This is a genomic window from Pseudobutyrivibrio sp. ACV-2 (genome assembly GCF_900107545.1).
In the GTDB taxonomy this organism is placed as follows: Bacteria; Bacillota; Clostridia; order Lachnospirales; family Lachnospiraceae; genus Pseudobutyrivibrio.
In genome coordinates this window covers 1-57,671 of record NZ_FNQZ01000007.1, presented here as the reverse complement: position 1 = coordinate 57,671, position 57,671 = coordinate 1, and the positions used below count along the sequence as shown (strand labels likewise).

Below are 57,671 nucleotides of genomic sequence, written 5' to 3'. Positions count from 1 at the left end.
TGCAAGGTGCTCCTCCTGGATTTGCCTCAAATAAAGTGTTTCCTGTAGCTGAAACTCCATTATTTGTCATGTCAATTAAAAGTTCACCTAATGCAACAACATCAATAGTTTTTTCCACGTCATAAATCTCCTTACTATATATATTATTTATAGGGCAGGGAGAAAAATACCCTGCCCATTGTTATTAAAGATGAAAAAGAAAATTAGCTTGTTAGTAGAATTTTACTACCATATTATTTTAAAAGTTCAAGTCTTGAAGGATCGTCTGCAAATACTTCCTTTGCGTTGTCCTTTGTAACTACTACTGGTGGAAGCTCATAAACGAGTACATCGATAACACCGTTATCAACCTTTACATCTGTAGAAGGCATTCCGTTACCAGCCTGAAGAGAATCGATGATTTCGATTGTCTTTGCAACAAGGTCGCTTGTTGGCTTAGCAACTGTAGAGTACTGACGTCCTGACCATACCCACTCAACTGACTCGTTTTCAGCATCAAGACCAGAAACAACTGGGATATCCTGTCCAGCGTTCTCGCATGATGTGATGATTGCACGAGCGATACCATCGTTTGGTGAAAGTACACCGTCGATTTCCTTATCTGAATAGAAACCTGAAATAAGTGAATCCATTCTTGACTGAGCCTTTGCATTGTCCCAATCAACTGTAGCACACTGTGTGAAATCTGTCTGACCAGAAACAACTACAAGTGTTCCATCATCAATCTTTGGCTGAAGAACTGACATAGCACCCTTGAAGAAGTTTGGAGCGTTAGGATCAGCAGGACCACCACCGAAAAGCTCGATGTTGTATGGAGCATCACCCTTTAAGTCTTCAAGACCCTGAAGAAGTGCCTGAGCCTGAAGCTCACCAGTCTTAACTGAACCGAACTGTACTACGCCGTCAACACCTGATGTGTTCTCAAGAAGACGATCATAACCGATTACATAAACACCAGCTTCCTTAGCCTGCTCAAGTACTGAACCAAGCTGTGAGCCGTCAACTGGACCAACAACGATAACCTTTGCACCGTTTTCAATCATTGACTCAATCTGCTGTTGCTGCTGTGTAACCTTCTGGTCTGCAGCCTGTACGATTGGATTGTAGCCAGCTTCCTCAAGCTGAGCTGTAAACATCTCTTCAGCTTCTTTCCAGTTCTGTGTTCCAAGCCATGGAAGAGATACACCTATTGTAGCACCTTCTTCAAATCCAGGATACTCCCCTGTTGTAGCTGCATCATCAGAAGCAGCATCATCTGTAGTAGCTGTAGTGTCAGCAGCTGGCTCTGTTGAGCTTGCCCCTTCTCTGCTTCCGCCACATCCTGTGAATGTAGCAAGCGCCATTGTTGCTACAAGTGCCATAGATAAAAGTGTTCTTTTTTTCATCATTACTTCCTCCTTCGTAATTGTTAACACTTTTTGACCTAATCTGGTAGGTCGACCCCCATTAATATAAGTTTCAGCTTAGCTAAAACTCTGAGTGCATGTGCTTTTAGCACCTGGCACATCAGTTATGCAGCCTTCTTTGATTCGCTGCTTGGGAACAATTTTCCAATGATTGAGCTCTTACCGCTCTTCTTGTTGTATACATCAAATGCTACTGCTGCAAGAAGTACAAAACCTTTGATAACCTGTGTCTTATCGGCGCCAACGCCCATAAGCATAAGTCCATTGTTAAGTACTGCCATAACCATACCACCGACGATAGTAGCAAGGATTGTACCAACACCACCTGATACTGCTGCACCACCGATGAATACTGATGCGATTGCATCCATCTCCCATGATGTACCATCTGCAGGGCCTGCTGCTGTTGAACGACCTACGAAAAGGATACCAGCAACTGCTGCAAGGAAAGACATGTTCATCATTGTAAGGAAATATGTTCTCTTTACATTTACACCAGATAAAGCTGCTGCTGCCTTGTTACCACCTACTGCATATACATGGCGACCAAATTTTGTACGCTGTGTAATGATGTGATAGATGATTGTTAAAAGTAAGAGAATCAAACCTGGTACAGGGAAAGATGTTCCAACTCTTCCTGAACCGAAAAGATATGTGAAATATCCAATAAGTACTGTCATAAGGGCGATTCTTGTAACCACTGCCCAAAGTGGTGTTGCATCTACTGCATTGTTTTTCTGGCTATTGTATTTGCGAAGCTGTCCTACTGCAAAGCAAACAATTCCGATGATACCAAGTAAAAGAGTTGAGTTGTTCATTCCTGTGAAGGCTGGACCCCATTCTGGTAAGTAGCCTGCACCAAACCACTTTAACTGCTCTGGAGCTGGAACTGAGATTGAATGTGAAATCCAGATAACGCCACCACGGAAAATCATCATGCCACCAAGTGTTGTGATGAATCCTGGAATTCCAAGCTGTGAAAGGAAAAATCCGTGCCATGCACCAGCAAGAATTCCAATTGCAAGAGCAATAAGAACTGCTCCCCACCAAGGTACGTTGTAGTTTTTAGCTACAAGTGCCATTACCATTCCGGCAAAACCTGCCACAGAACCAACTGACAAATCAATCTGACCAATAACAATTACCATCAACATTCCAAGTGCAAGCACTAGGACGTATGCATTACCTGAAAGCAAATTCTGGAAGTTTGATGAGGTAAGCATTCTGCCTCCAGAAATAACATTAAAAATAAGTATCAATAAAGCTAAAGCAAGAACCATTGTGTACTGACGAAGGTCTCCGCCCAATACCTGTTTCAACTGTTTCATTATATATATCCTTCCTTTCCCAATACATTATGACTTTGAAGTGATTGTCATATTTTTCATCAAGCTTTCCTGATTTGCTTCTGAACTAAGAAGCTCACCAGTAATTGTTCCCTCGAAAATAGTGTATATTCTGTCAGCCATTCCAAGTAATTCTGGAAGCTCTGACGATACAAGAATTACTGCTTTTCCCTGATCTGCCATCTGATGAATCAGTTTGTAGATTTCGTATTTAGCACCTACGTCAATACCTCTTGTAGGCTCATCCAAAATCAATACATCAGGTTCAGTAAACATCCATTTTGAAAGAACTACTTTTTGCTGGTTACCACCTGAAAGAGTTGTGACTCCGACATCAACATTTGCTGTTTTTATATGAAGTGACTTTCTGTACTCTTCAGCTGCTGCAAGCTCCATGTCTGGGCTAAGAAGACCGTTTTTTGTAATTCTATCAAGATCAGCTGAAACAACTGTCTTTCTGATTGAATCTAATAGATTTAGTCCTAAATTCTTTCTATCCTCTGGCACATAGGCAATACCATTTTTAATAGCTGCCTCTACTGAGTTGAGTTTAACCTCGCGGCCCTTGATTTTAATAGTACCGCCTTTATAGATGCCGTAATTTTTACCGAAGATTGAACGCATAAGCTCTGTTCTTCCGGCGCCCATAAGTCCTGCAAAGCCAACGATTTCGCCGGCTCTTACATTGAAGCTTGAGTTTTTGCAAAGCATTCTGCCTTCAACCTCAGGATCCTCAACACACCAGTTATTTACTTCAAATATTACATCACCAATTTTTGGTTCATGCTCTGGATATCTGTTTTCTATTGAACGACCAACCATTGACTTAATGATTTGATCCTCGTCCACCTTTCCAGCTTCCACATCGTAGCTCTCAACTGTATGTCCATCTCGGATAACAGTAACAGAATCAGAAACCTCAGCGATTTCATTTAGCTTATGAGAAATCATGATACAGGTGATTCCTTTATCACGAAGTCCCTTCATCAGTTCAAGAAGATTTGCTGAATCAGCTTCATTAAGTGCTGATGTAGGCTCATCTAAAATCAAAAGCTTAACATTCTTTGAAAGCGCCTTTGCAATTTCAACAAGCTGCTGCTGTCCTACGCCCAAATGCTTGATTAAGGTATCTGGGTTAATAGTAAGACCAACCTTTTCAAGAATCTCACTTGTTCTTCTGCGTTCCTCTGGCCAATCAATCAGGCCATGCTTTGCAATCTCATTTCCCATAAAAATGTTTTCTGTGATTGAAAGCTCAGGTATCATAGTCAATTCCTGATGGATAATTGCTATACCTGCATTTTCTGATTCTTTGATGTTTTTGAATTTCATCTCCTTACCCATATAGATGATTTTGCCATCATATGTACCGTAAGGATAAACGCCTGACAGAACCTTCATCAACGTGGATTTACCTGCACCATTCTCACCGCATATAGCGTGGATGGAACCGGTTCGAACTTCAAGAGTAACGTTTTCAAGCGCCTTTACTCCCGGAAATTCTTTTGTTATCCCCTGCATTTGAAGGATGAACGAATTGTGTTCCATAGTAAAATTTCCTCCCTTTTATAGCCAAAAGCGTTTCTAGTTTGATACTAGGTATTCGCTTGGTTTCCTAAGTACTTTGTCGGTAGCAATTGCTGCTGCACCGTAAAGTGTTGGATCAACAGTAAGCTTTGAGATTTTTATCTGTACCCTTTTGCTTATATCAGGTAAGATTCGCTCCTTTACTATTCTGTTGATGGTAGGAAGAAGTAGGTCTCCTCCCTGTGAAATACTATCCCCAATTACTATAATTTCTGGATCGTAAGCATTTATAAGTGTTACGCATCCATATCCTAAATACTCTGCTATTTCTTCTGTAAGCTTAAGGGCTTTTTCATTGCCCTCCTTAGCAGCTTCAAAAACTCTATTGCAAGCCTCCCATCTATTTTCAAAATCTCTTTCAAATAATTCTGGAAGAGACTTTTCAGCTTTTTTTAGCATTGCTGTTGTTGAACAGTAAAGCTCTAAGCAACCTTTGTTGCCACACTCACATGTAGGTCCATTTACATCTATGCTGATGTGCCCTATCTCACTTGCGATTCCAAGATTTCCAAGTAATAGTCTGTCATGATCAACGATTCCTGAACCTACGCCCTCACCAGCTAAAAAATATGCCAGTGAATTGATTGGTCGTCCATGATTTCCGAACCACCACTCTGCCAAAGCTCCGGCATTTGCATCCTGTTCTATGAACAATGGCTTATCGAATTCATTTTTGAATTCATCAATAAAATTAACATTTTGCCAGCTCGACATTCGTGTCACCATGGCGATTCGTCCTTCCTTTCTAAGATAAGGACCAGGCACTGCCAGGCCAATGGCTACCACATTTTCATATTTATCTAAAAGACTATGAATCTGATTTTTCATGTCTGCCACAACATCTGTTGCAAAATCCTCTAAGCTGAATTCTGTTTCCTGTTGTGTGTATACCTTTCCACAAATATCAAACACACCCATGGAAAATACATGTCTGGAAAACTTAACACCGATGACAAGATTTTTCTCAGCGTTCAGTCGAAGTCCGATTGAGCGTCTATTTCCTTCGCCCTTTACAAACCCTACTTCGGTTACAATTCCCATATCTATCAGGACTGCAACTATCTTTGTGATTGATGCCTGTGTGAGGCCTGTCATTTTTGCTATGTCTGCTCTGGAACATACATCCATCTGCTGCAGAATTCTAACAATCGCTGAGCGATTCATTTCTACCAAGTCGCTTGTATTGTTTCCAGCCACCTCTTTTATTTTTTTCATTTTTGAATACCCCTAGACCTTATTTTTTGGACCTAAGTTAATTTCAAAGGTTAATTACTTAACTCTGTTAATACATTAACCTTTTTAATTACCTCCGTCAATAAAGATACTGTAATTAAATCATTTTTGTAAATTGTAGTAAAAACCAACTGTTTTATTTCGTATAAACCGCATAAAATCAGTATATGTGGCATATTTCGTGATTATTGTAGTGAAAACTAATCATTATTTTCTGACTTTTCAGGCAAAAAATTAGGTTGATGTGAGTATTTATATAAAACTCAATCATCAACCTAATCATCTAGCACTATTTTGTTTCCATTTTAATGCTCCTCACAAAAATGTCCTGTTGACATATATGAGGCATTTCACTTATATTAAACGTTTATTTCTGCCTTTACACCAAGAATATCCTTGTTTGCTTCAAGAATTGGTGTAATAACATCACGAAGATATACCTCTACCTGTCGTGGGCTACGTCCCACATAACGGCTAGGCTCCATAGTAGCTTCAAGCTCCTCAAGTCCCATTGGGAACTGATCATCTGCTGCTATAAGCGAAAGCAAGTTGTTCTCTTTACCCTCTACCTTGACATTCTTACCTGCCTCCATTGAAAGAGTACGAATCTTTTCATGAAGCTCCTGACGGTTTCCGCCAAGCTTTACAGCATCCATCATAATATTTTCAGTAGCCATAAATGGAAGCTCAGACATAAGGCGCTTTGTAATAACCTTGTCATATACAACAAGTCCATCTACTACATTAAGGCATAAATCAAGGACGCCGTCTGTTGCAAGGAAGCCCTCTGCAATAGAAAGACGCTTGTTTGCTGAATCATCGAGTGTACGCTCAAACCACTGTGTAGCTGATGTGATAGCAGGATTAAGTGCATCAATCATAACGTAGCGTGAAAGTGATGCAATACGCTCTGAACGCATAGGATTGCGCTTGTAAGCCATTGCTGATGAACCAATCTGACTCTTTTCAAATGGCTCCTCCACTTCCTTTAAGTGCTGAAGCAAGCGGATATCATTTGACATCTTGTGAGCACTTGCTGCAATACCTGCAAGGATATTACATACTCTGGTGTCAACCTTTCTAGAATATGTCTGACCTGAAACTGGATAGCAAGCTGTAAATCCCATCTTTGAAGCAATCATAGGATCAATCTTGTCGATTGTCTCATTATCTCCATTGAAAAGCTCTAAGAAACTAGCCTGTGTACCTGTTGTACCCTTTGAGCCAAGAAGCTTAAGAGTAGAAAGCACAAAGTCTAAATCCTCTAAATCCATAACAAACTCATTGAGCCAAAGTGTAGCACGCTTTCCTACTGTTGTAGGCTGTGCAGGCTGAAAATGAGTGAAGGCAAGTGTAGGCTGTGCCTTGTACTTATCAGCAAATGAAGCAAGCTCTGCGATTACGTTTACAAGCTTCTTTCTGATAAGAAGAAGTGCATCACGCATTATAATAATATCTGTGTTATCACCAACATAGCAGCTTGTTGCTCCAAGGTGAATGATTCCAGCAGCCTTTGGGCACTGCTGACCGTAAGCGTAAACATGGCTCATCACATCATGTCTTACTTCCTTTTCACGAGCCTTTGCAACATCGTAGTTGATATCCTCAATATGCTGCTTCATCTCATCAATCATATCCTGAGTGATAACTGGCTTTCCATCCTGTGAAAGGCCAAGCTCCATCTCTGTCTCTGCAAGCGCAATCCAAAGACGGCGCCATGTAGAAAACTTTTTATCCTGTGAAAAGATGTACTGCATTTCTTTGCTGGCATATCTCTCTGAAAGTGGGCTGGTGTATCTGCTTGTATCTGACATAAAAATATTCTCCTCTGAATAAATATTATCGGGAAGACGCACCATTTATAATCCCTTCGGCATGGGTGCGTCGTGGTAAACAGGTTCTCCCCATAAATGGGTCCCCCCTATTTACTTTTCGTAGTCACCACGAATATCTGTAGTTGGTGGGGCGATTGGGTACTTTCCATCGAAGCAACCATGGCATATCTCAAGTCCGTCTACCATCTGTGATAATCTATCAAATCCCAAGTATGCTAAAGAATCAGCTCCTATGATTTCGCAGATTTCTTCAACTGTATGATTGTAGGCTATAAGCTGCTCACGGCATGGCACATCTGTACCAAAGTAGCAAGGCCATAAGAATGGTGGTGAAGAAATACGAACATGTACCTCTGTAGCACCTGCATCACGAAGCATTTTAACAATGCGATCTGATGTAGTACCACGAACAATTGAATCATCAATCATGATAATTCTCTTGCCCTTTACCACTTCCTTTAATGCATTTAGCTTGACCTGTACAGAAGACTCTCTGCTAGCCTGCTTGGGCTTGATGAAGGTACGACCTACATAGCTGTTTTTAATAAAGGCTGTACCATAAGGGATGCCTGACTCAAGAGAATATCCCTGAGCAGCTGCATTACCTGATTCAGGTACACCTACTACTAAATCTGCCTCCACTGGAGAATCCTGAGCTAAGAATCTTCCTGCCTTAATACGAGCTTCATATACTGATTTGCCGTCAAAAGAACTATCAGTTCTGGCAAAATAAATATATTCAAATATACAACGAGCATGATCTTCCTTTGGAATACATCTGCTCTTATCTGATTTAATTCCAAAATCTGGAGAAATAGTAACAATCTCACCTGGTTCTACATCACGGACATATGTTGCACCAACTGTGTCAAGTGCGCATGTCTCTGATGCGATAACGTAAACATTGTCACGTTTACCGATACAAAGAGGTCTAAAGCCCTGAGGATCACGTGCTGCAATAAGCTTTCTAGGCGACATAACTACGAGGGAATAAGCACCCTTAAGCTTGTCACAAGCCTTTGCCACAGCTTCCTCAACAGAAGCACTGTTAAGACGCTCTCTTGCAATAAGATATGCTATAGTTTCTGAGTCAATAGTGGTCTGGAAAATGGCACCTGTCATAGAAAGCTCATCTCTAAGCTCCTCTGCGTTGATAAGGTTACCATTGTGTGCCATTCCAAGAATGCCCTTTACATAAGAAAGCACAAGTGGCTGTGCATTTTCTCGGCATGAGGAACCGGCAGTAGAATATCTGGTATGACCTACACCGATATCTCCGTGCATTCCTTCCAGAATATCCTGGTCAAAAACTTCATTAACAAGCCCCATATCCTTATGAAGAGCGTAATTACGTTTTGGACCATTTGTGTCAGATACGGCGATACCGCAGCTCTCCTGACCTCTGTGCTGTAAAGCAAAAAGGCCATAATAAATCGAGGAGGCAACATCTCCACCGTCGAAATCATACATCGCAAAGACGCCACACTCCTCGTGCAAATCGTCCCATGGAGTATCCTTAAAGCTAAAATCTCCCATTAAAATCTCCTAATAACTTTAGTCTGATGCGCTAAGTGAAAATTATTCATACTCACTTAGCACATCTCATCTAAATTCTAAAATAATAAAATCAAAGTCCAGTGTCTGTTATACGCAAAGCTCCTTGCCTGTAAGAAGTGCATAGGCCTCAAGATATTTGTCGATTGTCTTATCGATAACATCCTGTGGAAGTAAGTAATCAGAATCAGGATTAGCCTTGAGCCAATCACGTACAAACTGCTTGTCAAATGATGGCTGTCCGTGACCTGCTTCGTAACCCTCAAATGGCCAGAAACGTGAGCTGTCTGGAGTAAGCATCTCATCTGCAAGTACGATGTTTCCCTCCTCATCGAGACCAAACTCAAACTTTGTATCAGCAATAATAATACCCTTTGTAAGAGCATAATCAGCACACTTCTTGTAAAGAGCAATTGTATTGTCTCTAAGTGCTGTAGCATATTCCTGACCGTGTCCTGGGAATTCCTTTTCAAGAACCTCTATAGAACGCTCAAAAGAGATATTTTCATCATGATCACCAATTTCTGCCTTGGTAGAAGGAGTGTAGATAGGCTCAGGAAGCTTGTCAGATTCCTTTAAACCTTCTGGAAGCTTTATGCCACAAACAGTACCATTTTCCTGGTAGCTAGCCCATCCAGAACCTGTGATGTAACCGCGAACGATGCACTCAATCGGAAGCATTGTAAGCTTCTTGCACATCATTGCCTTGCCCTTGTACTCATCATTCTGGAAGAATTCAGGCATATCCTTTACATCAGTTGAAAGCATGTGATTTGGAACGATGTCCTTTGTCAGGTCAAACCAGAACTTAGACATCTGGGTAAGTACTGCACCCTTGTTAACAATCTTGTTCTTTAAGATAACATCGAATGCAGATATACGATCTGTGGCTACCATGATAATGCTGTCGCCATTATCGTATACTTCTCTTACTTTTCCTTCTTTAATTGGTCTCATAAATCAAATCCTCTCTCTTATTTATTTAGTTTTATATAGTAATTACCCTCCCCCATAAAGGGGGATGAATAATTATTTCTTAATTAAAAGTGACTTACCAGTCATCTCCTTTGGCTGCTCAAGGCCCATGACCTCAATAAGTGTAGGAGCGATATCACAAAGTGCGCCACCCTCGCGAAGTGTATATTCACTATCGTAGTTAACTAAGATAAATGGAACAGGATTTGTTGTGTGAGCTGTGTATGGCTCTCCTGTCTCATAATCAATCATCTTATCTGCATTACCGTGGTCTGCGCAGATGAACATTGCTCCATCCACCTCTTTGATTGCTTCCACAGCATCTCCTACAAGTGAGTCTACACGCTCAACAGCCTTTACGGCTGCCTCTATGACGCCAGTATGACCTACCATATCTGGGTTAGCAAAATTGATAACGATAACATCGTAGTTGCCAGACTTAATAGCCTCTACAAGCTTTGCTCCAACCTCTGGTGCTGACATTTCAGGCTTAAGGTCATATGTAGCTACATCCTTTGGTGAATTAACAAGGATTCTTTCCTCATCCTTGTTAGGCTCTTCAACACCACCGTTGAAGAAGAATGTAACATGTGCGTATTTTTCTGTCTCAGCAAGTCTAAGCTGCTTTAATCCGTGGTTAGCTAAGAACTCGCCAAATGTATTTGCAATTGATTCTTTTTCGAATGCAATGTGCTTGTTAGGGATTGTCTCATCGTAATCCTTGAAGCAAGCATAGTAAAGATTAAGGAATTCTCTGTCAAATCCTGTGAACTTGTCATCACAGAATGCTCTTGTGATTTCACGAGCACGGTCTGGACGGAAGTTAAAGAATACAACTGAATCTCCATTCTTTACAACTGAAAGTGGGTTACCAGCTTCATCTGTGATAACTGTTGGAAGAACGAACTCATCAGTAACTCCATCATCATATGATGCCTGCATAGCATCTGAAACAGAAGTTGCCTTAACACCCTCTCCCTTAACAAGAGAATCGTAAGCCTTCTGTACACGATCCCAGTTGTTATCTCTATCCATTGCATAGTAACGACCAGAAAGAGATGCAATCTGTCCTACTCCGATTTCATCCATCTTCTTCTGAAGAGTCTCTAAGAAATCCTTACCAGAAGCTGGTGGAGTGTCACGACCATCAAGGAATGCATGAACATAAACCTTTGAAAGACCGTTCTTCTTGCACATCTCAAGCATGCCGTATACATGCTCGATGTGGCTATGTACACCACCATCTGAAAGAAGACCCCAAAGGTGCATATCTGAATCATTCTTCTTGCAGTTTTCAATTGCCTCAAGAAGAACCTTATTTTCGAAAAAGTCGCCATCGTTGATAGCCTTTGTGATTCTGGTGAGATCCTGGTAGATGATGCGGCCAGCGCCGATATTCATATGACCTACTTCAGAATTTCCCATCTGACCATCTGGAAGACCAACAAACAAGCCTGATGCCTGGCCCTGAACAAATGGGCACTCAGCCATAAGCTTATCCATCACTGGTGTATTTGCCATTGCAATGGCGTTTCCCTTTGGATTTTCGTTAATTCCGTATCCATCGAGAACCATAAGTACTACAGGTTTCTTACTCATAGTAATTCCTCCTTAAATGCCTAGTGTTACTAGTTCATTATTCTATTGTTTTTTGGTAATATGTCCCATTTTATCTATCTGAGCAGATTCAGATAAACTATTGAGACTATCTATGATATTGCTATATGCACTATCCTCTGAATTAAGTAGGCTTGTCACGCCTGAACTAAACCGACATGGATAAAAATATGAATCTATACTTCCATCTTCTTTAATTCGTATCTGGGCTATGCCTGTATCATAATCATCTGGCATAGTGCCTGTGATAGAGAACCAATAATTTCCCAAACTGTAGAAAATTGGAACATCATCCATATATTCAACTGCCTGAAGACAGTGTGTGTGCCCACCTATTATAACATCTGCACCAGCTTCTACAAACTTTTTGGCAAGAACAACCTGATCCTCTCCATAATTTGCATTGCCCTCTGTACCCCAATGTGGGATTACAATGACGTAATCAGAATTTGCTTTTGCTTGCCTGATTTCTTCACAGAATATTTCAGGATGAAGGCATTTTAAGACACCAGGTGATATGCCTGTGGCTTCCTGAGTAAAGTTTAGGGTTCTTTCTATCTGTGTGCCAGCACAAATTGCAATTTTTTTACCACCAGCTATAAAATAAACTGGTTTTTGCGCCTCTTCTAAATTAACACCTGCACCTGTAAATGGCATACCTGCAGCCCTTAAGGTATCAAGTGTATCTAAAAGACCTACTTCGCCATAATCAAAAACATGATTATTTGCAACACTTACTACATCAACACCTAAAGTATCAAGTAGTTCAACTCTCGATGGGTCTCCTCTGAAGGTATATGCCTTACCTTCAAGAGCAGTTCCTCTATTAGTGTAGGAGAACTCATTATTAACCATCAATATATCAGCAGACTGCATTTCTTCTAAGAGTTTTTTAGAGAAGCAGTCGGTGATTCCATTTACCTGGTGATCCATATAGACCGTTGTAGCAACTCCATCGGCGAAGGATAGATCGCCTGTAAAATCCATTACCAAATCACCATTAATTTCTTTATCTAAAACAAAGGTGTTGTCAAACGAATATTGTTGTATTCCTGTATTTTGACAATAGTCATACCATAAAACATGTATACTTTTTCCTGTCATTTCATACCAGATATCAGGAGTATCATAATTAGCATAGCTGGCAATTTCTTCGATAACATTATCACCGTACTTAGCACCTATCATAGAAAGAAAAGTTTCATCAATAGGATGCCCACCAATAAAGGCTTTCGTACTATTGTTAAGGATTGTATCCCAAGCATCTGCTAAATCAGCAATATAAAGTTTCTGTGGCTTATTTTCTTGTAAATTGTGTGTTTCTCCTGATGTATCTACCTTGCCACAGCCTGAAAAAATAATAGCCGATATCATCAGAAGAGGTAAAAAGCTATTACATTTCTTCATTAATCTGTGCTTTAACTCGGACTACAGCCTCTGTTGCACCTTCATAGCCGGAACTAGCGGCCATTTCATAATAGGATAATGCTGTCTCCAAATTCCTCTCAACCCCGTATCCGTTTTCGTATAGAAAGCCCAAATTTACCTGGGCAATTGAATAACCCTGCAATGCTGCAAGCTTTTGGTAATATACTGCAGATGCAAAATCAACATCCACACCATAGCCATTATAATAAAGATAACCCACCTGATTCAATGCTGGAGCATAATCAAGATCTGAAGCTTTCAAATAAAACTCCATAGCTTTTTCGTAGTCTTTGTCTACACCAATTCCGTTTTCATACATCTGACCGATGTAGTAGCTTGCCTTAGCTGAATTATTATCAGATGCTGCAGTAAAATATTCTAGTGCAGTCTCAGAATTTTCTTCCACACCCTCGCCTTTAACGTACATAAGACCAAGTGCGATATTAGAAAGATTGATAGCATCTCTGTCGTTTAATGCTGTGCTTGAGGATTTTGCTACTCTGTTGTAGTAATCAAAAGCCTTTTTGTAGTCAGCTATAACACCGATGCCATTTTCATAGATATATCCTAAATAATAACCACCATCTAAATCTCCAGCCTGCTGTGCAACAGTAAGAAGATTTACAATCTGATCAAGTTCTGTAAGTTCTTCATCACTATCAGATACTGTCTGGTCTGAGTCTTTAGATTCGTTTGTATCTTTTGATGAAGTCTTTGTGGAATCTTTTGTTGCTTCTTTTTCAGAAGCTTTTTCTGATTCATTTGTTGATGCGTTGTTTGAGTCGTTTATTGTAGCTTCTGAAGAACTGTCTGCTGAAATAACTTCTTCAGATTCTGCTGTAGCCATTTTAGTGTAGCCGCCCTTTTCAAGCATAACTCTGGCTAGACCGACTTTAGCGTTGGTAGAGCCGTTTTCGATGGCTGTGTTAAAAAGTTCCTCAGCCTTATCTAAATCTGCTTCTACTGCTGCTCCATTGAGATAAAAATATCCTAATGCACATGTTCCATCTACATTTCCAGAATCTGAAGCCATCTGATACCAGGAAAATGCCTCATAAAAATTCTGTTTTACTTCTTCGTTTCCATACTCAAGCATACGACCAAGCATGACCTGAGCATCGGTGTCTCCCTCGTATGCTAAAACTTCTAGCTCGTTATATTTTAAAACTGTGTAATCCTCAACTGCAACGTCATCGAAGGCCACCTGCTCTGTGGTGTCCACAGCATCTATCTCCTCTTCCTCTTCTTTCTTTCCACAACCGAAAAGTGTCAAGGAACATATTCCTAAAATTGCGCATAAATGAAGATATCGCTTCATATTAATCCTCCAAGGACTAAAAACGTCCATCAGCGGAGATTATACCATAAAATTTTGGCATTTAAAACAGTAATAATATACATAAAAACGGATTCCAAAGAAGCTAATCTTGGAATCCGTTGTATTAAACTTTAAGAGTATTTAATTGTCAGCTAATTAAAAATTAAGCGTTAACAATCTTACCGAAGTCTGGCTTAAGTGATGCACCACCAATAAGACCACCATCGATATTTGGCTTGCTAAGAAGCTCAGCAGCGTTAGAAGCGTTCATAGATCCGCCGTACTGAATGCGAACTGCCTCAGCTGTAGCCTCATCATAAAGCTTAGCAATAAGCTCACGAATAAATGCGCAAACTTCTTCAGCCTGATCAGCTGTAGCTGTCTCACCTGTACCGATAGCCCAGATTGGCTCGTATGCGATAACAAGGTTCTTCACCTGATCAGCTGTAACGCCTGAAAGATCCCATGTAATCTGACGCTCAATCCACTCCTTGTATGTGTCAGCCTTGCGAAGTGCAAGAGACTCACCACAGCAAAGAATTGGTGTAAGACCAGCAGCAAATGCCTTCTTAACCTTTGCGTTGATAAGGATGTCGTTTTCTCCGAAGATATCACGTCTCTCAGAGTGACCCATGATAACATACTTAACACCAGCATCTACAAGCATAGGAGCTGAGATTTCACCTGTGAAAGCACCCTTATCTTCAATGTAGAAGTTCTCAGCACCAACGTTTACGTTTGTGCCCTTAACTGCCTCTACTACAGGAACGATATCGATTGCAGGTACGCAGTAAACTACATCTACATCATCGTTCTTTACTAAATCCTTAAGCTCAGCAACAAGCTTTACAGCCTCAGAAGGTGTCATGTTCATCTTCCAGTTGCCGGCAATAATTCTTCTTCTTGCCATTTTTATTTACCTCTCTTATTTATCGTCTGCAGCGTAAACGCCTGGAAGCTCCTTACCCTCAAGGAACTCAAGTGATGCTCCACCACCTGTAGAGATGTGGCTCATCTTGTCAGCGAAACCAAGCTGGTTAACAGCTGCGGCTGAATCACCACCACCGATGATTGTTGTAGCATCTGTTTCAGCAAGTGCCTGAGCAACTGCCTTTGTACCTTCAGCAAGTGCTGGGTTCTCGAAAAGACCCATTGGTCCGTTCCAAAGAACTGTCTTAGCAGACTTAACCTTGCTAGCGAAGAGCTCTACAGTCTTAGGTCCGATATCGCATCCCATTCTGTCTGCTGGCATGTTCTCGTTGTCATAAGCTTCTGTCTCAACTGCAGCATCGATTGGATTTGGGAATGAAGCAACTGTTACAGAGTCAAGTGGAAGAAGGATTTCCTTACCCATGCTCTTTGCCTTCTCAAGCATATCCTTGCAGTAATCAAGCTTTGTATCATCACAAAGTGATGTTCCGATTTCATATCCCATAGCCTTAAGGAATGTGAATGCCATACCACCACCGATGATAAGTGTATCACACTTCTCAAGAAGGTTATTGATTACGTTAAGCTTATCAGCAACCTTAGCACCACCAAGGATTGCTACGAATGGATGTACTGGGTTCTCTACAGCATTGCCAAGGAAGTCAATTTCCTTCTGCATAAGGTATCCAACTACGTTAGAACCACCCTTCTCTGTGATGAACTTTGTAACACCAGCTACAGAAGCGTGTGCTCTGTGTGATGAACCAAAAGCGTCACATACATAATCATCTGCAAGATCAGCAAGTTCCTTAGAGAAAGCTTCACCATTCTTTGTCTCTTCCTCGCCACGGAAACGAGTATTCTGAAGAAGAACAACATCGCCTTCGTTCATAGCTTCAACTGCTGCTGTAGCAGCCTCGCCTGTTACGTTGTAATCAGCAACGAAGTTAACTTCCTTGCCAAGCTTCTCTGAAAGTCTCTTTGCTACTGGTGCAAGTGACTCGCCTTCGTTAGGGCCATTCTTTACCTTTCCAAGGTGTGAGCAAAGGATAACCTTTCCTCCATCAGCGATAAGCTTGTTGATTGTTGGAAGTGCTGCGTTGATACGTGTTTCGTCTGTGATTTCTCCTGCCTTAAGAGGTACGTTGAAATCGCAACGAACGAGAACGCGACGTCCCTTTACGTTGATATCATCAACTGTCTTCTTGTTTAATGCCATTATTATATCCTCCTTAAAATTAAGAAAGGGGTTCGGTCCATAAGGACCGGACCCCTAAATAAGTCGTTAAATTCGATAAACGAAATTATGCTAACTCTGAGAAGTACTTGATTGTACGAACCATCTGAGATGTGTAGCTGTTCTCGTTATCATACCAAGAAACAACCTGAACCTCATACTGGTCATCAGAGATCTTAGATACCATTGTCTGTGTAGCATCGAAGAGAGAACCAAATCTCATACCTACGATATCAGAAGAAACGATTTCATCCTCGTTGTAACCGAATGACTCGTTAGCTGCTGCCTTCATAGCTGCGTTGATACCTTCAACAGTAACATCAGCCTTATTTACAACTGCTGTAAGGATTGTTGTAGAACCTGTTGGTGTAGGAACACGCTGTGCAGATCCGATAAGCTTTCCGTTAAGCTCTGGGATAACAAGACCGATAGCCTTTGCAGCACCTGTTGAGTTAGGAACGATGTTAACTGCTGCTGCACGTGAACGACGAAGGTCACCCTTTCTCTGTGGTCCATCAAGTGTCATCTGATCACCTGTGTAAGCATGGATTGTTACCATGATACCAGACTGGATTGGAGCGAACTTGTTAAGTGCGTCAGCCATAGGTGCTAAGCAGTTTGTTGTACATGAAGCTGCTGAGATGATTGTATCATCAGCCTTAAGTGTCTCATGGTTTGTGTTGTATACGATTGTAGGAAGATCGTTTCCTGCTGGAGCAGAGATAACAACCTTTCTAGCACCTGCATTGATATGAGCCTGTGCCTTTTCCTTTGATGTGTAGAATCCTGAACACTCAAGAACTACGTCAACCTTAAGGTCACCCCATGGGCAATTGTTTGCATCTGGGAATGCATAGATCTTGATTTCCTTACCGCAAACGATGATAGAATCATCTGTGCAAGAAACCTCATCTGCATGCTCGTACTTTCCCTGTGATGAATCATACTTTAAAAGATGTGCTAACATCTTTGGGCTAGTTAAGTCGTTGATTGCTACTACTTCGTAACCTTCTGCTCCGAACATCTGACGGAATGCAAGACGTCCGATACGGCCAAAACCGTTGATTGCTACTCTTACTGCCATTTTTAAATCCTCCTAAAGATTCTTTTAAAAAATATTTTTCTTGAGATGCTTCAAAAAACACCCCGTATGCACTTCATTTTAAACAAAACCGTTCTATAATTCAACCCCCAAATGAAAATATTGTTAAATTTTTCTCAAAGTAGTAGAATTACTCCATGAATAGGAGGACTCACTATGTTTTGGGACAGTCATATGCACAGCAATTTTTCAGGTGATTCTGAAGCTAAACCTATAGAAATGATTAATGTCGCAAGGGAAAAAGGATTGCCTGGAATTACTTTCACAGACCATCTAGACCTGGAATATCCTAAAGAATTTGGTTTCTTCGATTTAGATATTGCAAATTACTATGATAAACAGCATGAGCTTGCGTTAAAGGAATCCACCAGCGAATTTACCATTTTAACCGGAATTGAAGTAGGATTGCAGCCACAGGTTGCAGATAAAAATAACAAAATTGTAAGCTCAAAACCTTATGATTACGTTATAGGAAGTACCCATTTAGTAGATAAATACGATCCTTATTTTGAGAGCTTTTGGAAAAGAGATTCTGCAGATAAGCTACTTAAGCGTTGCTATGAGCAGGTTTATGAGAACATCAATGCATATACTAATTTTGACAGTCTGGGGCATCTGGACTATCCATTTAGATATGTAAATGATGAAAATTTAAAAAACAACTGCTACGAGCCATACAAAGATGTAATAAATGCCATATTAGAGCGAATCATTAGTCTTGATAAAGCATTGGAAATCAACACTGCCGCCCTTCGTAAAGGTATGACATATCCAAATCCACATATAGATACTATAAAACGATATCGTGAATTAGGCGGTAAACTCATTACAATAGGTGCTGATGCTCACACCCCTGCAGATATTGCAGCTGACTTTGATACACTTCCTGAGTTACTTCACAAATGCGGTTTTAATGAATATGTTGTATATAAAAAAAGAAAGCCTGAAGCTTACCCACTATAGGAAAGCTCAGGCTTTTCTTTATATATTTTTCTATGAAAAAACTCTCTTGTATATTTCCTCTACTATATCGTCCACTGCTCTGTCATCTACACAAACAACAAAATCTGCAGCCACTTTATACTTTTCTTCTCTTTTACCCATAAGCTCCCTTATATAGCCCACATTCTTATTTCCTTCAAGCAAAGGTCTATTATGGCTATTTTTAACTCTCTCCAATATAGTTTCAGGTGTAGCTTCCAGAAGAATAATTTTTCCGCTCTTTTTCATTTCCTGAACATTCTCTTCCCTAAGAACCGCTCCGCCACCGCACGAAATTACCACATTATCCATTATCTGTATATTTTTTATCAGATTCGTCTCTAAATCTCTAAAAAAAGTCTCCCCCTTAAATGCAAAAATATCTGGAATTGTCATATTCTCGTCCTTCTCTATCTGGGCATCCATATCTATAATTTGCATCCCATATTTGCTATTAAGTCCATTTGCTATTGTAGTTTTTCCTGTACCCATGAAACCAATCAGAAAAATATTTGCCATAACAAGTTCTCCATCAAATCAAATTTTTCTAATATCCTACCAAAAAATATCTAATAATAAAAGGCACATGCTAGTTTTTGCGTCATAATTATGGTAATCTATTGTAGATTTTGTTAGTTAATATAACGCAATAAAATGAGGAAGTATCTACCATGAACAACTACATAGAAATTAAAAACATCAAAATTGGTGATGGCATTCCAAAAATCTGCGTCCCAATCGTTGGAAAGAACGAAGAAGACATCATAAATTCCGCTAAGGAAATTGAAAAGGTAAAACACGATTTAGTTGAATGGCGTGTTGATTATTATGAAGATGTCACAAACCCTGACAGTGTTAACGCCATACTGGCTTCGCTTAATTCCATTCTAAAAAACACCCCTATCCTGTTCACCTTCAGAACAAGGGCTGAGGGTGGAGAAATGGATTTATCAAAAGAAGCCTATTTGCAGATTAATCTTGAGGCAATAAAAAATGGTGGGATTGATTTAATAGATGTTGAATTATTTACCGGTGAAAATTTAGTAAAAACAATAATCGAAGAAGCTCATGCCAATAATATAAAGGTAGTTGTTTCAAATCACGATTTTGAACGCACTCCATCAAAAAAAGAGCTCGTGACCCGAATGCAGAGAATGCAAAATCTTGGCGCTGATATTCCAAAACTAGCTGTAATGCCTGTTGATAAATCCGACGTCCTGACACTATTAAGTGCCACCGATGAAATGTATGCAAACTATGCTGACAGACCTATAGTAACCATGGCTATGGGAAAGAATGGAATGATTAGTAGAATTTGTGGAGAATTCTTTGGCTCTGCCATCACTTTTGGCTCCGTTACAGAGTCCTCCGCCCCAGGACAAATACCTGCAGCCGAATTATCTATGCTGCTAACTATTTTACATAACTATTCATGAGACCAAATTACTAGAATTAAGGACACAAAATTATCATGCCAAACAAAAATATAATTGTAAAAGAAATATCAGATTACTCAGAAATAGAAAAAATCATACTCAAATTCAAAGATACCTTTTTTCTTAGAGCTATAACAAAAGACACATACAGAGATGTATTCATCAAAAAACATCTCGAAAATGGTCATTTTCTGGCAGAGTTTCATAATGATATCCCTGTTGGTTTTTTAAGTTTTTATTGCAATGATACTGAAAATAAAAAAGCCTTCATTACATCTCTCTCTTTAAGCGATGAATTAGGCTTTTTAAAAGGCAAAACACTTATGCGATTATTGAAAAACGGCTATCAAATAGCAGCTAGTAAAGGAATGCAAACTGTAGGACTTGAGGTAGAAAGCAACAATTATAAAGCCATCAAATTATACAAGCATTTCGGTTTTGAATTCGTACAATCAAGTGATGAAAAAACCAGGTTAATGGAAATACAATTGAATAAATTAAAGCAAGTTGCTATATAGTCTTACAAAAAACTATAATCCCCTGGCCTTTTGTTTTATTCGGGTCAGGGTGTTATCTATTGACTTTTCACTCTTCTCAAGCTTCAATGCAATTTCTTTATAGTCATAATCCTGCATATACAGCTCAAAAACCTTTTTTTCCCTTGGAGACAAAGCCTGTCTGAGGCGTTCAATCAAATCCATATTAGTCTCTGCTTCAATAATTAACTCCGCCGGATCATCTGATGCAAAAGCTGGCTCTTCCAACTGTGCTCCATCTTCATCATATAGTGAAACATATGCATTCAAAGGAGAATGTTTTTTTCTGTTGCTAGCCTCAATCGCCTTAATCATTTGCCTGTCGATGCAAAGTTGCGCAAAACGAAAGAAAGTAGCTTCAGAATGGATGTCATAATCACATATTGCACCAAAAAGCCCAATCATCCCCTCTTGAATAAGATCCTCGTTTTCACCACCTACCAAAAAATATTTTTTAGAATTTTTCAGTACCAATGGCTTATATTTTTCGCATATAAAATTCAGGACAGCAACATCGCCGTCCTGATATCTTTTAACTAATTGCTCATCTGACAGATTTTGATATTCTTTGTCTAACCACTTCATAAGCCAATACTCCACAAGCAACAGATGCATTAAGCGAATCAATATCGCCATACATTGGTATAGATGCAATCATATCACAATTTTTCTTTACAAGGTCTGATACACCATGACCTTCATTCCCAATAACAAGACCAATTGAACCGGTAAGGTTAAGGTCATACATTGTAGTGCCACCCATATCAGCGCACACAAACCACATACCCTGTTCCTTTAACTCTTCCATGGTCTTTGAAATGTTTGTGACCTTGGCAACAGGTGTATAGTTGATTGCACCTGCAGACGCTTTAGCTACAGTGGCTGTCAAGCCAACAGCACGATGTTTTGGAATGACCACACCATGTGCACCAGCCTGATTTGCTGTACGGATGATAGCTCCAAGATTATGTGGATCTTCAATATTATCAAGGATAATAATAAATGGGTCCTCCCCCTTAGAACGGGCATTTTCAAGGATGTCATCCAACTCAGCATACTCATAGCTTGCAGCATAGGCTATAACTCCTTGATGCTTACCCGTCTCTGAAAGCTGATCCAAACGTTCCTTTTTAACAAAACTAATAACAGTATCCTTGCTCTTTTTTGCTTCGCGAAGGATAGTCTGAATAGGTCCGTCTTTGCAACCGTCTAAGACGAACAATCTATCTATAGTTTTTCCACTTCTGAAGGCCTCCAGCACGGCGTTGCGGCCTTCTACTATTCTACTTTCTTCCATTTTTTTCTAAAACCCACGCGAGTTACGCCTACAATGTATAGCTGCATTTTTTTCATCGTTGTCACTATACTCTCAAAAAATGCAGCTATACATTGTAGCCTACTCGCTTACTCTTTCTAAATATCGGTGAATAGTTACTTAAACGCATATACGCGCTTTAACACGTTTAACGTTACATTAATCTAGAATATCTAAGCCTAAACGCTCTATTCCTAACGACACGAGTTCGCATATACGGTCCATATCATTGGTTAAATAGAGGTAGCCTACGACGGCTTCGAAGCCGGTTGCTTCTAGGTAATCCATGGTGGTGGCATTTTTGGCTTTGGTGTGAGGCTTGGAATTTCGGCCTCTACGGTACCAATCTGCCTCTTCTTCTGTGAAATCTTCCATCAATGCTGCTGCCATTTTAGCCTGAGTAGGAGCTTTTACGATAGAGCTTGCTCTTTGATGGAGCTTATTTACTGCAGTGTTGCCTTTATTTACCAGGATGGAACGGATAATTACATCAAAAATCGCATCGCCAATGTACGCTAACGTCAATGGTGAATAAGTTCTGATATCCTTAGATTCTATATCAAATTTGCCATTTAAATATTCATTTAAACCAGCTTCCATACTACTCCTTCACGAGTATCCTTTATTTCAACACCCTTTGCTAAAAGCTCATCACGGATGGCATCTGCTGTTGCAAAATCCTTAGCCTTCTTAGCCTCAGCACGGCGAGCAATCGCATCATTGATGAAAGCCTCAAACTCTGAGTCTACTGATGTACCAGCTTCTGAAAGCGCTTTAGCGTGTCCGATTAAATCAAGGGAAAGTACTCTGTCAAAGCTTTCAATTATAGCAAGCTTTGTAGCGTCGTTTGTATCTGCTTTGAGAGCATCATAAAGGATTGTTACAGCCATTGATGTGTTAAGATCATTTGAAACAGCTTCACGGAATTTGTTTTCAAATTCAGTCTTAACTGACTCATCTACAGTACCTTCAGCCTTAAGCTCTGAAACGCGCTTTACGATTTTGTTGTATGCCACTACTGCATTGTCAAGATTCTCATAAGAGAATACAAGTGGCTTACGGTAATGAGACTGTAAGCAGAAGAATCTGTATACAAGAGGGTCGTAGCCTTTTTCCTGAAGTACTGAAACTGTAAGGATTGCTCCCTTAGACTTTGACATTTTTCCTGACTGGTCATTAAGATGGTTGCTGTGGAACCAGTAGTTGCACCACTTGTGTCCAAGATAAGCTTCAGACTGAGCTATCTCGTTTGTGTGATGTGGGAAGATATTGTCAACACCACCGCAATGGATATCGATATATTCCCCAAGATGCTTCATAGAAATGCATGAGCATTCAATGTGCCAGCCTGGGTAACCAACGCCCCATGGGCTATCCCACTTGAGAGCCTGGTCCTCAAACTTTGATTTTGTAAACCAAAGAACAAAGTCAGTCTTATTCTTTTTATTGGTATCCTCTTCTACATCATCACGAACACCTACCTCAAGGGCTTCCTTTTCAACTGATGAAGAGAACACATAATAATCCTCTAATTTACTGGTATCAAAATAAACATTTCCACCTGCAAGATATGCATAACCCTTTTCTAAAAGAGTCTCTACCATATGAATGAATTCAGGAATGCAATTTGTTGCTGGTTCAACCACGTCTGGGCGCTTGTTTCCTACAGCATCAAAATCTTTAAAGAAAGCATCAGTATAGAACTTTGCAATCTCCATTACAGTCTTATGCTCACGCTTAGCACCTGCTACCATCTTATCTTCACCAGTATCAGCATCTGATGCAAGATGTCCAACATCTGTGATATTCATGACACGCTTAACATCATAGCCTGCATACTCAAGTGACTTTAAAAGAACATCCTGCATGATATATGTACGAATGTTTCCAATGTGTGCAAAATGGTAAACTGTAGGGCCACAGGTGTACATTGAAACCTTGCCTTCTTCATTTGGATGGAATTCCTCTACAGTTCTTGATAAAGTGTTGTAAAATTTAAACATTATGTATCTCCTAGTCCGCATTTATTACGGTAACAAATGCTCATTATAATCTTTAGTCTTTTTTACGTGCGCAGCCTCCGCAGCTTTCACAACTACGCCCGCTGTCAAAAACCACGTTACTTCCGTCGTAAAATTCATAAAGTAAACATACAGCCTGAGCGCTGATTCCTTCTTCACGACCTGTGAAGCCTAAGTGTTCCTCAGTAGTAGCCTTTATATTTACCTGATCTACATCGATGCCTAAACACCTGGCAACGTTTTCCTCCATTTGCTCAATGTATGGACGAAGCTTTGGCTTTTGCGCGATAACAGTCGCATCAACATTGCCTACCACATAACCTTTATCCATAACCAGCTCTCTAACCTCTTCTAAAAGCTTTTTAGAATCGGCCCCCTTATACTTAGGGTCTGTATCTGGAAAATGAGCACCTATATCCTTAAGTCCAGCTGCTCCAAGAACAGCATCTGATATAGCATGTAAAAGTACATCCGCATCAGAATGACCAAGAAGCCCTAAAGTGTGGTCTATTTTAACACCACCAATAATAAGGTCTCGACCTTCTACCAGCTTATGTACATCATAACCTGTTCCTATTCTCATAGTATCTCCTATTAAATCATAATTACATTTAACCAATTTCTAATAATAGCAAAAAATAAGGTCTAGGGCAACGTCCTAGACCTACTTTAGTCAGCTTCAGCTATTATTACTAATTAGTAATTTAAATTTATAATCAATTATCATCTTCACTATATTTAGGACCACTATATTCCTTATTTTGATTTTTCACCTGAGTATTATCTTTAATTTCTTTTTTCTTATTTTTAAGCGCAGCTCTCTTCTTATGGGTTACAATCAAAACAATAATTAATATCACCGCGGCCACTAACACATATGGCAACGCATATATAAATGCAATCACCAGCCATTGTAGAAAAGCTATAAAACCTGCAAAAGAATTGGTAAAAGCTTCAGCGAATCTGTTCCAGGCGGTATCTTTTTTCACTTCAGAATAAGTTGCCACCTCATCTACATTAATTGATACCGTGCAATAATCCACCTTATCATCATACAACCTCTTCTGAGCCGTATAATTTTCAATATCATATTGAACACTGTTTATCCTGTCTTCTATCGCAAGCAAATCCTCTATAGTCTCAGCATTATCTTCAAGCTCCTGCAGTCTCTTAAGCTTTTTATCAAGACTTTTTAATCTGGCCTGAACATCCACGTAGCTAGATGTAATATCTTCGACATTTTCAGTTTTCTGGGTAAGGGAGCCAATACTGCCTACACTGTTCATAAAATCAGTGTAATTTCTCGATGGAATTCTAGCAGTAAAGCTGGCGTATCTGTTCCCATATTCCAGGCTACCGCTTTGAGATGTGCTTTCAAAATAGCCACCAGAGGAATTCACTAGCTTTTGTATGGAAGCTATATCCTCATCGAACTTCTTGGATTCAATGGAAACGTTTGATGTATATACTATTTTTCGGCTCATATCATAGCCGTCAAGCCCGCCGCTTTCTTCTGTGGAAGCATCAGATACTTCTTCTACCCCAGCTGCTTTTTCTTCATTATAATCAAAGCTATTACCTTCTTCCCATCCAGTATTGTCAGTCTGGTAAAAAGAAGACGTGGAGCCAGAATCGGAAGACTCTTCATAAGAATCACCACATCCTGTTGAGAAAACAACCACTGCTGCAAGTAAAACCCACAAGAATTTTCTTTTCATCACTATCCCCCCTTAAAAGTTATAACTTCTATGTATTCAGTATACACATAATTATCACCAAATGAAACTGAGCGTCAATAATATAAAATATTCCTTTGACTAGCATGTACAACAAATCAGTGTGTACAAAGTTACATATTATGCACAATATCAAATTCTATATATTTCCATAACTTTGTATTGTAATTTTCTATTGTACCCTATATAATTTCACCTTACTGAAAGTATATTATAAAAGTTGTCATTGTTTTTGTGTTATTATTGAAATTTTATCGGAAAGGGTTAACAATGAAAAAAAATAAAAAATTAGTTCGAAAAGTTTTACATTTCGCAACACTTCTTGCTATTTTAATGGCTTTTGCTTTATCAGCAGTTGGATTGACTTATATACAGAAAGCTTATTATGACTCATTCGCAGATGAGCTTTATACCTCTGCTTTGTTTGTTCAGGATGAGCTTAACAACGAATGGGAAGGTGACTGGTCTGTAACATCTTCAGGAAATATATTAAAAGGTAATTATGCACTCCACGATGACTTCCAGGCACAGATTGATTCCCTCCATGAAAAGACAGGTGTTAATTTCACTGTATTCTATGGTGATACAAGATATATTACATCCCTGGTAGATTCCTCAACAGGAGCACGAATGGAAGGAACACAGGCTTCAGCAACTGTGGTCGAGAAGGTTCTTAATGGTGGCGAATCATATCTTGCTACAAACGTTAAGATAGATGGTAGTGACAGCAAATGGTACGCTTATTACCTTCCACTTAAAAATGCAGATGGTTCAATCGTAGGTATGATATTCGCAGGCCGCGAGACCGATGCTGTTAAAGCTGCTATGTTTAGAGCTCAGATGACATTAATCGGTGTATTCCTATTCTTTGCTGTACTTGACTTAATCATTGGTCACTGGATGATTGTAAAGACTACTAAAAATATTCAGGATATTGTAGATGGATTGAAGAAATTGGAGGATGGCAAGCTTTCCTTCTATATCGAAGATGATACATTTGACAGAACCGATGAGCTCGGTGTAATCGCTGAAAGTTCTGCGGAGCTTAGAGACAAGCTTCAGGATGTTATCCAGACTACACTTGACCTTTCAAATGAAGTAACAAAGTCTGGTGAAAACCTTGCATCATCTGCTGGTACTGCTCTTCAGGTGGCAGATCAGGTAGCTAATGCTGTAGAAGATATCAGCAAGGGTGCTGTAGCACAGGCTGAAAATGTAGAAAATTCACTTTCTAATACAATCGAAATGGGTGAAAGCATTGAGGATATTACTTCAAGCGTTAAAGAGCTTTCAAAAGCTGCTACAGAAATGCTTGAGGATGCAAACCATACTGTTGATGCAATAAACGAGCTCATGGTTCAAAATGAACAGGTAATGCAGGCTATGTCTGATATTCATACTCAGATTCAGGCTACAAATGAAGCTGTAAAAAATATAGCAGAAGCATCTAGTGCAATTACCTCTATTTCTGATCAGACAAACCTTCTTTCATTAAATGCTTCAATTGAAGCTGCACGTGCCGGTGAATACGGACGAGGATTTGCAGTTGTAGCTTCAGAGATTGGTACACTCGCTGTTCAATCAAAGGATGCCGCTGTTTCAATCAACAGCATTGTAGATAATCTTGTCAAAGAATCTCAGATGAGTGTTGAAACTATCGAAAAGCTTAATCATGCATTCAATCAGCAGAACACTCAGCTCAGCACTACAAAAAGCGATCTTGACGGCGTTGTTCAAAATGTAAATAACGTGGATATCAGCACAAAGACTATTGCAGATAAGACTATCCTCTTAAACAACCTTAAGACAAGCTTTAATGATATTATTTCAGAACTTTCAGCTATCTCTCAGCAGAATGCAGCATCTTCTCAGGAGACAACTGCTTCTATGGAAGAGCTTAACACTACATTTGCTATGATTGATCAGGCTGCCTCAGAGCTTAAAGATTTGGCAGTCGCCTTAAATGAAAAAATGAATTTCTTTACGATTGAAAATGAAGAAAGCAAAATAGCATAAAAAGAACCTAGGCCCAGACGATTGTCTGGGCCCTTTTTGAAAGGAGGATTATATAATGATACAAGTATCAACCATATAATTACTTATTTAATAACAAGACGCTTTGCGCCTTCTGCTGCAAGTGGACTTCTAACAGTTTCGCTTTCATCAAAGGTAATCTGAGCACATAGGCTTGAACCCTTCATTCTCTCAGCTGCAAAAGATAGTCCATTATTTTTTCTATCAAGCTTTGGTGAATCTATCTGGTCTGGATCTCCAAGAAGTACAACCTTTGAACCCTTTCCTGCTCTTGTAATAATTTCAAGAATCTGTCCAATAGTACAGTTTTGAGCTTCATCAACAATTATAAAAGAATTAACAAGAGAACGACCTCTCATATAGGCTAGTGAACAGATTTCAATAATCCCCGTCTCAAACATATCATCAATCTGAAGCTTTACCTGCTCCTTTTCCTCGTTCTGCCCCTTAAGTAAGACTTGAAGGTTATCCATGAATGGAGCGATAAGAGGAGTCATCTTTTCTTCAAGGTCACCTGGCAAAAAGCCTAAATCGTTGTCAGATAACGTATTGCTCCTGGTAATCATGATTCTATCGAATCCATTGTGATAATATCCCTGAAGGCCTGCTGCAAGTGAAAGGAAGGTTTTGGCTGTACCTGCACTTCCCTTTAATATTACAAGCGGTAAATCCTCCGGGCTGGCAAGAAGTGCATATAATGCAAATCTCTGTCCTACGTTTCTTGGCTGGCAATATGGTGTGTAATAATCTCTGTCTTTAAGAAGATGCCAGCCATCAGCTTTAAATGTGTATAGAGCTGAATTACTTCCCTCTTTACAGATTCCAAATTCATTATCGATAAAGCCCTTATTAAATGGACTTTCTATATCCTCACTGGTGATATCCCTACGTCCTGTATAGTTCTCATTGTCAAGAATCATTTCATTGTGGTAGCCCTGTACCACACAGCCACACATTGTAGCATTGATTCTCATGGAAATATCATTAGTAACAAGTATGGTTTCCAAATCGCTCATTTTCGCGATTGCAAGAACACCATTTATTATTCTATTGTCTGGGCGGTCAAGCGTATATTCTGCTGGAACCAGCTTTTCAAATTCAGATTCTTTGGCAATTTTGAAGGTTCCACCATTATGCATCAGAACCCCCTGAGCATAGTCCCCCTCAATCGATTCGATGTTACGAATTGTCTCTCTGGCGCCATAACCTACCCCTGCGTAGGCAGTTTTCTTTGAATCCAATTCCTGAAGTGTTGTAGTGGTGATGATAACATTATTATCATCAAAACCGAACAGTGCACTAGGACAGTGGATTAGAATGTTAGTGTCAAGGACGTAGTTTTTCTTCATAGGGCCACACTCCTTACCTATTAAATTTTCAATCAGAGCTTCTATAAATGACTACTTCAAACTTATGTTATTTCTATCTGATGTGTTCTTCTAGAAGATGATTTCTATAATTTAATTTTATCCTATCTTAAGCGTAAGTTCTACAACATTTTGTATATTTTTATGTATATTGTGTGAAAATAGCCCTTGATATTGTTATTAAGTATAACAATATCAAGGGCTATTAAAATATCATTTTATAGATGGCCAACCAGAAGTAATCCTGCCAAACCATAGTAGGTTACAACGGCAACCAAATCATTAACTGTGGTGATAAGTGGGCCTGATGCTACTGCAGGATCCACCTTTATCTTGTGGAAGAAAATAGGAATGATAGTTCCGATAAAGCTTGAAACAATCATTGCTACAAAAAGGGAAAATCCAACAATGCCGGAAACTCTAAAGGCCGATGCCCAAATATACCCCTTAAGAAAATGCAAATAAACAGCAACGAAAAACAGTGCAAGTACACCTAAAATCGCTCCATTGGAGCCACCAACGCGCATTTCCTTAAGTACGAATTTAGCTTTTTCGAGTCCGGATATTTCCTCATCCATAAGGACACGAATGGTAACAGCCAGAGACTGTGTTCCAACATTTCCTGCCATGTCCAAAATCAATGACTGGAAAACTACAACAATGGCAACCGATGCCACAACCTTGTCAAAGATACCTATAACTGAACTGGTAACAAGCCCAAGTCCCAATAATAACAAAAGCCATGGTATACGCTTTTTGATACTTTCTGGCAATGATTCGTTTAAATCCTCTTCAGCAGTCAAACCAGCCAACTTAGCATAGTCTTCACCCATCTCATCATCTACAGCCTCGATAATATCCTGTGCTGTGATAACACCGATAATCTCGCCATCTGGATTAAGTACTGGAATTGAGTCCTCCGCATAATCCTTTAACATTTCGATGGTATCTGAAATGATAGCATCTGCAGGAACGCTAGGATAGCTATGACTTATGATATCCTGGAGCGGAGTATCGGCGCGGGCTAGAATCAAATCGCGAAGTTCAATGGCACCTGCGTATTTTTTCTCCTTGTCCTCAACATAAATTGTATTAATATTGTCGTTGTCCTTAGACTGTGAAATCAAAGCTCGCATGGCCTGCTTGACTGAGAAATTCTCGGCGATAACGATGAAGTTGGTGGTCATCATGCTACCAATTTCATCTTCATCGTAAGAATTAATCAATCGAACATCTGCTGATGCATCCTTGTCCATGAGTTCGATGAGCTTTTCTCTCTGCTCTTCGTCTTCAATGTCTTCCAAGGCGTCTACAGCGTCGTCAGCGTCCATGTTTTCAAGGACATCTGCAGCCTGTTCAGGATTGAACTCGGCTAAGTATTCACCTACATCTTCAATATAAGGGAAAATCTCAGAAAGTCGTTCCGCACCTAATATGCCAAACAGCCTCTGACGATCCTCAGTTTCCAGAGATTCGTAAGCCTCGGCGATATCATTTTCATGATAATCGTCAAGTGCCTCCACCATCTGTTCTGCACTAATATTAGAGCGAAGTAAGTCGATAATTTCCTGTGTTTTGTTATCCTCTAATAAATCCTTCTGTTCCATAGTTTCACATGAACTATAGGCATAAAAAAAGCGTCAACGGGTCCATGACGGAATAAAGACGATGACACTTAACTGACAACACAACTAGAAAACTACTCTTTAGATATGTGAAAGAGCAGCTAAATTGCTATGCGTATTAAATGTCTCGTCGCTAGATAATCGCCCGTGACTGTCTGATTTATCCATAGCTGCTCTCCTTTCTTTAAAGTTGAATATATAATTTGAATTACAAGAAAAATTTAACACAAAAAATGGGGCTTTGTAAACCCCATTAGTCAAAATTTTTGTAATTTTTTAACAGAGATTCTCTACCTCTTTTCGGTCAAAAGTCACAGACTTGACTCCGTCTACTTCAATCTGATATAAAGCATTTGCAGCTAAATGCTCAGCCGCCTGTTCCACGTTTCTTATGCCGGTTGAAATAACAAATTTCTCCATCACAGCATCGAGGCCATCCTCTGTAACCTGACATTCCTCTGGTGACATGCCAATACGTTTTAGCACCTTTGGAAGAGAGAAATTTCTAAAGATTGCTTTCTTTTCTTCTCTTGTATAATCCGGGATATCAATAACCGCAAATCGTGACATAAGAGGTGCTGAAATATCAGCCTTAACATTTGCCGTAGCTATAGGATAAACGCCAATTGTAGGAATCATACATTCCATGTAGTTGTCTGTAAATCCAAGGTTATCTAGAAGGGTTAAAAGCACATCGGCAGGGTTTCCATTACCCTTTCCAGAATTTGCTTTATCAAGCTCATTGATGATAAACACAAGATTGCTTGTACCTGAATTTGAAAATGCCTCCATGATAATTCCAGGCTTTGCATTGGAATAAATTCTTGAGCTTCCTGTAAGCTGCTCAGGGTCGTTGATAGAACTCATATCAAGCGTTGTCCAAGGAAGCTTGAGGATTCTTGCTACCGCATATGCGATTTGCGATTTACCAACACCAGCAGGACCGCACAAAAGCAAACCATAGCTAGGCAATGTGTGGGTTCTGTTAATCTGAATTACTGTCTCCATGATGCGCTGCTTTACAGATTCAAGTCCGTATAATTCTTCATCAAGAATCTTTCTGGCAGCAACCGGATCGATAGCTTCAAAATAGTCACTCTTCCACTGGATGCTTGTCATGATGGAAAGTGCTCGCTGGGCATGGCGTCGTTCCTCGATGGTAACCTCAGCAGACTTTGCCACTGCCAGATTTCGTCTAGCCCAAAGTCTGATATTATCGGGAAATGTTCTACCGGCACAGGTAATGAAATCTGTGATGGACTGAATGCTGGTAAGCTTCATATCATCTCCATCTTCTGCTTCATCCTCATCAAGTTCTTCCTCAGACGGAGCATTTGATGCAAAAAGGCGTTCCATCATAAACTGCAAAAAGCCATCCTCTGAAGATAATTTGCCGTTTCCTATACCAGTTTCACGAATCTTGTATACAACATAGCCTTCCTCTATCTTAGCACCTGATAATCTGACAGGGATATGGTTTTCTCCAAGCCAGCCTATGAGGGCTACAAATCGCAGGTCCACCTTTAAAATATCTGTGGATACCACACCTGTGGCAGATTCTGCTTCGAAGCTGCTTCTTTTAATAGGATTAGTAAATATTCCATTTACATGATGAGTCATTTTGCCATCGCTGTCATTTAATACTAAAATAGGTCTCTCTGGTGAGGCATCTGGCTCGTTTGATTTGAATGTAGTGTAGGTCTTTATCGACTCTCCATTTTCCTTTTCTTCCTGGGCAAAATCAAATACTGGCATGGTCATTTCCTCCGATAGTCATTTGTATCAGTTTAGCAGAACTCTTTAGCAGAGTAAAGTGTCATAGTAAAGCAAAAAGCACCAAAAGGTGCTTTTATAAATACTTCTTTTGTTCTGTAAATCCTCTACCCTTTACCTCAGAGACACGACTTACAATGATAAATGCCTCAGGGTCAATGGCATGAACTAAATGCTCTGTTTTTGCTATTTCTCGTTTTGAAACAATTGATAATGTGATTTCTGTATCCCGTCCAAGGTATCCTGTGCGGCCATAAATAACTGTAACGCCACGATCAATGTCCTGCAAAATAGCGCTTCTTATTTCATCGCTCTTTGCGCTGACCACCTTGATTTGAGTCTTTGATTTACCTAAGATTAAAGCTTTATCCAAGGTAACTGTATAAATGATAACCAAAACTATTCCATATAGCACTAAAGTTTTATCTGTAAAAAGTGCCTGAATAGTAAGGATTATGATATCTAAAATCCACATAACACCAGAAATGGAAGTTCCCAAATATTTATTTAAAACAATAGGTGGTATATCCATGCCTCCTGTGGATGCGCCGGTTCTTATGACTAAACCAAGACTGCCACCTATGACAAGGCCACCAAACACTGTGCATAAGAACAAATCATCTGTCAAAGTGTAATGTGATGCTAATATTTCTGCAATGTGAATCTCTATAGGAAAACAAAAAGATGATAGCAATGTATTTGCCGCAAACTTAGGTCCCATGGCATACCAGCCTACTAGAAACAAACTGGCATTTATTGCAAAAGCTGCATAGGAAGTAGGAATGCCTGACATATTATGAATGAAAAGTGCAAGCCCCGTTCCTCCACCGGTTATAAGATGTGCTGGTTCAATAAAAAATGCAACTGCCAAAGCATAGAAAAAGTTTCCAATTACTACAACTCCTGCTGTCCTGATTAATTGTTTAATGGTATTCACGTTAAGTCTCCTGGTGATTTAATTTTACACAACAGGTTAGATTGTACACCATATACGGACATTTGTCAGCACAGCGCGGTAGCGTACTACCACATTAGTGTGATAAAGTGGATTATAGATCAAATTCTACAACATCTTCATCTAATTCTACTTCTTCTGGATTAATTGCTCCTTCCAAACCTTCTCTTATTAATTTCCAATTCTTTAAAAACCATACAGTTTGGCCGGGATGCTTATACAATGAAAGCATTTGTGCTCCTTCATACTTGTATGGATAAACTAGAGGAATATTTGTAGGTCTAGATGTGGTGAAATAAATTACATGTCGATACATTTTACTTTCTATTGCTTTTGGTGTAGCACAGTAATAAATATATTCTCCATTATCTGTACAATATTTAAATTTCATTCTGGTCTGCTTAACGTCCATTGGATCCATGTCAGACACTTGAAATTCATCCACTCTAAGAGACTTTATATCCAAATCAATATTCTTTTCCTCTTTTGCTTTCCTTACTGCTTCCTTCCATTTTTTAGCCTCAAGTGGATTCATAAGCCCAGCAAAAAACTTATCTTCCTGCTGCTGCTTTTCAGACTCTTCTTCAGACTCAGTTGGATCTTTTCCTGTCTTAAGCCAGTAATTAATGATATTAAGATTTTTATTAAGCTGTTGAATATGTGGTGCATAATGTTTATCTAATGCAACCATATCTTCCCACTGCTCTTTAAAAGCTGCTCTTGCTGCGTTTCTTGCATTTTTTTGCTTAAAATATATTGGCATACTAACTAATAAAATTAAGCCGATAACAAGAATCATTATATTAATAGCAAACCAATCCATAGTAGCCCCCGATGCTAAAAAATAGTGAGTAGGCAAATAGCCATAGCCGCCACTCCAATTAAAATTGTATTGAAAATCGTAAGCTTGTATAATTTAGTCCATCTTTCATTATTTAATTCAAAGATTTTCTCATTATAGTCCTTTGTGACTTTCTCAAGTTGAGTCTTAATTGGAGCCTCATAATCCAGGCTTGTAATAAGTCTTGTAAGCTTTCCGTCCAAGTTTTTTACCATTCTCTCAAGCTTAACTTGAAGCTCCGCAGCTTCTCTTTTCGCCTCATTACTATTACTCCTCAAAAATTCCAATTCTTCCTGCATTGTGTACAGCTCTTCCTGCAGGCGCTCAATTTCCTCTCTAATAGCTTCTTCATCCATTCCCACATATCTATGCCTAAAAATAGGCCTTTCAAAGCATTCTCCCTGCATAACTTTTTCTCCCAAATGTTGCGCAACAATATTATGAATAATCCTATACTTAGTATAAATTTTACACTTTTCTTATAATTTTGTACACAATAAAAGCCACCTTTGTATTAGGTGGCTTTTAAACATTTTGTGAACTAAAGTGTAAATCGAGCTACAAAATCCTGTAGTTCCTGAGCATTTCCTGCGAGTTTATCTGAAGCCTGAGCTACTTCATAAGAAGATGCAGTCTGCTCTTGTGATGCTGCTGAAACATTTGAGGTTTCATCAGCTACTTCTATACTCATCTGCTCAATCTCATGTATATTTCTGGCAATAGTTTCTGTTCCACTAGAAAGCTGCTCAACTATCGCGCTCATAGTATTGGATTCCTCAGAAATAGAGTTGACCATTGTAACGATGTTATTGAAAGTACCTCCAGCCTCGTTAACCAACTCTGCACCACTGACTACATTCTCTGCGCCTTCATGCATTGCCGCAACTGCTTCCTGGGAATTTTTGGTAATACCTGCAATAAGCTCTGTAATCTTTTGTGCTGCCTGATTTGAGTCATCTGCAAGCTTTGAAATCTCGCTTGCAACAACAGCAAAACCTTTACCCATTTCTCCTGCTCTGGCTGCCTCAATACTTGCATTAAGAGAAAGAAGATTTGTCTGGCTCGCAATCTCAGAAATAGTGACAACAAATTCATTGATGCTTGTAAGTCTCTCGCCAAGCCCCTCAACAACCTGTGCTGTATTTTCAACAGATTCTCTGATGCTGTTCATCATATCTGTAGCGTTTGTCATATCTGTAGCGCCATTTACTGCGGCCTCATTTGTAGCTCTAATCATTTCAGTGGTACGGGCGATAGCTTCCTGGAAGTTTTCCATATTTGTAACAAATGAATCTGTTTCGCCGCTCGCCGTAGTCACAGCATTAATCTGTCCTGAGCATGAATTTGCAACATTTGTACATGATGTAGCAACCATTTCAGATGCTTCTGCGGACTGTGAAGCCGAAGCAGAAAGTTCCTCTGATGCAGCCGCAACTGATGTGGTGGTATCAGAAATCTCTGTCATAAGATTTCTAATATTTCCGTGCATCAAATCAAGCGCATGAGAAATTGCACCAATTTCGTTGTTTCTGTTCACAAGCTTTCTGACCGCAGCTATTCCCTCATTTTCAGTGAAATCACTATTTGACATACGTACAATCTGGCTTGATGCAAGCTTGATAGGCTTTGTAATCTTTTCTCCAAAGAAAAGCGAAATTGCAACACCAATACAAATCAGCACAATAAGAATAACTATTGTGGTTATCAGATTGTTTCTAAGAGCAGCATTTGCATGCTGTGTATAAGTAGCTGTTAAGCTATCAATGTAATCAACCCATACACCAGTACCCAGTACCCAGTCAAATGGTGCATAATATGCAGTATAGTTAATCTTTGGAAGAGGTTCAGTCTCATTTGGTTTCGCGAACATAAGGCTTGTATATCCACCGCCTTGCTGCATACCATTTTTAATCATATCCTGAATAAAATAATTTCCTTCGGGATCGACTGAATCCCATCTTGACTGTCCTTCTGTATCACGTCCTAAAAGAACAACATTAATGCCTTCTGATGTATCAATCCAGAAATATCCTGCCCCATCATTATATTTCAGTTCACGAATGATATCTGCAGACTGTTTCATGGCCTGCTCTTTAGTAATCTCTCCTGCCTCATATTTAGCATTCATGAACTCACAGATACTCATGGCTTCCTGTGTTTCATTTTTCAACTCAGCTTTAATATCTTCATATAATCTACTCTGATAGGCATCTGTCTGATCTGCATTTGTATTCAAAGTACTAATGACAGTGAATGCAGAGATTATAACTGCGGTAATGACCACAGCAGAAAGAATAACTGCCACCAAAGTTGTTTTCAAAGACCCCGTTTTCTTCTCCATACCTTTAACTCCTTTGCAATAAAAATGGCAAAACGTCGACTGATACTCAAATAATACCATTCGCATTTTGCCAAATAGAATTTTTCACAAAGAATTCAAAGAAGTTTCACTATATAATATTAAGTTTCAGATTACTTTTCCTCTGATATTTCTGCATCGTCGGACTCTGGCAGCTCTTCTTCAGTAAACTCTTCATCCTCTGTCTGATTTTCATTTAATTGTTCTCCAGAACCGTTTTCTACAGGATTGTCATCTGAGTCATCGTCGCCTTTATTTTCGGTTTCGGGCTCTCCTTTATTTTGATCCTTTTCTTCAGGAAGAACTAGTGATATTTCCACCTCTAATCTACCACCATCATAGCTGTCGTTTCCATCAGAATCTATAGCAAATGTAATTGCATCTCCTCTATGAACTGCATAGGTCTCATCAAAGAAAAGCTTTTCCTCATGGTCAAAATTGCCCTGAGTATTTCCACCTAGCCACTTTCTCTCTTCACCATTGACAAAGATTCGCATGCATACGCCGTTGGCATCAGGATCTGCATCATTAGCAAATTTTACATAGCAGCCCTTTACATTAACTGTACCAGTCTTTGCTACAATCCATCTGTAAGCTGCGTTTTTACCATTACCTGGCTCTACAAAATCAGCTTTAAGTTCAGGCTTACCATTATTGTAATATCTGTTTTCCTCTGGATTATACTCTAATAATTCGAAGTTTTCTCCATTCCATTCGCACATACCATAGTACCAGCCATTTACTCCCTGCTCACCAAAATCATTTGCCAGATTAGTTTTATTTTCTCTAGGCTCCTCTTCTCCTGATGACTCATTAACAGCATAAATATTTACGGAAAGCTTACCTGCATCATAGGCATTATTGTTTTTAGGAGAGATTATAAATGATATTACATCTCCCTTTTTAACCTCAAGCTCTTCAAATGCGAAAAGAATAGCATTGTCATTTCCATCACCTCTGAAGGCTTCTACATCACTGTTTTGAATCACTTCATCATTCTTATAGATAGAAAGATTTACACCATCTGGCCAGTCAGGATTTGCATCGTTTTGACCAAATTTAGTATACCCACCTAAAATATCAATTTTGCCATCCTCATAAACAACCCATTTATAAATAGCAGCTTTTGAATCTCCAGGATGAACAAAATCCTTTTTCATCTCAAGACCTGAAGTCTTTGTTGAAAGATAAGCAGTTTCATCATCGTTCATATTGTTAAGTGGCTTTGCATCAGCAACTGTAGTTCCTTCCATAAACCACCATCCATCAGTACCCTGCTTGATAGATGACAATCCTCCCAGAGAGGTTGTATTTTTGCGCTCCTCTTCACCTACAGGTAACTTGATTTCTGTGGCGTCTGTAATGCCCATTTCCAGTCTGCCACCATCCCATGCATTATTCTTGTAGCAACCCATGTCAAAGGTGAATACATCCCCTTTCTTAACCTGAATCTTGTTTAGCTTGATATCTACCTTGTTGTCATGACCGTCACCATGGAATGAAGCGACATCTTCTTTATAAAGGCATTTATCGTTGTGGTACACTCTTACACTTGTTCCATCTGGCCAGTATGGATTGCCATCTTCATTTCCAAATTTGACATAATTTCCATCAAGATTTATCTCTCCATCCTTGGCTACAACCCATTTATACATTGCATCAGCATTTAGTCTAGGCTGTACGAAATCAGCCTTTACTTCAAGTCCATCCAGTCTTCTTGAGATATATCCTGTGCCATCCTTATTCTTTTCGCTTAAGAATTCTACATCATTGATGTTCTTGCCTTCCACGTAATACCAACCGTTGGAACCCTGCTCACCGAAATCCGTTTTCAGATTTGCTTCGTTCTCTTCACTGTTGTTTACCATGTCCATTGTACGTCTATATGCATCTTCAATAACAAGTGTATATTTTCCGCCATCATATGCAGTATTTTCTTTGCCATCAACAAGGAGTGTAATGGCGTCTCCGGCTTTTACCTCAATGCCACTTACAGATAAATCTTTTGTAACAACCTTATCTGTCAATGGTTCAAATTCAGCCTTATTTAGGATTTCATTATTCTTCATCAAATAAACGATTACACCATCAGGCCATGCTGGATTTTTATCTTCATTTAAAAGCTTTGAATAAGTAGACTCGATATTAATCTTTCCATCCTCTGGTGCAATCCACTTAACATTTGCAGACTTCCCCTTGCTTGCTGGCATAATATAGTCTCTTTTGATTTCAAGACCATCTTTTGTGGTATAGCTTTCCTTATCCTTATATTTTTCCACATTAACAGCAAACATTGGATCATCATAATATCCATACTGATAGTACCAGCCATGATATCCCTGCTTGCCGAAATCCTCTGCTATAGAAGCATTATTTAAGCTATGATTTCTATACCCTCTAGGTACATCCTTTTCTGTCTGTCCAAACAATGGACTAATAGCTTTAATAGAAAAATGATATTTACCACCATCGTAAGCGTTATTTTTTTTGCCATCTACAACCATGGAAATATAATCACCAGCCTTAACGTCAACAGCTGCAACACTTAAATCCTTTGTAATCTCGTTATTTACGTCAGCGCCAAAGTCCTGTGTGGTTAATGGAGTATCATTATGGAAAATAGTAACCTTTGTTCCATCAGGCCAGCTTGGATTTTTATCTTCATTCTTTAATTTGGTATAATCTGCATCGATTTTGATTGTACCAGTCTGGGCAACCTTCCATTTAATTACAGCAGACTTTCCTTTTCCTGTATTAACATAGTCTCGCTTTATCTCAAGATAGCTGTCATCAAAATATCTATCTTCCTCTTTGTCAAAAGCTTCCATATTGTACGCGCCTAAGACTTCATCCTGATATGTTTCCTGGAAAATCCAACCATTGTTGCCTTGCTCACCAAAATCAGAATTTACATCTGCAAAGTTCTGTCTTATCTCAGACTCATCAATTGTTACATCAGCTTCAGTCTTAAGGTTGTTTCTATCTAAAATAGTAATATCAAATCCGCCACCATCATAGGAAGCATTATTTCCAGCATCAGCTACAAAATAAAGCTTATCATTTGTGGTAACCTTTAAATCTTTTGTCCTAAAGCTTATTTCATTGTTACCTTTTCTTTTTGCTGCAACCTTTTTACTAAAGAGTTTTTCATTGTTCTTATAAACTGAAACAATAGTGCCATCTGGCCATGCTGGATTACCATCATTCTGCTCGTACTTTGAATAATTCATTCTTACTTCAATGGTACCATCTACAGCAGGCTGCCAGCCTAGCACAGCATCACTGTTAATTGCAGGATGGATAAATGTTTCATTGATAGCAAGATTTGGCGAAGTGAAATCCATAAATCCATCCTTGCCCTTTGATGAAACAGGTCTATATGCGCCAGGCTTATTACCGCACATATACATCCATCCATTTTTACCCTGAGTACCAAAATCCTCTATATTATTTGCATTATTGTTCGTACGTGTCGCGTCGGTGTCGATTTTAGGTCCTTTATAATTCACATCATTGATTGCTACATATAAAGCACCGCCATCATAGGCATTATTATTTTTGGCTGCAACTGTAAAATAAAGGCTACTCAGTTTTTCTACAGGAACATTTTCCAGTGTAGCTTCAACTACTTCCTCTCTGGTTGTGCTAACAGTTACATCTTTATTAAAAATAAGTTCATCACCATTAAAAACATTTAGACATACGCCATCAGGATAATTAGGATTTTTATCTCCATTAACATCCTTTACGTATGTGAGCTTGATATTTACCTTGCCTTCCTTTGCAGCTCGCCACTCAAGTATTGGCGATTCCCCTTCTGCAGTATGAATGAAATTCTTTTTTATTTCCATTCCACTGAGTCCAACCTGGAAATATTTTTCTCCGTCGAAGGACTCTATTCGCTTTGACTTTTTAGGATTGTTATAATCTCCATATCGATAGAACCATCCATTTTTACCCTGCTCACCAAAATCTTCAACATTAAAGGCATTATTTGTTCTAGAGGCACTATCTACAAATTCAGGCTCATCGTACTCTTCTACATCAAAGCTTGATGGCCAGCCCCCACTAAGTGGTGACAGCGCTTCGATTATATCCTCCTGTTCTGCCCCCTCATCAACCATAGTTCCAGCTGCAACTGCAGCAACCGTTCCACTGACCAATGCGCCTGCACAGACGCAGCTTATAACTTTTGTTTTCAGTGGCAATCCCTTGAACTTTTTTAACATTTTCTCCTCCCTACTTATCTATACATTTTTACATTCTCAAAATCTACAGCCGAATTGATACTAAACACCCCAAAATCCATTCCCTGAGACAGATACATTCTTGTAGTTAAAGCAACCTGATCATTCACGTAAACTACAACTACACCATCTGAAATTACAACAGACACTTTTAGTTCATCGCATTTAGTAAAATCAAAATCTACTTTAGATTGAGGATTCTCTTCAAAAATTTTCGATGTATTATAAAATTCAATTTTGTTATTTGCACAATCAAATACAATATTTAAATTTCCTACATTTTCACTATTTAAGTTAAATGCATATCCAAACATAGAATTTGCATCAAAATTCTTGATTGTATTCTGAATCAAATAACTTCCAAGTATCTTATCAAAAACAACTACCTCGTAATCTTTTCCTGAGAAGGTATAGTCATCTTCACTGCACTTAACTGTTTCAGTATAGTTAACAGGCTCTAGCTTTAAGTCATTATTTAGCTCTTCAGCAATCTTTTCATTTAATACCGGAGAAAGATTTCCATGCTTATCCTGCTTCAGTTCATGAGCAACCATATTTCCTGCCCAATTGTATTCCTCGCTATCTGAATGATTATTTTTTGTACCATTCCATCCAACTACGAACAATCTTTTTCCATCTGTTTCCATTCTGCCTGCGTAGAATCCATTTCCATCAAAGGTATCTTTTTCTGGCTTCTTAAAGTCACCATTTATTGATTCGCATATACGATAATGAACAACTCTGTCTGGCCACTGATCTGAGAATGATAAATACCAAGTTCCATTAAATTTAATTAATGTTGGACATTCAAGGTTTGAGTCATTTCCCATATCATTCTTAAAAAATACGCCCTTATCTTCCCAATGAGATAAATCCTTGGATGTATATTTTGCAATAACACCTGTATTATCCTGGCGTGTAACAACAAGCATTATGTAGCTTCCTGTTTCATCGTCATAAAGTACATATGGATCTCTAAAGTCATCCTTTGAATATCCAGAGAAGGTATCCTCAGGTTTCTTGGTCCAGTTGACCATATCTGAACTTGTTGCATGCATTACAGCCTCTTTAGGTGAATAGGTATCGTTGTGTCCAGTGTAAAAAGCATGATACATTCCATTTTTATCCTTTATTACACTTCCAGTTCCAAGGGCAATATCCTGGCTTTCTATGGTGGTACCAAAAGGAATAACCTCACCCATATCTTCAAACTGAGTAAAATCCTTTGTCTTCATTACTGACCATGGATGATATCCCTGCTGTCCATCTCTTAAATCGTCAAGATAAAAAACATTAAATGTATCCCCCTCGTAATATGGCATTGTATCGCCAACAAATCCTCTGGATGATACTGGATACAGGCTATGACTATCGATATCCTGTCCTAAATACTGTGTTTCACTCATAGCTTCCACCTCAGCACTTTCAGTATTACCACAGCCTACCATAGTAATCCCCATGCACCCCAATAAAAGCACAACCAATAATTGTTTCATATGCACACCTCTCTTTTACGTTTTTACATTTTAATATTACGTTTGCATCATTTCTGCGTCAATATATTTTCACATTTTAAACACAAGTTTGTGCATATACATCAATTGTCTATATTGGTTTTTGTACATATTTCAAAATAAAAGAGACCAGTCATACGACCGATCTCTTAATATCGCTTTATACAGATTATTTGAATATCTTTTTTGCCCTATAATTTGATAAATTAAATGTTCTTATGGAATCATGATTAATATCATCAAAGCGTTCCTCATCAATAAGGTAAAGCTCATATCTATGCAAGAGTTTGCTGTGTCCAACAAGTGCTGGCACTGCGTCTGTAGATAATTCATTTACAATATAATCTTCTACCGACTGATACTGCTCCACACGTCCACCCTCAACAGCCTTCAAATCGTATTTTGCAATTTGATACTCAGGGTTTGTATATATAAATCCAATGTATGCAACTGTTATGACAATCATGCAGGCTTTAAATACAGGGAACCTCTCACGGAATAAATCAACCATGAGGAAAGCAAGCCAAAAACACAGTACTGCTAAAAACCATAACACAAACACTCTCATGAATGTAAGATTGTAAACTTTAATATAAAGAAGCATTCTCAGCGTTGATGATGCAATCATTATGTATGTGCATGCTGCAATTACTGTAAGTATGGCTGTAAGAACCCTTGATTTTCTAAAAGCCCTAGTGCACACAGAAACCATAACAATATTTATAAGGCAAACTGCCAGAAGCTGATAAAAGCCTTCTCTAGCATATTTAGCATAGGTATAACCTGCTGGCAATGACATAGTTTTTGTAAATAGGAACATAAACTGTATCAGACAGAATACCAAATACACAAATCCCATCATTCCAGTAAACGTAATAGCAATTACTGGATTATTATTGCCGTGCTTCTCACCTTTGACCTTGAATTCTCCAGCCTGTAAAACATAGGGAACCAGGTATGCCAGAAATGCCGAAATAACAAAAGTAACTGCAATCCATAATATATCCCACACATTATCTGGTAAATGTATAGACTCATATATTTTTTCCATCATTCTTGAAAAAACAGCATCAGCTGAGCTAAGTAATAAAATAACAATGATTAGCATTGGAACTGCACATACTGCTCCGATAATGGCTGCTGATATTGTTTGTTTCTTTTCTTTTGTTAGATTTCCATTTTTATTCTTAAACCAATCAGCACAGTCATACAAAGGATTAAGAAATGCTGAGAATGGAGCCATGGCGGTGAAAAGCATCCCCTCAAACCATGCTGCAATATCCCAATTTGTAGTATCCAAATACAGATTAATTACAAAGCTATAATATAAAAGGAATATAGCAATACCATCTAGTACGATAAGTAGTCCGCTGCCGCTCAGGCACTTATGAATAGACAGAAGCATTAATGACACTATATAAAATAATCCAAGCCCTTTATTACCATTTTTTGATGCCAATAAAGATAGACCGTCCTTTTTTCTAATGAAATAAAGAATAGTTAGAGCTCCTAGCATAAAAAATGGATATGTGATTCCTGAATGATTTTTATACAAACAGAAAGTATATAAAATACCAAAAATCAAAGATAACAATCCATATTTTTTGAATACAGCCCCATTGCCTTTTACGGCTTCAGCATTCGTACATTGTGAATAGTTTTCATTTGGTTGGACAGCTTGCACTGCCACATTCTGACCATACTGTGGTCCACTATAATCATTATTCATATCACTCTTCCTCCTCTGTTTCATCTGGAACATATTCCAAGATATCTCCAGGCTGACAATCTAATGCCTTACATATTGCTTCCAAGGTTTCAAAACGTACAGCCTTTGCTTTATTATTTTTTAAGATTGAGAGATTTGCCATGGTAATTCCTACTTTACCTGCCAACTCAGTCAATCCTATTTTTCGTTTTGCCATCATTACATCTAAATTTATAACTATCATAAATTACACCCGTATCACACAGTAATTAAATTGTTAAATCATTCTCTTCCTTATATCTAACTGCTGTATCAAAAACTCTGGCAAGCACCTTACTAAACAATCCTGCGAAGAGAAAAACGCCTGCTACGATAACAGCTGCAGGTGTAAAATATACAAAACACCTTAAAAGTTTTAACACTGTGATTACAAATGCGTATGTTCCCATTCTATACAAACTTGTAACATTCTGCTTCACGAAACAATCATCATTAATCACTGTTTTCATCATTTTTCTAAGCTCATATAAAATAGCTAAAGTAGAAGCACCAACAAGCATAATCGAAATAATGGCATAAGGATAATGATCTAAAATTTTAGTATATTCTGTGGTATCACCCAGTAGTTTAACTATAAGCTGTACGGCATATTTCAAACCAACTGGAACTAATATTTCTAGAATTAATCCAATGTAAAAACATAAATCTAAAATTACTTTTACACTTCTATTTAGATTGTTTTGCATAATATCCTCCAAGACAAATATATTTGGCAAATAACCTAAACTAATATCATTTTTTAACTATTATCTTTATACCATTATGTTAGTCGTTTATCAATACTTTTTTATCGTTTTACGATAATTTTTTATTGTTTTATTCTTAAATATTCCATATATACAAAAACCGGTTCCAACAAGACTTTATTTTTGTCTTTTCAGACTATGTCTTGTTGGAACCGGTATCTCATTTAACAATGTAACTAATACGCATAAACTACTGTTTTTGATTTAAACCTGCCTGTTGTCATATCTACGGTATAATAATAGGTTTGCCCACCAGCAATAATCTTTATATCATATATTTTCAAACCTGCAACACAGCTAACTCTAGAATACTGAATATCATCTTTTGAATATCCAAGTTTATCCAGTGCAATCTTAAGTGCCCTTTCCTCCATAAGATTATCGAACCTGAATTTAAGTGTTTCCATAAATGATACAACTGAATTTTTAGAATTAATTGTCTTCATAGCTAAACCTCCTCATTCCTCATCATATCGAAAATTATTCATCTGTTTTAATGAGATAAGAATAGCACTTAGGTTATCACACAAATGTCATACTTTGTATGTTTAAAAATTGTTTTATAAGATAAAAGAAAAAAGCCTTGAAAACTTAAAAAAATTCTTATATTAATGCAGTTCTAAATAGCATTCGTTTTACTACATGCTTTACAAAATTATTATTTCCAGACTAATTTTTGCTCAATATCTATAAGCGAAATATATTCGGATAATTCTTCTTCTGACAGATAATCTGGTTTTGTTTGAGTAGAAGAATTGTTCTTAAAAGGTCCTTTTTTACATAGTACTGTGTCTTGTCAGGATCGTACACAATCACAAACGCACTATCAGAAGAATCTTTCCATTTACCCTTTACAAATTTGCCATGATAAACTCGAATAACTTCACCTTCAGAGTCAAATTCAATCGAGTAGGCCTCTCCAGTATCATCATCATAAAGATTGTCTACAGTAGTTCCATTATAATACTTAACAACAGAGATACCCGTTAACTCTCTCAAAAAGCTACTCACATAAAGAATATCAGTAGCTCTAACATTGTCATAGGTAAACACTTTAGGTGTAAGATTTTTTATATTATAAACAAGAGTTTCCCCCTCATTTTTTCCATTATATAAAAATCTATTTGCATAAATATAATTATCAGAATTACCCTCTCTGTATAAAGAAATATAATCCAAACGGTTACCATCACTAAAATTCGATTCACATATACCATATAAATATCCATCGCTAGTATAGGCATTTGTAATACAATAACCATCCCAATGATATGAGTCATTTATTTGTCCATAGAAAAAGACTTCATAATCGTCCTCTCTATAAGCCAATAAAACTGTTTTTCCAACTAATTCTGAAGGCCTATATTCTGTTCCATTTACATCAATACCTACAATCTCGTTTGCATCAATTTTCGGAACACCGTACGCCGCACCTGTAGGATAGACTTCATTAGGTTCAACGGTAATAGTTTGATTAGTATTTGAACGAAGAACAATAATATCTTCTACTTTCGCGTTTAAACTACTTAATTTCCCGTTAAATGCGTATATCTCGTCTGTAATAGCTTTATTTGATGTATGCATCTCTTCCGCTAAAGAATCAATAGATTCCTTTACATCTTCATAATCTTTTGATGCCATACTAATAACATTTTTCAAAAGAAATATAACTGCCACACTAAGTACAACAACAATACCAATATTAATACCAAAAAATAAAGGATAGCGTTTAACTAAAACTGCCCAGTCTTCAATCAAACTAGTACCCTTAATAGAAGGCTCATTTTCATCAGAATTCCCTTGATTAACATTAACAGTATAACTGCTATTTATCTGCTGAGCATTTAGACCATCTGGATGAACCGTATGGAATCTTTGATTAGTTCCAGGCCCTCCTTGCCATTCTGGCATATCATTAGATTCAATTCGCGAATTGTCCATATTCCCCCACCATTTGTATTTAGTCAATTAAAAATGAATATAGCATTTATATCGCTTCAAATCAATCAATCTCACTAAAAATTATCATTTACTAATAAAGCAGCGTTCTTTTCGACATGTGCAAATTATATTTCCCCACAATACTCCTCGATATCATCCTTGACCTGCAGATACATCCATTCAGAATCTTCATGCATTCCAATACCATCTTCCTCTGCAGCCCTTTCTAGATTCTCAATCATAGTCTCCAAAAGTAGATTCACTTCTTCTGCATCTATCCTCTTAATTTGCTCAAATAAGAGTTCTGCACCAGTTGCTAAAACTTCAGCTGCATTACCATCTTCATCTTGATCCATCATGAGAGCTTTTCTAAGAATTTCCTGCCAACATTTTGCTAAATCATCATAAGAAAAATCATACTCAGCCTTTAATGTAAAAAGCTCAATCGGAAACAAGCCATTGTCTCCATATTGAATTATCAGCTCGATTAAATCTTCTTTGTTCATTGATTCAAGTACTTCTCTATTTTTCATCTTCCACAATCCTCTCCTTCATATTTTCAATTATTCACTCCGCCCTACTTACTAGGCACTAGTCTCCTTCTGATTCTATAATAAAAAATGAGCTGTACTTTAAAAAGCACAGCTCACAAACGTTGATTTTATGCGGTTACTATTCACAGTCATTCTAGCTTCACAATCTATTTTTATATTCACATGACGATTTACACTGGTCGCCACAAGTGCAAAAATCCTTGATTTTATAGGATTTTTTGCACTTTTTTTCTTTACTTTAAAATCGTCATGTGTTATACTATACATGACGATGAAAGGAGGGATATCGTGGCCATTACATATAACAAAGACAAAAGATCTGGCATCACTTATGCCTATGAAACCACTTATCAGTGGGACAAAGAAAAAAAGCAATCCCGCTCAAAAAGAACTCTTATAGGTCGTGTGGATGAGACTACTGGAGAAATTGTACCTACTGACGGTAGATGCAGGAAACGTAGTCCTAATTATGTTCCTGAAGAGAATGAATATCAGATGCCAACAACAGTTAAAGAGCTTCAGTCTGAAGTAAAACGTCTATTAGGCGAAAACGAAGCTCTCAAATCTCAAGTAGCATCCCTTAAAGAGACCGTCAACAAGCTCAGGAAATAGGTGTTGTTAAATGACTAAAGATGAAGCCTACGAAAAAAGACGCCAGGAATGTCTTGCTCTTGCGCGCGAAAATAAAAAGCTCAAAAAGATGCTAGCAGAAGTTGATGCTGGTACCTACACTGTTCCAGAAAAAGCATCAAATCTTAAGGCTAGGAATAAAGAGCATCAGGAAATGCTCCATTGGAAAAAAGAAGCTGAACGATTCAAGAATAACTGGCAGCAGCAAGTAAAAATCACAGAGAATTTTAAAATCGCAGCCAGAGACGCGCAGCTAGACAAAGAAGATATTGAAAAAGAACGTGATGAATATAAGGCTAAATGCGAAGAACTTCAGTCACGCCTTGATGCTATTTTAGGATCAGATTCTTCCGACAATAAAGACCTTTTGGATCAAATCAATGCATTGAAGGAAGAACTTCAAAAAGAGAAAGCTAAAAATGATACTGATGGTACTAACAGTGGGCTTCCAACTAGCAAAACTCCTATTGGCAAAAACAAAGTTATTCAAAATCTAAGAGAAAAATCAGAACTAAAAAGAGGTGGTCAACCTGGACATGAAAAACATTCGTTAGCGCCAATTCCAGATAATAAGATAAATGATGACCGTTATCATATTTTAACCGAATGTCCATCCTGTGGTAGTAGGAATCTTGAATACGTGGATTGTATTGACAAAGACGAAATTGATTTTGAAATAAAGATTATCAATCGCAGACATCATTTTTATGTTTACAAATGCCTTGATTGCGGCAAGATAGTTCACTCTTCCATACCATTACATTTGAAGGAGCAAACTCAATACGGCAGCAACATAAAAGCTATGATTCTAGCTTTACTTGATTTAGGATACATCAGCATAAACCGGGCCAAAAGGCTTATAGATGGCTTCCTTGGAAATGGCATATCTATTAGTGAAGGATTTATCTGCAAGCAGCAACGGAGAGCTTCTCTTGGTTTAAAATCTTTTGTTGAAGCTGTGAGACTTGAAATAATCAAATCTCATGTTGTTCATTGGGACGATACTGTCATATTCGTAAATACGAAGCGTGGCTGCATGAGATTCTACGGCAATAACAAACTGGCATTATTTAAGGCTCATGAAACTAAAGCAAGGGATGGTCTTGATGAAGACGCCGTGTTAGGTGCTCTTGGACCTGATACCGTTGTTGTTCATGACCATGTACTTGTAAATTATAACGATGATTTCTATTTTGAAAACGCAGAATGTAATCAACATTTAGAAAGGGATTTAAAATCATTGAACGACATATGCCATCACTCCTGGGCTAGTCAGCTTAACGAACTAATCGCTTCCACCATTCATGAAAGGAATCAGATTATTGCGTCTGGTGGAGATTCTTTTCCAAGATCTAAGTACAGAGATGTCATTCATCAGGTTGATAAGATCATGACTGTAGCAACATCTGAGCACGAAGAATCTACAGGTCATTTTTATGAGTCCGATGAACGCAGGCTCATGAATCGAATTAACGACTACAAAAAGAACTATTTTTTATGGGTAAAGGATTTTGATGTGCCTCCAACCAACAATCTTGCAGAGCGTGGTCTCAGAGGTCAAAAGACAAAACTGAAGGTATCTGGACAATATCAATCTGTTGAATCAGCTGGCTATTTTGCTGATATAAGGACTTACCTTGAAACCTGTCTCAGAAATGGAGTCAACGAAGTAACTGCATTACAGAGGCTTACTTCAGGGAATCCTTTCACCCTAAATGAACTACTAGGCGGAGCATAAGCCCCGCCTAGTGGTGATACCATTTTCAACAACAAATAAAATCTAAACTTATAACGTCTCTCCATCCCCTAAATGATTGCTTAAATTATGTATTCGCCCCTTTATCTGTACTAAAAACAGACTAAAGAATAATGACCAAAAAACAGAAAGAAATGCAATAGCAACATTAATCAACACTATCTCATAATCAGCTGAAGCCGGCAAATTTTGAAAAAAGGTAAATAGATAAATTACAGCAAAAAACATTCCTCCGAACATCAAAACCTTTATAGCATAATCTATAGAATATTCCATTCTTTTTATGTCAGATTTACTGATTTCCTTTGACGATTTAATAAAGGCATTCTTTATTGCCTGTGCAAAGTAGCGTAATTGGTTTCCAGCATATAAAGAAATAAGTAGTAGAAAACAAAGCAGAATCAAGGATGGATAATCAATAAAATTAACAAAATAACCACCTACATATTTGTACCCCATAATAAGTGATGTTAGTAGAAACATAATCCCCAGTATTCCTTCAACATATGGACCTTTCTTCATAGCGCACCTCCCTCGTACCAAACCGCATAAGTATATCCTCATATTATCAATATATGTCTATTTATACAAGTAGTACGAAAACCAACATACTTTCTAGAATCCCTCCATAAAATAAAGCCCACAAAAAGTGAGCTTCATTTAATATCCTTATTTGACTGTGAATAGTAATTTTATGCGATTTTATAACTCTTTTCTAAAGAACCTATTCATTGTGCTATGCACAACTTCCTTTGGGCGTTCAATCTCCACGTAACCCTTCTTCTCATAAATATGAATAGCAGCCTGCAGGTTGTCATGTGTTTCCAAATAGGAAACCTTGTATCCTGCCTCGCGCCTCTTCTCCTCAACAAAATCAATCAGTACATATCCAAGACCTGAGCCCTTCGCTCCATCTGAAAGGTACAACTTTTGAAGTTCCGCAGTATCTTTCATAGGTTCAAACCTGGCAAATCCTATACCACCAATCACCTGACCGCCATCATCCTCAATAACATAGTATCTGCGCTCATCATTGTTGTAAAAGTCGCTCGGGTGTTCCAAGCCCTCATCAAAATATACCGTTCCAGGGATATCCAGCCCACGAGCCTTTAGATTATCGCGCACAAGCGCAGCCACTGCTGCATTGTCCGCTTCTGTAATTTCTCTGCAGTCAATCATCTTCTTCCCAGCCTTTACAAATATCTACCCATCCTTCAGCTCCAGATGCTTTCTCAAGCTCTGCTGGAGTAATCTTTACGGATGTATATTCGTTGCCTCCTGCAGGATGAACATATTCGAATCGCTTCATAGAAACATCCAGCCAAATTGGAATATCCTCAGGCACAGCAAAAGGACAAACACCACCAGGCTGAAAGCCTGTAATCTCCTGCACCTGATCACGTGGAATCATATGAGGCTTGGTATGAAAATAAGTTTTAAACTTAGAACTGTTTGCCTTCCCATCGCCAGCCATAACAACCACAACCGGCTTTTCATCCACTACAAATGACAATGTCTTCGCAATCTCTGGCTCGCTACAACCAATCTGCTGAGCAGCATGCTCCACCGTATCAATAGTCTCTGTATGCTCTGTGAGCCTGTCCCCCAGAGACTTCTCATCTAGGAATGCTTTTACCTTCTCATTAATCATCGCTATACCTCCATGTTAAATTCAATTATAGCGAAGCAATGCTATTAGCAGGAAATAAAAGATTTCTATTGCTAGTTATAAATCTCATCTATAATCTGCCAAAACATCATACCTTCTTTGAAATGCCTGCATACGCCGCCCTCCTTACTGCGCAATCCAAGCTTTTACTTTATCTTTTGATTCTTTCGCCTGTGAACCTTTTATATCCAAACCTCTCAAAACTATTTTCTCTACTAAGACCGCTAAAACCTCAACCCACACTTAGGGCAATAATCAAAATCTTCCGCTGTCTCATAGCCACAATTTCTACAACGCTTAAAGAAACCTCTACCCTGACTCACATTAGTTAAATCCTGCGGTTTTATTTGAAGCTCTTCTCCTGCGGCTATTCGCTTTCCTATCTCCGGACCAAGTTCATAGACTATGCCACAGCAGCTCATCTGAACATAATATCTTCTATTCCATTTGAATGTAGGAATAAAGAAAAGTGATAAGACTGTATAGAGCATGAACACCTGATATCTTCCATACTTTCCACAGCTATCGCATATTACGGTCTGACTAAAATCAAAGTCTTTGCGACCATCAGTAATTCCCATTATAAAAAACATAAGCCTCTACTATTCCTTAAAAATCTCATTATCCTTATCAAAGAATACCCAGTCGCCTTCGTTGATATCCTTGGCCAGCAGCTCTGCGTCTGCCACCTCCATATCAATCTCCTGTCCCGTCTCGTCACATAATCGGAGCAACACCTGAAACTGGTATCCCTCTGGTCTCTCCTCGCAACCATAGTCTGCTTCCTGGATTCTTTTTACAATGTACTTCAAGCTAATTCCTTCTTTCTACTTTTTCTTAGGTGCTGGCAGTTCATCTACCATCGCATTAAATAACTCATGCAGGAAATCTCTGTTGTCTATATCATCCACCAACAACATTTCCTTCGCTCCCTCATAAGGCAATTCAAGAGAAGCTTCTGGCATCATAGTCATGGCAGATTTTGTCGGCTTCACAAGAAATCTATCATCATAGATTCCACCTACAATCTTCCCCTGATAATAAATGATGTACTCACCCATCATTGCCTTGTATGTGATGCCATCCAGTGATGACAGTTGCTCTAAGACATATTCTAAGTACTCTTTGTTTGATGCCATTTATTCGCCCCCACGTTATTCTAACCTAATCGCATTAATTACCGGCTCCTCATATGGATGAACCCTCCTGATAGCTTCAACAGTCTTATCCTTGTTAGCATCATCCACATTAACCTCTACTTTCAGCTCTGGCTCCTCACTCCACTGACCCTTCTGGCCAACTGTAGGATTCGAGCCTTCATCTGAGAACCATACGCCCGTAACAGGATAGTAAGACAAACATCCCCTGTAATTTCCTATATGACCTGCATCCACTTCAAGCAATGCCTGGCGAAGTTCCTGCAGTGATTCTTTTGGTATGAATGTTTCGATTTTGTACATGCTAGTTTACCCCACCTTCACAACTCTGGCTCCAAATGGTGCAATTGCAAGCTTTGCGATCTTGAAAAACTGCTTACCAAATGGGAATCCTATAATTGTAACGCATAGCAATATTCCTATTAACGCATTTCCGATAGCAAGCTCCAGCCCTGAAACAAAGAACCAGATTATATTCAGCAGACAAGATCCTGCGCCGCCCTCATCTACCACATCTTTTCCAAATGGATTAAGTGAGATTGATGAAAGCTTAAAACACTGCACTCCTACTGGAATGCCAATAATTGTAATGCACCACAATGCTCCTGCTAGCCACCAACCTATGGCACTGAGCAAACCGCCGCATATTATCCAAATTACGTTTCCGATAAATTTCATACTCACCCCTCCAAATCCAAAAACTTCATCAACTCTCTGGCTTCCTCATAATCCTGGCTGTAGAAATTCACATGATTTATATCTGTGCTCCTATTAGTAAATGCCGGATAAAGGAATCCCGCCTCTGGTGAATGTGGTACCTGCTCCTCATCCACTGGCGAAATCGCCATAATCAGATACTTATAAACCTCTTCCGATTCATCCTGATAAGACTTGTCGCTGCCCTTGATTGGCACATCGTAAGCCCCATAGTAAACATAAATCGCATAAGGTCTTCCCTTGGGATATTTCTCCGCTATCAGCTCATACAAATTCAGCATCAGCGCGTCATTCTTCAATTCGCATTCACGAATTGCATAAATCATCTGCCAGATAGATCCTGGCCCCAGCCTTGGAATCTTATACTGAATCAATTCCTCATTTGGCTTGGCAAACGGTATCGCCTTTGCGATATCAAGACATCTATTCTTTTCCGCTCCCTTCAGACTCAGGAAGCTTGTATTAAATGTGCCGTCTATATAGCCTTCCTCATCTATATACGCACCTGCAATTCTAACTAAGTTGCTGCGAGCTGATGTAAATCTGCGTGTAAGCTCCAGCATGTCGTCTCTGTTAATCTGTCCCATATTTGTGTCCTTTGTGTTTTGTATAAGGGTATTGTACTTCTTTTCAAAATAGAAAGCACCAACCAATGTGGCTGATGCTTCCGAAATTTCATATTGATGCAGATTTGCAAAAAGATTTCTTTCCTCCATCTATATAATGAAAAAGAGTCTTTATATCAAAATAATTTACTCTCAGAAAGATATACTTTTTATGCACTTAAATCAGTCACCAATTCATCTATACAATCACATAAAGCTTCTTCACCAGGATTAGGTATAATTTTGACCTTAATAAGATCTTCATCATCTAATACCTCAGCTTTTTGTTTTAACTTATCCAAATCTTTAATGCGTAGGTTATTTATTGATTCTTTAATTTCTATTGTTTCATTCAAATCAAATAATTCTATTTGGGTATTCATGGTCAAGCTCATGGCATAAGGTATATCCTCTGTTTTTAAAATTGTTTTTTTTATAATCCCAAATCAAAAGTAAAGGTGTATCCTGACCATTTGTGTGTTGATTTACCTGTTGTAACCAGTTCATACAACCAATTTAATGCATAATAAGCTTCCATTGGAAATGTATCTGGTATAGAGATATCCTTTTTAAAATAATTTTCAATAGCAACAACCTTCTCGAGAATATCTATGTTGTTTAAATACTTATCAAAGCCTTCACTCATTACGAGCTCCGCTACCACAATGGCTATAGATGCATTCGGTCTTTCGACTACCCCTCCATCCTTTACTCGGTAGGTCTCATCGTAGATTGTGTAGTCGAAGCCACCATCAGTTTTTTGAACTGCCAGGTATTCATTTCCGATTTTGAAAGCCACCTCATCATTTGATGTTTCAAAATTTTTGTTCCTAACTTTATATTTCTTTTATGACTATCTTATTTTTTATAGACCATTGATTTCTGAAATGCGTTCCTTGAAATGGATATGCTCTTTTGTTTTTCTATGATTTGGCTTAAGGTAGTTATCTAACATTTTTACTTTTTCTTCTATTTCTTCAAGACAATCTAAACAGAATTTTTCTGTCAGTCCAGCATCACATCCAACTTTAATCAAATCTTCCTTAGTGATATCTTTTCCCTTACCATTTACAGATGTAGTATGCTCTCCCCAATATGTGTCACTGTATGTAATGTCATAAGCAGGAGCTAGCTTCCATCCATTTAAGTCCGAATGTGTGAATGAGAAATTTTTTGTATGATCGTCTCTGTTATGAGCAGCTATATTAAAGCACATAATGCGATACATTTGCTCCTTGTCATAAATTGCATCTTTTGTCAGCGCTTTAGTCAATTTAAAGAATGTCTCATAATCGCATGATGGTGCGCGAAAATCAGCTTCTAATAGCGCAGCAAATGTAATTGTAAATATCTTTTCACCATCTCTTCTTTCAAAACGCTCAGTTTTAAAATATCCTTCGCATACAGTTGATGGAATCAATTCGGTTTCGGTCATAGATATACCGCAACCCTTTGCACACAATGAATAATCAAATTCTCTTTTCCCACTTATTTCTGGATCACTCTTTGATGGAAACTTTATTATCCAATCCCTATTGTTTTCAGAAATAAGAATTTTAGGCCTGGTTCCACCGCTAGACCCGCCCATTTTAAAAAGTATATCCAGTTGATTTGATTCTTTAGATGAAAGGATATTTTCACATTCTTTAGCAATAGTATCAAAATCTAGTCCTATACCCTTGAAATCGAAATCGGATTCTTTGGACGGCAGGTATTCAAGTGCTCCCATACCATTCTTACCTACATAAGCAAGCCTTTCTAGTGTAGATATTCCACTTCTTGTTATTCCCAGTGTTTCTAAATGTCTATCTAATAATAATTGGCCCCAGCTATCAGGCAAGCTGTCTGCAAATACCCCAAACAATCCACCAAAACGCTCTAATGAACGTTCATTTGGCACAAATACATCATTTCGCAATGGCAACGAGAACGGACTTATAGAGAATCCATTTTTCTGCCATTCTGATGAGTATTGAAATGCAATTCTTTTATCTGGAGTTTCTGCAAGTGTTCCTACTTGCATCCCATGATAGTAAACATCCAGCGTTTTATTTACTCGCATTTATAACCTCCTCAATACTGGTATACACAGGTTCTGTAAAAAGTGAATTCAACTCTTGAATGACCCCCAACTCCATTGCTAGTTTTATAAAAGATTCAAGTGAAATCTGCCCTGTTTTTTCGAACTTTCGAAGTGTAGCGTAGCTAACATTGCTTCTTCCGGCCAACTCCTTTTGTGTGATTTTCTTTCTTTTACGGATACTTTTTAGCCTGCTTGCTAATCTCATAGCAACATCTGTTGGTGTATCCCATAAATAATTTATATTAACATCCATATTTTACCTCCCGTAATTGCTACTATTATATCACTATTACTTATATTTTCCAATGTTTTGCTATTATAGTAGCATTTTTCTCGACGATTTTACTCAGCGGCTTTACATCATATAGCTGGCTCAGCTGTTTGGATATCATAATAAAATGGGCCTCCTTGATGTTTAAAAAATTTATCATAGAAGACCCTATCTTGAATGTCTTATATTAAATTTACAGAGATTTTTTCAAAGCCTCTATTCCTCAGGACTATCTCATTCTCAAACCTGAAATAATCATAAGCCTCCACAAACCTTACCCCTCAAACAGGATATCCATAAACTCACCATAAGAAGCAATTCGCTCCAGAGCAACTTCTACGATTTTTTCAGCCAAGCCATCCTCAAGATACCTCTGGAACTCACCCTGCCCCATTCTTCTGATTTCTAGTTTTTCCTTTGATAAAGCCATCATGGTTCCTCCCATCATTAAACAGTAAACTCTAAGTTCTGCTCCTCCTTATAGCTCTCCATAATCTTTCCATAGAGCATTTCTCTAAACTCCTTTGTTACCGGATATGCGATATCCTTGAACTGAGACTTTCCGTTTGGATCAAGTTCCTTAAACTTGTAACTTGGCATAGAAACAAAAAGTCCTCCCTTCTTACTTTCCACAATTGAGATATTTCTCACAGCATACTTTCCATCAAATGTCACTGTTGAAAGACCTCTCACATTTCCTTCTGTTCCTGTAAGCTTTGTTGTTCTGATTTCAATTAAAGCAAAAAAAGAGTAGAAATTCTATTATGAATTCCTACTCTATGTAATATCCTTGGATGCTATTGAATTAGCTTACCTTTCTATAAATTTTTAATATTATGTAATCTCTAGCAGTGACTTTAATCGGTGACTTTTGATTTATGAGCAAAAAAATAAGTGCTCATAAACGCCGTAAAATCAACGTTTATAGCACTTTAGTCAAACAGGGGACGAGAGAATCGAACTCCCACCAAAGGTTTTGGAGACCCCTATCATACCATTTGACCAGTCCCCTATATCGTAAGCGAAAAACCCAAAATTGATTTGAGTCCCTCACCCACGCGACTTAATGATAATAACATAATATCGCGTTGGTTTCAATAGAAAAATCACAATTTATTCACATTTTTTTACGATTTTTCACAAAAAAATTCTTACAAATTTGTAAAAACTTAAATGGAGACGGAGAGATTCGAACTCTTGACCCCCTGCTTGCAAGGCAGGTGCTCTCCCAACTGAGCTACGCCCCCATATTAACTACTTACTTAAAAATAGCAAGCACTTCATCTATTGATACTGCCTGCTAATCATATTTATAGCAACCTCAAAACTTCATACAGCATTAATGAATTATCTTTCTACATATCTTTACCTTAGAATAAACCTTCGATCTATTAGTATTCATCAGCTGAGTGTGTTACCACACTTACACCTTGAACCTATCTACCTTATCGTCTTTAAGGGATCTT

57 protein-coding genes, 2 tRNA genes and 1 rRNA gene (1 of these 60 running past the window's edge) are annotated in these 57,671 nt (G+C 38.4%); 6 read left to right on the top strand and 54 right to left on the bottom strand.

Annotated elements, in window-relative coordinates; genetic code table 11:
- From BLV53_RS08995 to gap, 14 genes are all read right to left on the bottom strand, one after another.
- Positions 1–118: the start of a carbohydrate kinase family protein gene (locus tag BLV53_RS08995; protein WP_090300054.1), read on the bottom strand. Its footprint begins 866 nt before the window's first position; the window shows 118 of its 984 coding nt (coding positions 1–118); it begins with the start codon at positions 116–118; its stop codon lies beyond the left edge, outside the window.
- 115 nt (positions 119–233) lie between these two features.
- The gene (locus BLV53_RS08990; RefSeq protein WP_242879064.1) at positions 234–1,388 is read right to left on the bottom strand and encodes a substrate-binding domain-containing protein; all 1,155 of its coding nucleotides are present in this window, start codon (positions 1,386–1,388) and stop codon (positions 234–236) included.
- Positions 1,389–1,510: 122 nt separating this feature from the next.
- Positions 1,511–2,734, bottom strand: coding sequence for a sugar ABC transporter permease (locus BLV53_RS08985; RefSeq protein ID WP_090300050.1), 1,224 nt, complete (start codon positions 2,732–2,734; stop codon positions 1,511–1,513).
- Positions 2,735–2,761: 27 nt separating this feature from the next.
- Positions 2,762–4,300 (bottom strand): multiple monosaccharide ABC transporter ATP-binding protein, encoded by a 1,539-nt coding sequence (gene mmsA, locus BLV53_RS08980; protein ID WP_090300048.1) that lies wholly within the window; start codon positions 4,298–4,300, stop codon positions 2,762–2,764.
- A gap of 36 nt (positions 4,301–4,336) precedes the next feature.
- Entirely contained in the window at positions 4,337–5,554 is a 1,218-nt protein-coding gene (locus BLV53_RS08975; protein ID WP_090300046.1) for an ROK family transcriptional regulator, read from the bottom strand.
- Positions 5,555–5,931: 377 nt separating this feature from the next.
- On the bottom strand, positions 5,932–7,386 hold the full coding sequence (purB, locus tag BLV53_RS08970) for an adenylosuccinate lyase (RefSeq protein WP_090300044.1): 1,455 nt from the start codon (positions 7,384–7,386) through the stop codon (positions 5,932–5,934).
- Positions 7,387–7,497: 111 nt separating this feature from the next.
- Positions 7,498–8,943 carry an amidophosphoribosyltransferase gene (purF, locus tag BLV53_RS08965; protein WP_090300042.1) on the bottom strand — a complete coding sequence of 482 codons (1,446 nt, stop codon included), beginning with the start codon at positions 8,941–8,943 and terminating at the stop codon, positions 7,498–7,500.
- Positions 8,944–9,051: 108 nt separating this feature from the next.
- Positions 9,052–9,918 (bottom strand): phosphoribosylaminoimidazolesuccinocarboxamide synthase, encoded by an 867-nt coding sequence (locus BLV53_RS08960; RefSeq protein WP_090300040.1) that lies wholly within the window; start codon positions 9,916–9,918, stop codon positions 9,052–9,054.
- 72 nt (positions 9,919–9,990) lie between these two features.
- Entirely contained in the window at positions 9,991–11,535 is a 1,545-nt protein-coding gene (gene gpmI / locus BLV53_RS08955) for a 2,3-bisphosphoglycerate-independent phosphoglycerate mutase (protein WP_090300038.1), read from the bottom strand.
- Between the two features lie 42 nt (positions 11,536–11,577).
- Positions 11,578–12,960 (bottom strand): CapA family protein, encoded by a 1,383-nt coding sequence (locus BLV53_RS08950; protein WP_090300036.1) that lies wholly within the window; start codon positions 12,958–12,960, stop codon positions 11,578–11,580.
- Positions 12,947–14,299 (bottom strand): tetratricopeptide repeat protein, encoded by a 1,353-nt coding sequence (locus BLV53_RS08945; protein ID WP_170830803.1) that lies wholly within the window; start codon positions 14,297–14,299, stop codon positions 12,947–12,949. Before BLV53_RS08945 ends, BLV53_RS08950 begins: the two co-directional genes overlap by 14 nt.
- 163 nt (positions 14,300–14,462) lie before the next feature.
- Positions 14,463–15,209 (bottom strand): triose-phosphate isomerase, encoded by a 747-nt coding sequence (gene tpiA, locus BLV53_RS08940; RefSeq protein WP_090300033.1) that lies wholly within the window; start codon positions 15,207–15,209, stop codon positions 14,463–14,465.
- A gap of 15 nt (positions 15,210–15,224) precedes the next feature.
- Positions 15,225–16,448 (bottom strand): phosphoglycerate kinase, encoded by a 1,224-nt coding sequence (locus tag BLV53_RS08935; protein WP_090300032.1) that lies wholly within the window; start codon positions 16,446–16,448, stop codon positions 15,225–15,227.
- A gap of 85 nt (positions 16,449–16,533) precedes the next feature.
- Entirely contained in the window at positions 16,534–17,550 is a 1,017-nt protein-coding gene (gene gap / locus BLV53_RS08930) for a type I glyceraldehyde-3-phosphate dehydrogenase (RefSeq protein ID WP_090300030.1), read from the bottom strand.
- A 174-nt stretch (positions 17,551–17,724) separates the two neighbouring features.
- On the opposite strand from gap, the gene BLV53_RS08925 reads away from it, so the two are divergent.
- Complete coding sequence (locus tag BLV53_RS08925) at positions 17,725–18,531, top strand: histidinol-phosphatase HisJ family protein (protein WP_090300028.1); 807 nt, start codon at positions 17,725–17,727, stop codon at positions 18,529–18,531.
- Between the two features lie 30 nt (positions 18,532–18,561).
- On the opposite strand, the gene BLV53_RS08920 is transcribed toward BLV53_RS08925, so the two are convergent.
- Positions 18,562–19,068: a shikimate kinase gene (locus BLV53_RS08920; RefSeq protein ID WP_090300026.1), complete on the bottom strand. Its 507-nt coding sequence runs from the start codon at positions 19,066–19,068 to the stop codon at positions 18,562–18,564.
- 152 nt (positions 19,069–19,220) lie between these two features.
- On the opposite strand from BLV53_RS08920, the gene aroD reads away from it, so the two are divergent.
- On the top strand, positions 19,221–19,985 hold the full coding sequence (gene aroD / locus BLV53_RS08915; RefSeq protein ID WP_090300024.1) for a type I 3-dehydroquinate dehydratase: 765 nt from the start codon (positions 19,221–19,223) through the stop codon (positions 19,983–19,985).
- Positions 19,986–20,020: 35 nt separating this feature from the next.
- Positions 20,021–20,503 carry a GNAT family N-acetyltransferase gene (locus BLV53_RS08910; RefSeq protein ID WP_090300022.1) on the top strand — a complete coding sequence of 161 codons (483 nt, stop codon included), beginning with the start codon at positions 20,021–20,023 and terminating at the stop codon, positions 20,501–20,503.
- Positions 20,504–20,515: 12 nt separating this feature from the next.
- Here BLV53_RS08910 and BLV53_RS08905 read toward each other — a convergent pair whose 3' ends face one another.
- From BLV53_RS08905 to BLV53_RS08880, 6 genes are all read right to left on the bottom strand, one after another.
- Positions 20,516–21,106 carry a sigma-70 family RNA polymerase sigma factor gene (locus BLV53_RS08905; RefSeq protein WP_090300019.1) on the bottom strand — a complete coding sequence of 197 codons (591 nt, stop codon included), beginning with the start codon at positions 21,104–21,106 and terminating at the stop codon, positions 20,516–20,518.
- On the bottom strand, positions 21,066–21,818 hold the full coding sequence (gene rlmB / locus BLV53_RS08900) for a 23S rRNA (guanosine(2251)-2'-O)-methyltransferase RlmB (RefSeq protein WP_090300017.1): 753 nt from the start codon (positions 21,816–21,818) through the stop codon (positions 21,066–21,068). The genes BLV53_RS08905 and rlmB overlap by 41 nt, the downstream gene beginning before the upstream one ends.
- A gap of 177 nt (positions 21,819–21,995) precedes the next feature.
- On the bottom strand, positions 21,996–22,436 hold the full coding sequence (locus BLV53_RS08895) for a Mini-ribonuclease 3 (protein WP_090300014.1): 441 nt from the start codon (positions 22,434–22,436) through the stop codon (positions 21,996–21,998).
- A complete protein-coding gene (gene cysS, locus BLV53_RS08890) occupies positions 22,421–23,839 on the bottom strand; it encodes a cysteine--tRNA ligase (RefSeq protein ID WP_090300012.1) in 1,419 nt (472 codons plus the stop codon). Before cysS ends, BLV53_RS08895 begins: the two co-directional genes overlap by 16 nt.
- A 52-nt stretch (positions 23,840–23,891) precedes the next feature.
- Positions 23,892–24,440, bottom strand: coding sequence for a 2-C-methyl-D-erythritol 2,4-cyclodiphosphate synthase (ispF, locus tag BLV53_RS08885; RefSeq protein WP_090300009.1), 549 nt, complete (start codon positions 24,438–24,440; stop codon positions 23,892–23,894).
- A 133-nt stretch (positions 24,441–24,573) separates the two neighbouring features.
- A complete protein-coding gene (locus BLV53_RS08880; protein WP_090300007.1) occupies positions 24,574–25,575 on the bottom strand; it encodes a DUF4349 domain-containing protein in 1,002 nt (333 codons plus the stop codon).
- Between the two features lie 288 nt (positions 25,576–25,863).
- Between BLV53_RS08880 and BLV53_RS08875 the strand changes: the two genes are divergently transcribed.
- Positions 25,864–27,609 carry a methyl-accepting chemotaxis protein gene (locus tag BLV53_RS08875; RefSeq protein ID WP_090300005.1) on the top strand — a complete coding sequence of 582 codons (1,746 nt, stop codon included), beginning with the start codon at positions 25,864–25,866 and terminating at the stop codon, positions 27,607–27,609.
- 83 nt (positions 27,610–27,692) lie between these two features.
- On the opposite strand, the gene BLV53_RS08870 is transcribed toward BLV53_RS08875, so the two are convergent.
- From BLV53_RS08870 to BLV53_RS08800, 15 genes are all read right to left on the bottom strand, one after another.
- Positions 27,693–28,976, bottom strand: a complete 1,284-nt coding sequence (locus tag BLV53_RS08870; protein ID WP_090300003.1) for a PhoH family protein — start codon at positions 28,974–28,976, stop codon at positions 27,693–27,695.
- 236 nt (positions 28,977–29,212) lie between these two features.
- Positions 29,213–30,601 carry a magnesium transporter gene (mgtE, locus tag BLV53_RS08865; RefSeq protein ID WP_090300001.1) on the bottom strand — a complete coding sequence of 463 codons (1,389 nt, stop codon included), beginning with the start codon at positions 30,599–30,601 and terminating at the stop codon, positions 29,213–29,215.
- Positions 30,602–30,895: 294 nt separating this feature from the next.
- Positions 30,896–32,374 carry an AAA family ATPase gene (locus BLV53_RS08860; protein ID WP_090299999.1) on the bottom strand — a complete coding sequence of 493 codons (1,479 nt, stop codon included), beginning with the start codon at positions 32,372–32,374 and terminating at the stop codon, positions 30,896–30,898.
- Between the two features lie 94 nt (positions 32,375–32,468).
- Complete coding sequence (locus BLV53_RS08855; protein WP_330388343.1) at positions 32,469–33,329, bottom strand: YitT family protein; 861 nt, start codon at positions 33,327–33,329, stop codon at positions 32,469–32,471.
- Positions 33,330–33,441: 112 nt separating this feature from the next.
- Positions 33,442–34,170, bottom strand: a complete 729-nt coding sequence (locus BLV53_RS08850) for a hypothetical protein (protein ID WP_090299997.1) — start codon at positions 34,168–34,170, stop codon at positions 33,442–33,444.
- 14 nt (positions 34,171–34,184) lie between these two features.
- Positions 34,185–34,595 (bottom strand): hypothetical protein, encoded by a 411-nt coding sequence (locus tag BLV53_RS08845; protein WP_090299996.1) that lies wholly within the window; start codon positions 34,593–34,595, stop codon positions 34,185–34,187.
- Between the two features lie 134 nt (positions 34,596–34,729).
- The gene (locus tag BLV53_RS08840; protein WP_090299993.1) at positions 34,730–36,529 is read right to left on the bottom strand and encodes a methyl-accepting chemotaxis protein; all 1,800 of its coding nucleotides are present in this window, start codon (positions 36,527–36,529) and stop codon (positions 34,730–34,732) included.
- Positions 36,530–36,660: 131 nt separating this feature from the next.
- Positions 36,661–40,776 carry a hypothetical protein gene (locus BLV53_RS08835; protein WP_090299991.1) on the bottom strand — a complete coding sequence of 1,372 codons (4,116 nt, stop codon included), beginning with the start codon at positions 40,774–40,776 and terminating at the stop codon, positions 36,661–36,663.
- A gap of 14 nt (positions 40,777–40,790) precedes the next feature.
- Positions 40,791–42,290, bottom strand: a complete 1,500-nt coding sequence (locus BLV53_RS08830) for a family 43 glycosylhydrolase (protein ID WP_090299989.1) — start codon at positions 42,288–42,290, stop codon at positions 40,791–40,793.
- A gap of 187 nt (positions 42,291–42,477) precedes the next feature.
- Positions 42,478–44,037 carry a DUF4153 domain-containing protein gene (locus tag BLV53_RS08825; protein WP_170830802.1) on the bottom strand — a complete coding sequence of 520 codons (1,560 nt, stop codon included), beginning with the start codon at positions 44,035–44,037 and terminating at the stop codon, positions 42,478–42,480.
- 1 nt (position 44,038) lies between these two features.
- Entirely contained in the window at positions 44,039–44,260 is a 222-nt protein-coding gene (locus BLV53_RS08820; RefSeq protein WP_090299985.1) for a helix-turn-helix domain-containing protein, read from the bottom strand.
- A gap of 25 nt (positions 44,261–44,285) precedes the next feature.
- A complete protein-coding gene (locus BLV53_RS08815) occupies positions 44,286–44,762 on the bottom strand; it encodes a DUF2975 domain-containing protein (RefSeq protein ID WP_090299983.1) in 477 nt (158 codons plus the stop codon).
- A 236-nt stretch (positions 44,763–44,998) separates the two neighbouring features.
- On the bottom strand, positions 44,999–45,268 hold the full coding sequence (locus BLV53_RS08810; RefSeq protein WP_090299982.1) for a hypothetical protein: 270 nt from the start codon (positions 45,266–45,268) through the stop codon (positions 44,999–45,001).
- 241 nt (positions 45,269–45,509) lie between these two features.
- The gene (locus tag BLV53_RS08805; protein WP_090299980.1) at positions 45,510–46,763 is read right to left on the bottom strand and encodes a hypothetical protein; all 1,254 of its coding nucleotides are present in this window, start codon (positions 46,761–46,763) and stop codon (positions 45,510–45,512) included.
- Positions 46,764–46,888: 125 nt separating this feature from the next.
- Entirely contained in the window at positions 46,889–47,296 is a 408-nt protein-coding gene (locus BLV53_RS08800) for a hypothetical protein (RefSeq protein ID WP_090299978.1), read from the bottom strand.
- Between the two features lie 309 nt (positions 47,297–47,605).
- On the opposite strand from BLV53_RS08800, the gene BLV53_RS17220 reads away from it, so the two are divergent.
- Together BLV53_RS17220 and tnpC are read left to right on the top strand one after the other, a co-directional pair.
- A complete protein-coding gene (locus BLV53_RS17220; RefSeq protein ID WP_207646228.1) occupies positions 47,606–47,929 on the top strand; it encodes a hypothetical protein in 324 nt (107 codons plus the stop codon).
- A 10-nt stretch (positions 47,930–47,939) separates the two neighbouring features.
- Positions 47,940–49,685 (top strand): IS66 family transposase, encoded by a 1,746-nt coding sequence (tnpC, locus tag BLV53_RS08790; RefSeq protein WP_090299974.1) that lies wholly within the window; start codon positions 47,940–47,942, stop codon positions 49,683–49,685.
- Between the two features lie 48 nt (positions 49,686–49,733).
- Here the strand turns inward: tnpC and BLV53_RS08785 are convergent, their stop codons facing one another.
- From BLV53_RS08785 to BLV53_RS08705, 18 genes are all read right to left on the bottom strand, one after another.
- Positions 49,734–50,225: a hypothetical protein gene (locus BLV53_RS08785; RefSeq protein ID WP_090299972.1), complete on the bottom strand. Its 492-nt coding sequence runs from the start codon at positions 50,223–50,225 to the stop codon at positions 49,734–49,736.
- A gap of 180 nt (positions 50,226–50,405) precedes the next feature.
- The gene (locus tag BLV53_RS08780) at positions 50,406–50,882 is read right to left on the bottom strand and encodes a GNAT family N-acetyltransferase (protein ID WP_090299969.1); all 477 of its coding nucleotides are present in this window, start codon (positions 50,880–50,882) and stop codon (positions 50,406–50,408) included.
- Positions 50,875–51,354 (bottom strand): YbaK/EbsC family protein, encoded by a 480-nt coding sequence (locus tag BLV53_RS08775; RefSeq protein ID WP_090299967.1) that lies wholly within the window; start codon positions 51,352–51,354, stop codon positions 50,875–50,877. The genes BLV53_RS08780 and BLV53_RS08775 overlap by 8 nt, the downstream gene beginning before the upstream one ends.
- Positions 51,355–51,596: 242 nt before the next feature.
- Positions 51,597–51,965, bottom strand: coding sequence for a zinc ribbon domain-containing protein (locus BLV53_RS08770; RefSeq protein ID WP_090299965.1), 369 nt, complete (start codon positions 51,963–51,965; stop codon positions 51,597–51,599).
- A 9-nt stretch (positions 51,966–51,974) separates the two neighbouring features.
- Positions 51,975–52,184, bottom strand: coding sequence for a hypothetical protein (locus tag BLV53_RS08765; protein WP_090299963.1), 210 nt, complete (start codon positions 52,182–52,184; stop codon positions 51,975–51,977).
- Between the two features lie 15 nt (positions 52,185–52,199).
- A complete protein-coding gene (locus BLV53_RS08760; RefSeq protein ID WP_090299961.1) occupies positions 52,200–52,511 on the bottom strand; it encodes a TfoX/Sxy family protein in 312 nt (103 codons plus the stop codon).
- Positions 52,512–52,526: 15 nt separating this feature from the next.
- Positions 52,527–52,832, bottom strand: a complete 306-nt coding sequence (locus BLV53_RS08755) for a YqfO family protein (RefSeq protein ID WP_090299959.1) — start codon at positions 52,830–52,832, stop codon at positions 52,527–52,529.
- A gap of 6 nt (positions 52,833–52,838) precedes the next feature.
- Positions 52,839–53,207 carry a YccF domain-containing protein gene (locus BLV53_RS08750; protein WP_090299957.1) on the bottom strand — a complete coding sequence of 123 codons (369 nt, stop codon included), beginning with the start codon at positions 53,205–53,207 and terminating at the stop codon, positions 52,839–52,841.
- Between the two features lie 2 nt (positions 53,208–53,209).
- Positions 53,210–53,833: a DUF4317 family protein gene (locus BLV53_RS08745; RefSeq protein ID WP_090300265.1), complete on the bottom strand. Its 624-nt coding sequence runs from the start codon at positions 53,831–53,833 to the stop codon at positions 53,210–53,212.
- Positions 53,834–54,021: 188 nt separating this feature from the next.
- A complete protein-coding gene (locus BLV53_RS08740; RefSeq protein WP_090299955.1) occupies positions 54,022–54,234 on the bottom strand; it encodes a hypothetical protein in 213 nt (70 codons plus the stop codon).
- A gap of 50 nt (positions 54,235–54,284) precedes the next feature.
- A complete protein-coding gene (locus BLV53_RS08735) occupies positions 54,285–54,650 on the bottom strand; it encodes an LPD16 domain-containing protein (protein WP_090299952.1) in 366 nt (121 codons plus the stop codon).
- Between the two features lie 66 nt (positions 54,651–54,716).
- Entirely contained in the window at positions 54,717–55,913 is a 1,197-nt protein-coding gene (locus BLV53_RS08730; protein ID WP_090299951.1) for a type II toxin-antitoxin system HipA family toxin, read from the bottom strand.
- The gene (locus BLV53_RS08725) at positions 55,900–56,187 is read right to left on the bottom strand and encodes a helix-turn-helix domain-containing protein (RefSeq protein WP_090299949.1); all 288 of its coding nucleotides are present in this window, start codon (positions 56,185–56,187) and stop codon (positions 55,900–55,902) included. Before BLV53_RS08725 ends, BLV53_RS08730 begins: the two co-directional genes overlap by 14 nt.
- A 292-nt stretch (positions 56,188–56,479) precedes the next feature.
- Positions 56,480–56,638 (bottom strand): hypothetical protein, encoded by a 159-nt coding sequence (locus tag BLV53_RS17005; RefSeq protein WP_170830801.1) that lies wholly within the window; start codon positions 56,636–56,638, stop codon positions 56,480–56,482.
- Positions 56,639–56,652: 14 nt separating this feature from the next.
- Positions 56,653–56,934 carry a SpoVG family protein gene (locus BLV53_RS08720; protein ID WP_278335387.1) on the bottom strand — a complete coding sequence of 94 codons (282 nt, stop codon included), beginning with the start codon at positions 56,932–56,934 and terminating at the stop codon, positions 56,653–56,655.
- 212 nt (positions 56,935–57,146) lie between these two features.
- Positions 57,147–57,217, bottom strand: a tRNA-Trp gene (locus tag BLV53_RS08715).
- A gap of 162 nt (positions 57,218–57,379) precedes the next feature.
- A tRNA-Ala gene (locus BLV53_RS08710) sits at positions 57,380–57,452 on the bottom strand.
- Between the two features lie 124 nt (positions 57,453–57,576).
- Positions 57,577–57,671 (bottom strand): 23S ribosomal RNA (locus BLV53_RS08705); the annotation flags it as partial.

Excerpts from the sequence above, each read along its gene's own strand:
- BLV53_RS08990 (WP_242879064.1), bottom strand. The coding sequence starts at position 1,388 with ATGATGAAAAAAAGAACACTTTTATCTATGGCACTTGTAGCAACAATG.
- BLV53_RS08985 (WP_090300050.1), bottom strand. The coding sequence starts at position 2,734 with ATGAAACAGTTGAAACAGGTATTGGGCGGAGACCTTCGTCAGTACACA.
- mmsA (WP_090300048.1), bottom strand. The coding sequence starts at position 4,300 with ATGGAACACAATTCGTTCATCCTTCAAATGCAGGGGATAACAAAAGAA.
- BLV53_RS08975 (WP_090300046.1), bottom strand. The coding sequence starts at position 5,554 with ATGAAAAAAATAAAAGAGGTGGCTGGAAACAATACAAGCGACTTGGTA.
- purB (WP_090300044.1), bottom strand. The coding sequence starts at position 7,386 with ATGTCAGATACAAGCAGATACACCAGCCCACTTTCAGAGAGATATGCC.
- purF (WP_090300042.1), bottom strand. The coding sequence starts at position 8,943 with ATGGGAGATTTTAGCTTTAAGGATACTCCATGGGACGATTTGCACGAG.
- BLV53_RS08960 (WP_090300040.1), bottom strand. The coding sequence starts at position 9,918 with ATGAGACCAATTAAAGAAGGAAAAGTAAGAGAAGTATACGATAATGGC.
- gpmI (WP_090300038.1), bottom strand. The coding sequence starts at position 11,535 with ATGAGTAAGAAACCTGTAGTACTTATGGTTCTCGATGGATACGGAATT.
- BLV53_RS08950 (WP_090300036.1), bottom strand. The coding sequence starts at position 12,960 with ATGAAGAAATGTAATAGCTTTTTACCTCTTCTGATGATATCGGCTATT.
- BLV53_RS08945 (WP_170830803.1), bottom strand. The coding sequence starts at position 14,299 with ATGAAGCGATATCTTCATTTATGCGCAATTTTAGGAATATGTTCCTTG.
- tpiA (WP_090300033.1), bottom strand. The coding sequence starts at position 15,209 with ATGGCAAGAAGAAGAATTATTGCCGGCAACTGGAAGATGAACATGACA.
- BLV53_RS08935 (WP_090300032.1), bottom strand. The coding sequence starts at position 16,448 with ATGGCATTAAACAAGAAGACAGTTGATGATATCAACGTAAAGGGACGT.
- gap (WP_090300030.1), bottom strand. The coding sequence starts at position 17,550 with ATGGCAGTAAGAGTAGCAATCAACGGTTTTGGCCGTATCGGACGTCTT.
- BLV53_RS08925 (WP_090300028.1), top strand. The coding sequence starts at position 17,725 with ATGTTTTGGGACAGTCATATGCACAGCAATTTTTCAGGTGATTCTGAA.
- BLV53_RS08920 (WP_090300026.1), bottom strand. The coding sequence starts at position 19,068 with ATGGCAAATATTTTTCTGATTGGTTTCATGGGTACAGGAAAAACTACA.
- aroD (WP_090300024.1), top strand. The coding sequence starts at position 19,221 with ATGAACAACTACATAGAAATTAAAAACATCAAAATTGGTGATGGCATT.
- BLV53_RS08910 (WP_090300022.1), top strand. The coding sequence starts at position 20,021 with ATGCCAAACAAAAATATAATTGTAAAAGAAATATCAGATTACTCAGAA.
- BLV53_RS08905 (WP_090300019.1), bottom strand. The coding sequence starts at position 21,106 with ATGAAGTGGTTAGACAAAGAATATCAAAATCTGTCAGATGAGCAATTA.
- rlmB (WP_090300017.1), bottom strand. The coding sequence starts at position 21,818 with ATGGAAGAAAGTAGAATAGTAGAAGGCCGCAACGCCGTGCTGGAGGCC.
- BLV53_RS08895 (WP_090300014.1), bottom strand. The coding sequence starts at position 22,436 with ATGGAAGCTGGTTTAAATGAATATTTAAATGGCAAATTTGATATAGAA.
- cysS (WP_090300012.1), bottom strand. The coding sequence starts at position 23,839 with ATGTTTAAATTTTACAACACTTTATCAAGAACTGTAGAGGAATTCCAT.
- ispF (WP_090300009.1), bottom strand. The coding sequence starts at position 24,440 with ATGAGAATAGGAACAGGTTATGATGTACATAAGCTGGTAGAAGGTCGA.
- BLV53_RS08880 (WP_090300007.1), bottom strand. The coding sequence starts at position 25,575 with ATGAAAAGAAAATTCTTGTGGGTTTTACTTGCAGCAGTGGTTGTTTTC.
- BLV53_RS08875 (WP_090300005.1), top strand. The coding sequence starts at position 25,864 with ATGAAAAAAAATAAAAAATTAGTTCGAAAAGTTTTACATTTCGCAACA.
- BLV53_RS08870 (WP_090300003.1), bottom strand. The coding sequence starts at position 28,976 with ATGAAGAAAAACTACGTCCTTGACACTAACATTCTAATCCACTGTCCT.
- mgtE (WP_090300001.1), bottom strand. The coding sequence starts at position 30,601 with ATGGAACAGAAGGATTTATTAGAGGATAACAAAACACAGGAAATTATC.
- BLV53_RS08860 (WP_090299999.1), bottom strand. The coding sequence starts at position 32,374 with ATGCCAGTATTTGATTTTGCCCAGGAAGAAAAGGAAAATGGAGAGTCG.
- BLV53_RS08850 (WP_090299997.1), bottom strand. The coding sequence starts at position 34,170 with ATGGATTGGTTTGCTATTAATATAATGATTCTTGTTATCGGCTTAATT.
- BLV53_RS08845 (WP_090299996.1), bottom strand. The coding sequence starts at position 34,595 with ATGCAGGGAGAATGCTTTGAAAGGCCTATTTTTAGGCATAGATATGTG.
- BLV53_RS08840 (WP_090299993.1), bottom strand. The coding sequence starts at position 36,529 with ATGGAGAAGAAAACGGGGTCTTTGAAAACAACTTTGGTGGCAGTTATT.
- BLV53_RS08835 (WP_090299991.1), bottom strand. The coding sequence starts at position 40,776 with ATGTTAAAAAAGTTCAAGGGATTGCCACTGAAAACAAAAGTTATAAGC.
- BLV53_RS08830 (WP_090299989.1), bottom strand. The coding sequence starts at position 42,290 with ATGAAACAATTATTGGTTGTGCTTTTATTGGGGTGCATGGGGATTACT.
- BLV53_RS08825 (WP_170830802.1), bottom strand. The coding sequence starts at position 44,037 with ATGAATAATGATTATAGTGGACCACAGTATGGTCAGAATGTGGCAGTG.
- BLV53_RS08820 (WP_090299985.1), bottom strand. The coding sequence starts at position 44,260 with ATGATAGTTATAAATTTAGATGTAATGATGGCAAAACGAAAAATAGGA.
- BLV53_RS08815 (WP_090299983.1), bottom strand. The coding sequence starts at position 44,762 with ATGCAAAACAATCTAAATAGAAGTGTAAAAGTAATTTTAGATTTATGT.
- BLV53_RS08810 (WP_090299982.1), bottom strand. The coding sequence starts at position 45,268 with ATGAAGACAATTAATTCTAAAAATTCAGTTGTATCATTTATGGAAACA.
- BLV53_RS08805 (WP_090299980.1), bottom strand. The coding sequence starts at position 46,763 with ATGGACAATTCGCGAATTGAATCTAATGATATGCCAGAATGGCAAGGA.
- BLV53_RS08800 (WP_090299978.1), bottom strand. The coding sequence starts at position 47,296 with ATGAAAAATAGAGAAGTACTTGAATCAATGAACAAAGAAGATTTAATC.
- tnpC (WP_090299974.1), top strand. The coding sequence starts at position 47,940 with ATGACTAAAGATGAAGCCTACGAAAAAAGACGCCAGGAATGTCTTGCT.
- BLV53_RS08785 (WP_090299972.1), bottom strand. The coding sequence starts at position 50,225 with ATGAAGAAAGGTCCATATGTTGAAGGAATACTGGGGATTATGTTTCTA.
- BLV53_RS08780 (WP_090299969.1), bottom strand. The coding sequence starts at position 50,882 with ATGATTGACTGCAGAGAAATTACAGAAGCGGACAATGCAGCAGTGGCT.
- BLV53_RS08775 (WP_090299967.1), bottom strand. The coding sequence starts at position 51,354 with ATGATTAATGAGAAGGTAAAAGCATTCCTAGATGAGAAGTCTCTGGGG.
- BLV53_RS08770 (WP_090299965.1), bottom strand. The coding sequence starts at position 51,965 with ATGTTTTTTATAATGGGAATTACTGATGGTCGCAAAGACTTTGATTTT.
- BLV53_RS08760 (WP_090299961.1), bottom strand. The coding sequence starts at position 52,511 with ATGGCATCAAACAAAGAGTACTTAGAATATGTCTTAGAGCAACTGTCA.
- BLV53_RS08755 (WP_090299959.1), bottom strand. The coding sequence starts at position 52,832 with ATGTACAAAATCGAAACATTCATACCAAAAGAATCACTGCAGGAACTT.
- BLV53_RS08750 (WP_090299957.1), bottom strand. The coding sequence starts at position 53,207 with ATGAAATTTATCGGAAACGTAATTTGGATAATATGCGGCGGTTTGCTC.
- BLV53_RS08745 (WP_090300265.1), bottom strand. The coding sequence starts at position 53,833 with ATGGGACAGATTAACAGAGACGACATGCTGGAGCTTACACGCAGATTT.
- BLV53_RS08740 (WP_090299955.1), bottom strand. The coding sequence starts at position 54,234 with ATGAATACCCAAATAGAATTATTTGATTTGAATGAAACAATAGAAATT.
- BLV53_RS08730 (WP_090299951.1), bottom strand. The coding sequence starts at position 55,913 with ATGCGAGTAAATAAAACGCTGGATGTTTACTATCATGGGATGCAAGTA.
- BLV53_RS08725 (WP_090299949.1), bottom strand. The coding sequence starts at position 56,187 with ATGGATGTTAATATAAATTATTTATGGGATACACCAACAGATGTTGCT.
- BLV53_RS17005 (WP_170830801.1), bottom strand. The coding sequence starts at position 56,638 with ATGATGGCTTTATCAAAGGAAAAACTAGAAATCAGAAGAATGGGGCAG.